Source organism: Actinomadura flavalba DSM 45200 (assembly GCF_000374305.1).
Classification (GTDB): Bacteria; Actinomycetota; Actinomycetes; order Streptosporangiales; family Streptosporangiaceae; genus Spirillospora; species Spirillospora flavalba.
Genome location: NZ_KB894103.1, coordinates 57312 through 112904, shown reverse-complemented (window position 1 = coordinate 112904; position 55593 = coordinate 57312). Strand labels below are relative to the sequence as shown.

At 74.2% G+C, this 55593-nt stretch carries 58 protein-coding genes (1 of these 58 cut by a window edge); 36 read left to right on the top strand and 22 right to left on the bottom strand.

Annotated elements, in window-relative coordinates; translation table 11 throughout:
* Window positions 1–162: 162 nt before the first annotated feature.
* Window positions 163–306: a hypothetical protein gene (locus C229_RS34775; protein WP_018658238.1), complete on the bottom strand. Its 144-nt coding sequence runs from the start codon at window positions 304–306 to the stop codon at window positions 163–165.
* Between the two features lie 670 nt (window positions 307–976).
* Between C229_RS34775 and C229_RS0126925 the strand changes: the two genes are divergently transcribed.
* The gene (locus C229_RS0126925) at window positions 977–2215 is read left to right on the top strand and encodes a cytochrome P450 (protein WP_018658237.1); all 1239 of its coding nucleotides are present in this window, start codon (window positions 977–979) and stop codon (window positions 2213–2215) included.
* Here C229_RS0126925 and C229_RS0126920 read toward each other — a convergent pair.
* The 6 genes from C229_RS0126920 to C229_RS0126895 form a co-directional block, all read right to left on the bottom strand.
* Window positions 2199–2720 (bottom strand): GNAT family N-acetyltransferase, encoded by a 522-nt coding sequence (locus C229_RS0126920; protein ID WP_018658236.1) that lies wholly within the window; start codon window positions 2718–2720, stop codon window positions 2199–2201. The two genes, C229_RS0126925 and C229_RS0126920, sit on opposite strands and share 17 nt — an antisense overlap.
* A gap of 18 nt (window positions 2721–2738) precedes the next feature.
* Window positions 2739–4046, bottom strand: a complete 1308-nt coding sequence (locus C229_RS31975; protein ID WP_018658235.1) for a cytochrome P450 — start codon at window positions 4044–4046, stop codon at window positions 2739–2741.
* The gene (locus C229_RS0126910; protein WP_018658234.1) at window positions 4043–4663 is read right to left on the bottom strand and encodes a GTP-binding protein; all 621 of its coding nucleotides are present in this window, start codon (window positions 4661–4663) and stop codon (window positions 4043–4045) included. The genes C229_RS31975 and C229_RS0126910 overlap by 4 nt, the downstream gene beginning before the upstream one ends.
* On the bottom strand, window positions 4653–5015 hold the full coding sequence (locus tag C229_RS0126905) for a DUF742 domain-containing protein (protein ID WP_018658233.1): 363 nt from the start codon (window positions 5013–5015) through the stop codon (window positions 4653–4655). The genes C229_RS0126910 and C229_RS0126905 overlap by 11 nt, the downstream gene beginning before the upstream one ends.
* Entirely contained in the window at window positions 5012–5422 is a 411-nt protein-coding gene (locus C229_RS0126900; protein WP_018658232.1) for a roadblock/LC7 domain-containing protein, read from the bottom strand. Before C229_RS0126900 ends, C229_RS0126905 begins: the two co-directional genes overlap by 4 nt.
* Before the next feature lie 62 nt (window positions 5423–5484).
* Window positions 5485–7251, bottom strand: coding sequence for a sensor histidine kinase (locus tag C229_RS0126895; protein ID WP_018658231.1), 1767 nt, complete (start codon window positions 7249–7251; stop codon window positions 5485–5487).
* A gap of 421 nt (window positions 7252–7672) precedes the next feature.
* Between C229_RS0126895 and C229_RS31970 the strand changes: the two genes are divergently transcribed.
* Window positions 7673–8218, top strand: coding sequence for an NADAR family protein (locus C229_RS31970; protein WP_033424830.1), 546 nt, complete (start codon window positions 7673–7675; stop codon window positions 8216–8218).
* A 106-nt stretch (window positions 8219–8324) separates the two neighbouring features.
* Here the strand turns inward: C229_RS31970 and C229_RS0126885 are convergent, their stop codons facing one another.
* The gene (locus C229_RS0126885; RefSeq protein WP_018658229.1) at window positions 8325–10484 is read right to left on the bottom strand and encodes a terpene synthase family protein; all 2160 of its coding nucleotides are present in this window, start codon (window positions 10482–10484) and stop codon (window positions 8325–8327) included.
* Window positions 10485–10609: 125 nt separating this feature from the next.
* Window positions 10610–11587: a helix-turn-helix transcriptional regulator gene (locus tag C229_RS0126880; protein WP_018658228.1), complete on the bottom strand. Its 978-nt coding sequence runs from the start codon at window positions 11585–11587 to the stop codon at window positions 10610–10612.
* Window positions 11588–11697: 110 nt separating this feature from the next.
* On the opposite strand from C229_RS0126880, the gene C229_RS0126875 reads away from it, so the two are divergent.
* The 14 genes from C229_RS0126875 (at window position 11698) to C229_RS0126810 (ending at window position 25975) form a co-directional block, all read left to right on the top strand.
* Window positions 11698–12093, top strand: coding sequence for a RidA family protein (locus tag C229_RS0126875; protein ID WP_026314192.1), 396 nt, complete (start codon window positions 11698–11700; stop codon window positions 12091–12093).
* A gap of 155 nt (window positions 12094–12248) precedes the next feature.
* Window positions 12249–13865 carry an ABC transporter substrate-binding protein gene (locus C229_RS0126870; RefSeq protein WP_018658226.1) on the top strand — a complete coding sequence of 539 codons (1617 nt, stop codon included), beginning with the start codon at window positions 12249–12251 and terminating at the stop codon, window positions 13863–13865.
* The gene (locus tag C229_RS0126865) at window positions 13862–14788 is read left to right on the top strand and encodes an ABC transporter permease (protein ID WP_018658225.1); all 927 of its coding nucleotides are present in this window, start codon (window positions 13862–13864) and stop codon (window positions 14786–14788) included. Before C229_RS0126870 ends, C229_RS0126865 begins: the two co-directional genes overlap by 4 nt.
* Entirely contained in the window at window positions 14785–14928 is a 144-nt protein-coding gene (locus C229_RS34560) for a hypothetical protein (protein ID WP_018658224.1), read from the top strand. The genes C229_RS0126865 and C229_RS34560 overlap by 4 nt, the downstream gene beginning before the upstream one ends.
* The gene (locus C229_RS0126855) at window positions 14925–15767 is read left to right on the top strand and encodes an ABC transporter permease (protein WP_018658223.1); all 843 of its coding nucleotides are present in this window, start codon (window positions 14925–14927) and stop codon (window positions 15765–15767) included. The genes C229_RS34560 and C229_RS0126855 overlap by 4 nt, the downstream gene beginning before the upstream one ends.
* Entirely contained in the window at window positions 15764–17377 is a 1614-nt protein-coding gene (locus tag C229_RS0126850) for a dipeptide ABC transporter ATP-binding protein (RefSeq protein ID WP_018658222.1), read from the top strand. The genes C229_RS0126855 and C229_RS0126850 overlap by 4 nt, the downstream gene beginning before the upstream one ends.
* Window positions 17374–18759, top strand: a complete 1386-nt coding sequence (locus C229_RS0126845) for an NtaA/DmoA family FMN-dependent monooxygenase (RefSeq protein ID WP_018658221.1) — start codon at window positions 17374–17376, stop codon at window positions 18757–18759. Before C229_RS0126850 ends, C229_RS0126845 begins: the two co-directional genes overlap by 4 nt.
* On the top strand, window positions 18756–19955 hold the full coding sequence (locus C229_RS0126840) for an LLM class flavin-dependent oxidoreductase (protein WP_018658220.1): 1200 nt from the start codon (window positions 18756–18758) through the stop codon (window positions 19953–19955). Before C229_RS0126845 ends, C229_RS0126840 begins: the two co-directional genes overlap by 4 nt.
* Window positions 19952–21004: an LLM class flavin-dependent oxidoreductase gene (locus tag C229_RS0126835; RefSeq protein WP_018658219.1), complete on the top strand. Its 1053-nt coding sequence runs from the start codon at window positions 19952–19954 to the stop codon at window positions 21002–21004. The genes C229_RS0126840 and C229_RS0126835 overlap by 4 nt, the downstream gene beginning before the upstream one ends.
* Entirely contained in the window at window positions 21001–22125 is a 1125-nt protein-coding gene (locus tag C229_RS0126830) for an LLM class flavin-dependent oxidoreductase (protein WP_018658218.1), read from the top strand. Before C229_RS0126835 ends, C229_RS0126830 begins: the two co-directional genes overlap by 4 nt.
* Before the next feature lie 46 nt (window positions 22126–22171).
* Window positions 22172–22732, top strand: a complete 561-nt coding sequence (locus tag C229_RS0126825) for a (2Fe-2S)-binding protein (protein WP_018658217.1) — start codon at window positions 22172–22174, stop codon at window positions 22730–22732.
* Window positions 22729–23709: an FAD binding domain-containing protein gene (locus C229_RS0126820; RefSeq protein ID WP_018658216.1), complete on the top strand. Its 981-nt coding sequence runs from the start codon at window positions 22729–22731 to the stop codon at window positions 23707–23709. The genes C229_RS0126825 and C229_RS0126820 overlap by 4 nt, the downstream gene beginning before the upstream one ends.
* Window positions 23706–25742 carry a xanthine dehydrogenase family protein molybdopterin-binding subunit gene (locus C229_RS0126815; RefSeq protein ID WP_018658215.1) on the top strand — a complete coding sequence of 679 codons (2037 nt, stop codon included), beginning with the start codon at window positions 23706–23708 and terminating at the stop codon, window positions 25740–25742. Before C229_RS0126820 ends, C229_RS0126815 begins: the two co-directional genes overlap by 4 nt.
* Window positions 25739–25975: a hypothetical protein gene (locus tag C229_RS0126810; RefSeq protein WP_018658214.1), complete on the top strand. Its 237-nt coding sequence runs from the start codon at window positions 25739–25741 to the stop codon at window positions 25973–25975. Before C229_RS0126815 ends, C229_RS0126810 begins: the two co-directional genes overlap by 4 nt.
* Here C229_RS0126810 and C229_RS0126805 read toward each other — a convergent pair.
* Window positions 25972–26985: a hypothetical protein gene (locus C229_RS0126805; RefSeq protein WP_155885073.1), complete on the bottom strand. Its 1014-nt coding sequence runs from the start codon at window positions 26983–26985 to the stop codon at window positions 25972–25974. The genes C229_RS0126810 and C229_RS0126805 overlap by 4 nt on opposite strands.
* Window positions 26986–27095: 110 nt before the next feature.
* On the opposite strand from C229_RS0126805, the gene C229_RS0126800 reads away from it, so the two are divergent.
* Genes C229_RS0126800 through C229_RS0126785 form a run of 4 tightly spaced genes read left to right on the top strand, consistent with a single transcriptional unit; the run spans window position 27096 to window position 30576 of the window.
* Window positions 27096–28604: a molybdopterin-dependent oxidoreductase gene (locus C229_RS0126800; RefSeq protein WP_018658212.1), complete on the top strand. Its 1509-nt coding sequence runs from the start codon at window positions 27096–27098 to the stop codon at window positions 28602–28604.
* A gap of 12 nt (window positions 28605–28616) precedes the next feature.
* Window positions 28617–29234, top strand: coding sequence for a fasciclin domain-containing protein (locus tag C229_RS0126795; protein ID WP_018658211.1), 618 nt, complete (start codon window positions 28617–28619; stop codon window positions 29232–29234).
* Window positions 29235–29272: 38 nt separating this feature from the next.
* On the top strand, window positions 29273–29860 hold the full coding sequence (locus tag C229_RS0126790) for a sigma-70 family RNA polymerase sigma factor (RefSeq protein WP_018658210.1): 588 nt from the start codon (window positions 29273–29275) through the stop codon (window positions 29858–29860).
* A complete protein-coding gene (locus C229_RS0126785; protein ID WP_018658209.1) occupies window positions 29857–30576 on the top strand; it encodes an anti-sigma factor in 720 nt (239 codons plus the stop codon). Before C229_RS0126790 ends, C229_RS0126785 begins: the two co-directional genes overlap by 4 nt.
* On the opposite strand, the gene C229_RS0126780 is transcribed toward C229_RS0126785, so the two are convergent.
* Both C229_RS0126780 and C229_RS0126775 read right to left on the bottom strand, forming a co-directional pair.
* Complete coding sequence (locus tag C229_RS0126780; protein ID WP_018658208.1) at window positions 30573–31181, bottom strand: hypothetical protein; 609 nt, start codon at window positions 31179–31181, stop codon at window positions 30573–30575. The genes C229_RS0126785 and C229_RS0126780 overlap by 4 nt on opposite strands.
* On the bottom strand, window positions 31181–31846 hold the full coding sequence (locus C229_RS0126775) for an O-methyltransferase (protein WP_018658207.1): 666 nt from the start codon (window positions 31844–31846) through the stop codon (window positions 31181–31183). The genes C229_RS0126780 and C229_RS0126775 overlap by 1 nt, the downstream gene beginning before the upstream one ends.
* A gap of 182 nt (window positions 31847–32028) precedes the next feature.
* Between C229_RS0126775 and sigE the strand changes: the two genes are divergently transcribed.
* From sigE to C229_RS0126750, 5 genes are all read left to right on the top strand, one after another.
* Entirely contained in the window at window positions 32029–32649 is a 621-nt protein-coding gene (gene sigE / locus C229_RS0126770) for an RNA polymerase sigma factor SigE (RefSeq protein WP_033424829.1), read from the top strand.
* Between the two features lie 45 nt (window positions 32650–32694).
* Window positions 32695–33297: an anti-sigma factor family protein gene (locus C229_RS35125; RefSeq protein ID WP_018658205.1), complete on the top strand. Its 603-nt coding sequence runs from the start codon at window positions 32695–32697 to the stop codon at window positions 33295–33297.
* Complete coding sequence (locus C229_RS0126760; RefSeq protein ID WP_018658204.1) at window positions 33294–34304, top strand: hypothetical protein; 1011 nt, start codon at window positions 33294–33296, stop codon at window positions 34302–34304. The genes C229_RS35125 and C229_RS0126760 overlap by 4 nt, the downstream gene beginning before the upstream one ends.
* Before the next feature lie 79 nt (window positions 34305–34383).
* Complete coding sequence (locus C229_RS0126755) at window positions 34384–36117, top strand: trypsin-like peptidase domain-containing protein (RefSeq protein ID WP_018658203.1); 1734 nt, start codon at window positions 34384–34386, stop codon at window positions 36115–36117.
* 194 nt (window positions 36118–36311) lie between these two features.
* On the top strand, window positions 36312–36668 hold the full coding sequence (locus C229_RS0126750) for a sec-independent translocase (protein WP_018658202.1): 357 nt from the start codon (window positions 36312–36314) through the stop codon (window positions 36666–36668).
* A 70-nt stretch (window positions 36669–36738) separates the two neighbouring features.
* Here C229_RS0126750 and C229_RS0126745 read toward each other — a convergent pair whose 3' ends face one another.
* Window positions 36739–37878 carry an Mrp/NBP35 family ATP-binding protein gene (locus tag C229_RS0126745; RefSeq protein ID WP_018658201.1) on the bottom strand — a complete coding sequence of 380 codons (1140 nt, stop codon included), beginning with the start codon at window positions 37876–37878 and terminating at the stop codon, window positions 36739–36741.
* Window positions 37879–37939: 61 nt separating this feature from the next.
* Between C229_RS0126745 and C229_RS0126740 the strand changes: the two genes are divergently transcribed.
* Window positions 37940–38398, top strand: coding sequence for a MarR family winged helix-turn-helix transcriptional regulator (locus tag C229_RS0126740; protein WP_018658200.1), 459 nt, complete (start codon window positions 37940–37942; stop codon window positions 38396–38398).
* Here the strand turns inward: C229_RS0126740 and C229_RS0126735 are convergent.
* The 3 genes from C229_RS0126735 to C229_RS0126725 are packed head-to-tail and all read right to left on the bottom strand — an operon-like array spanning window position 38377 to window position 40761.
* Window positions 38377–38871, bottom strand: coding sequence for a DUF1003 domain-containing protein (locus tag C229_RS0126735; protein ID WP_018658199.1), 495 nt, complete (start codon window positions 38869–38871; stop codon window positions 38377–38379). The genes C229_RS0126740 and C229_RS0126735 overlap by 22 nt on opposite strands.
* Window positions 38868–40196: a magnesium transporter MgtE N-terminal domain-containing protein gene (locus C229_RS0126730; RefSeq protein ID WP_033424837.1), complete on the bottom strand. Its 1329-nt coding sequence runs from the start codon at window positions 40194–40196 to the stop codon at window positions 38868–38870. Before C229_RS0126730 ends, C229_RS0126735 begins: the two co-directional genes overlap by 4 nt.
* 58 nt (window positions 40197–40254) lie before the next feature.
* The gene (locus C229_RS0126725) at window positions 40255–40761 is read right to left on the bottom strand and encodes a hypothetical protein (protein ID WP_018658197.1); all 507 of its coding nucleotides are present in this window, start codon (window positions 40759–40761) and stop codon (window positions 40255–40257) included.
* Between the two features lie 39 nt (window positions 40762–40800).
* Between C229_RS0126725 and C229_RS0126720 the strand changes: the two genes are divergently transcribed.
* Entirely contained in the window at window positions 40801–41751 is a 951-nt protein-coding gene (locus C229_RS0126720; protein WP_018658196.1) for an HpcH/HpaI aldolase/citrate lyase family protein, read from the top strand.
* 346 nt (window positions 41752–42097) lie between these two features.
* On the top strand, window positions 42098–43219 hold the full coding sequence (locus tag C229_RS31960; protein ID WP_155885071.1) for a CPBP family intramembrane glutamic endopeptidase: 1122 nt from the start codon (window positions 42098–42100) through the stop codon (window positions 43217–43219).
* Here C229_RS31960 and C229_RS0126710 read toward each other — a convergent pair.
* The 3 genes from C229_RS0126710 to C229_RS0126700 are packed head-to-tail and all read right to left on the bottom strand — an operon-like array spanning window position 43203 to window position 45384.
* Entirely contained in the window at window positions 43203–44306 is a 1104-nt protein-coding gene (locus C229_RS0126710) for an AAA family ATPase (protein WP_018658194.1), read from the bottom strand. The two genes, C229_RS31960 and C229_RS0126710, sit on opposite strands and share 17 nt — an antisense overlap.
* Window positions 44303–44950 (bottom strand): nicotinamide riboside transporter PnuC, encoded by a 648-nt coding sequence (pnuC, locus tag C229_RS0126705; protein WP_018658193.1) that lies wholly within the window; start codon window positions 44948–44950, stop codon window positions 44303–44305. The genes C229_RS0126710 and pnuC overlap by 4 nt, the downstream gene beginning before the upstream one ends.
* 47 nt (window positions 44951–44997) lie before the next feature.
* Entirely contained in the window at window positions 44998–45384 is a 387-nt protein-coding gene (locus tag C229_RS0126700) for an NUDIX hydrolase (protein WP_018658192.1), read from the bottom strand.
* Window positions 45385–45466: 82 nt separating this feature from the next.
* Here C229_RS0126700 and C229_RS0126695 point away from each other — a divergent pair, with 82 nt between their 5' ends.
* From C229_RS0126695 to C229_RS0126670, 6 genes are all read left to right on the top strand, one after another.
* Window positions 45467–46102, top strand: a complete 636-nt coding sequence (locus C229_RS0126695) for a DUF6758 family protein (RefSeq protein WP_018658191.1) — start codon at window positions 45467–45469, stop codon at window positions 46100–46102.
* Window positions 46103–46134: 32 nt separating this feature from the next.
* Window positions 46135–46983: a PHP domain-containing protein gene (locus C229_RS0126690; RefSeq protein WP_018658190.1), complete on the top strand. Its 849-nt coding sequence runs from the start codon at window positions 46135–46137 to the stop codon at window positions 46981–46983.
* 65 nt (window positions 46984–47048) lie between these two features.
* A complete protein-coding gene (locus C229_RS0126685) occupies window positions 47049–47753 on the top strand; it encodes an MBL fold metallo-hydrolase (protein WP_018658189.1) in 705 nt (234 codons plus the stop codon).
* 8 nt (window positions 47754–47761) lie between these two features.
* Window positions 47762–48652, top strand: coding sequence for a RecB family exonuclease (locus C229_RS0126680; protein WP_018658188.1), 891 nt, complete (start codon window positions 47762–47764; stop codon window positions 48650–48652).
* A 49-nt stretch (window positions 48653–48701) separates the two neighbouring features.
* Complete coding sequence (locus C229_RS0126675; protein WP_018658187.1) at window positions 48702–49625, top strand: ATP-binding cassette domain-containing protein; 924 nt, start codon at window positions 48702–48704, stop codon at window positions 49623–49625.
* Complete coding sequence (locus C229_RS0126670; RefSeq protein ID WP_018658186.1) at window positions 49622–50407, top strand: ABC transporter permease; 786 nt, start codon at window positions 49622–49624, stop codon at window positions 50405–50407. The genes C229_RS0126675 and C229_RS0126670 overlap by 4 nt, the downstream gene beginning before the upstream one ends.
* Here the strand turns inward: C229_RS0126670 and C229_RS0126665 are convergent.
* On the bottom strand, window positions 50400–51305 hold the full coding sequence (locus C229_RS0126665; protein WP_018658185.1) for an oxygenase MpaB family protein: 906 nt from the start codon (window positions 51303–51305) through the stop codon (window positions 50400–50402). The two genes, C229_RS0126670 and C229_RS0126665, sit on opposite strands and share 8 nt — an antisense overlap.
* Window positions 51306–51404: 99 nt before the next feature.
* Window positions 51405–52283 carry an alpha/beta fold hydrolase gene (locus tag C229_RS0126660; RefSeq protein WP_018658184.1) on the bottom strand — a complete coding sequence of 293 codons (879 nt, stop codon included), beginning with the start codon at window positions 52281–52283 and terminating at the stop codon, window positions 51405–51407.
* A 69-nt stretch (window positions 52284–52352) separates the two neighbouring features.
* Between C229_RS0126660 and C229_RS0126655 the strand changes: the two genes are divergently transcribed.
* On the top strand, window positions 52353–53027 hold the full coding sequence (locus tag C229_RS0126655) for a glycerophosphodiester phosphodiesterase (protein ID WP_018658183.1): 675 nt from the start codon (window positions 52353–52355) through the stop codon (window positions 53025–53027).
* A gap of 129 nt (window positions 53028–53156) precedes the next feature.
* Here the strand turns inward: C229_RS0126655 and C229_RS0126650 are convergent, their stop codons facing one another.
* Window positions 53157–54647, bottom strand: coding sequence for a DEAD/DEAH box helicase (locus C229_RS0126650; protein WP_018658182.1), 1491 nt, complete (start codon window positions 54645–54647; stop codon window positions 53157–53159).
* 523 nt (window positions 54648–55170) lie between these two features.
* Here C229_RS0126650 and C229_RS0126645 point away from each other — a divergent pair.
* Window positions 55171–55593 carry the 5' portion of a hypothetical protein gene (locus C229_RS0126645; protein ID WP_155885070.1) on the top strand. 342 nt of this gene lie beyond the right edge of the window, so 423 of the gene's 765 nt are visible here — the first part of the coding sequence; it begins with the start codon at window positions 55171–55173; its stop codon lies off the right edge, out of view.

Genomic DNA, 55593 nt, shown 5'->3' with positions numbered 1-55593 from the left:
CCGGAACGGCCGGAAGGTGGGGCGGCGCGCCGTCTCAGGACGGCGGGCGGCCCCGGCCAGGGTGGGAAACGCGCCTCGCGGCGCTCCGCGCGGCCCGTGGCGGGCGGCGCGGCCGGACGTCCGGCGGCCCCGTGCGGGGACGGCCGGGCACGTCTGCCGAGGTCAGGAGACGACCTGCTCCTCGTCGGGGGCCGACGGCACGGCGTCCCCGGTGCGGACGGTCTGCTCGGCGTCCTGGTCCTGCGGGTGGCGCGTCGGCCAGGTCGCGAGCCGGGTACGGCGAGGGTTGGCCAGAGGGGTGCTCATGGGTGTCGCTGTCCTCCTGTCGGGCCGTCGTCGCGGCCGTCCGCGCGCGGACGACCAGACGGAGTGGTGAAGAGAGAATCTTCCCCGATACCCCTACCCCGTGCGCAAAATGGTCTAGACCGCGCCCGGACGGGGCCTCGGAGAAGGAGGCGCCGCGCCGCCCGGAAAGGCGATGCGGTGCCGTCTCCCGGAGAGGTCTCGCCTGGTCGGCGCACCGGCCGGACGAAAACCGCTCTGCCGTCGATCATACGCGCGGAACGGAGGGAAAAGGAACGGCCGATGATTCAAGACGCATTGGCCCCGATGTGACGCAGGCCACTCTTGTTTGGCTGTTAATTGGCAAAGAAAAGGGTGCCATTGAAGGTCCGGCGGGTTTATGGGCGCGGTCGCCCCGATGATGATCACCGGTTGCGGGCGGGACGGGTGGGGCGCGGTACGTCCGGCGAGGCGCGCCGGATGGCGGTGAGCAGCGGAGACGAAGCCGCGCCGGGAAAAAGGCGATGCGTGCGCCGACGCTTGATTTCGGGCGGACGGGCCGGGAGGAGTCACCCCATCCTGTCGGGCCGTAAACAATTACGAACCGCCACACTATGGACTCGCGCGGTACTGCTCCCTAGTCTCGTTGGCGTCCCCCGAAGGCACGGCACGTGTCACACAAAGGAGTGTCGCCATGGCCACGGCACGGCAGATCCCCGACCTTCTGTCGCCGGAATTCGCACGTGACCCCTATCGCGCCTACCGGGCCTACCGCGAGGACGCGCCGCTGCTGTGGCACGAGGCCATGCAGAGCTACGTCGTCTCCCGGTACGACGACGTCTCCCGCGTCTTCCGCGACCCCGTCTTCACCACCGCGAACTACGACTGGCAGCTCGAACCCGTGCACGGCCGCACGATCCTCCAGCTCTCCGGACGCGAGCACTCCGTCCGGCGCGCGCTCGTCGCCCCCGCCTTCCGCGGCGACGAACTGCGCTCCACGTTCCTGCCCGTCATCGAGGCGAACTCGCGGCGCCTCATCGACGCGTTCCGCGACCGAGGCGAGGTCGACCTCGTCACCGGCTACAGCACGCACTTCCCGATCAACGTCATCGTCGACATGCTCGGCCTCGACCAGGCCGACCACGCCCGGTTCCAGCGCTGGTACACCTCGATCATCGCGTTCCTCGGCAACCTCGCCCAGGACCCCGGCGTGACGGCGGCGGGCGAGCGGACGCGCACCGAGTTCGCCGCATACATGCTGCCGGTCATCCGCGACCGCCGCGCGAACCCCGGCGACGACCTGCTGTCCACCCTGTGCCGGGCCGAGATCGACGGCACGTCGATGAGCGACGAGGACATCAAGGCGTTCTGCAGCCTGCTGCTCGCCGCCGGCGGCGAGACGACCGACAAGGCCATGTCCGCGCTGTTCGCGAACCTGCTCGCGCGGCCCGAGCAGCTCGCCGCCGTCCGCGACGACCGCTCGCTCATCCCGCGCGCGTTCGCCGAGACGCTGCGGTACACCCCGCCCGTCCACATGATCATGCGGCAGCCCGCCGAGGACGTCGAACTGTCCGGCGGGACCGTCAAGGCGGGCCGCACCGTCACCGCGCTCATCGGCGCCGCCAACCGCGACCCCGACCGCTACGCCGACCCCGACACCTTCGACGTGTTCCGCACCGACCTCTCGGCCACCACCGCGTTCTCGGCGGCGGCCGACCACCTGGCGTTCGCGCTCGGCCGGCACTTCTGCGTCGGCGCGCTGCTCGCCAAGACCGAGGTCGAGGTCGGCGCGAACCAGCTCCTGGACGCGATGCCCGACCTGCGGCTCCCCGCCGGGTTCACGCCCGTCGAGCAGGGCGTGTTCACGCGCGGCCCGGCGTCGCTGCCGCTGCTGTTCACCCCCGGCGCGCGGATCGTCAGCGGGGCGGCGTAGCGGAGCCGAGGCGCTGCTGGAGAAGCTGCCCGGGCCACTCCCCGACGGTGAACGGACGGACCCGCGTGAAGCCGTGGCGCTCGTAGTACCGGACGAGCGCGCCGTCGTCGCCCGCGTAGCAGTCCACCCGCAGCAGATCCGCGCCGACGCGCGCGGCCTCGGCCCGCGCGTGCTCCAGCAGCGCCGCCCCCGCCCCGCCGCCCGGCCGCGACCGGTCGGTGACGAGCAGCGAGACGTACACCTCCGGCTCGTCCACCGGCTCGACGTACGGCATCGGCTCCCGCGTCAGCACCATCGCGCCCACGACGTCGCCGTCCCGCTCGGCCAGCCACACGTCGCCGTCGCGCGTCAGCCCCTCGATCCGCGCGACCCGTGCGGGCACCGTCGACCACGGCTCGGTGCCCCACTGCCCCGTCCGCTCCTCCCGCGCCAGCCACGCGACGGCCGTGTCGAGCAGTTCCAGGACGATCGGCGCGTCACCGCTGCCACCCGCTCGAATGCGCATGAACGGGAGCCTAGGGGGTCAGTCCAGCTCGTCCTCCTCGAAGAGGTCCGGGTCGTAGGAGAGCAGGTCATCGTCGGCGGCCGGGCTGAACCGGACGGGCAGCGCGAAAAGGCCGCGCATCCACAGCGACGGCCGCCACTCCAGCGTTTCCGGGCGAACCGCGATCTCCACGTCGGGCAGCCGGTCGAGCAGCACCTCCACCGACGTGCGCGCGATCAGCTCGCCCAGCTCCGGCCCCGGGAACGGGCAGCCGTGCTCGCCGTGCCCGAACGACATGTGCGCGCGGTTGGCGTCCGGGTTCTGCGCCGACCGCGAGCGCGGGCACACCTGCGGGTCGGTGTTGGCCGCCGCGAACCCCAGCACCAGCAGGTCGCCGCGCCGGATGCGCTGCTCACCGAGCATGCAGTCGTGCACGGCCCAGCGGCCGATGAAGTTCTGCGTCGGCGTCGTCTCCCACAGCACCTCGTTGAGCGCCTGCGTGATGCTGCCCCGGCCGCCCTGCAACGACATCGAGAACCGGTCGTCGACGAGCATCAGCCGCAGCGTGTTGCCGATCCAGTTCCCGACCGGCTGCTGCGCCGCCGCCAGCACCACGAGCAGGTCGATGACGATCTCGTCCTCCGACAGGCCCGCCGGATGCGCGATCAGCCGCGACGGCACGTCCAGCCCGGGGCGCCGCGCCTTCGTCCGGACGAGGTCCTGCATCCGCGCGTGAATGCGCTGGTGCGCCGCGACGGCCTTCTCCGCGACGTCCAGGGAGTCCGCGACGTCCTGCACGAGCGCCGGGATGTCGGCCTCCGGCAGGCCGAACAGCCGCGCCATCACCTGCAACGTGATCTGCGCCGAGTACTCCGCGATCAGGTCGGCCTCGCCGTTGCCGGAGAACCCGTCGATGAGCCGGTCGCAGATCGCCACGCACAGGTTCGTCAGCTCGGTGCGGTCGGCCGCGTCCAGCGCGTCCCCGATCGCGCCCGCCCGGCGCCGGTGCTCGGGGCCCTCGGCGAACATCACCGACGGCGTCCACCCCACGTACGGCATCAGCGGCCAGTCGTCGGGCACCAGGTCCCAGGCGTTCCACCGGCGGCAGTCGCGCGCGAACAGCCGCGGGTTGCTCGTCACGTGGTTCACCTCGCGGTAGCCGAGGACGAACCACGCCGGGATGTCGCCGTCGAGCAGCACCGGCGCCACCGGCCCGTACCGGTGCCGCAGCTCGGCGTACAGCGCGTCCGGGTCGCGGGCGATGGCCGGACCGTACAGCCGCGTCGGCCGCGGATGCCCCGGGTGAGCGGGGGCCGCGGGCTCGGGTGAGGTGGTGGAAGAGGTCACGGCGTCGTCTCCGGGAAGTGCAGCGAGGTGAGGTGCTGGACGAGGTCGATCAGCACGGACTTGCAGGACGGCCGCAGGCGCGCGTCGCACTCCACGAGCGGCACGCCCGGCGGCAGGTCGAGCGCGGCCCGGACCCGTGCCAGCGACGGCGCCGCCCGCGCGGGCGGCGCGTCCGGCGCCGGGCCCGGGAACCGGTTGACGGCCACGATGAACGGCGTCCCGTGGTGCTCCAGCCGGTCGATCGCGTAGAACGAGTCCGCGAGGCGGCGGGTGTCGACGAGCACGACGGCGCCGAGGCTGCCGCCGAACAACTGGTCCCACAGGAACCAGAACCGCTGCTGGCCGGGCGCGCCGAACAGGTACAGCACCTTCTCGTCGTTCAGCGTGATCCGGCCGAAGTCGAACGCGACCGTCGTCGCGTTCTTGTCCGCGACGGCGGACGGGTCGTCGATGCCGACGCCCGCCCGCGTCATGATCTCCTCGGTGCTGAGCGGACGGATCTCGCTCACCGCGCCGACCATCGTCGTCTTGCCGACGCCGAACCCGCCGACGATGACGATCTTCAGGGCGTCGCGGGCGGTGCTGCGCAGCGGGACGTCGTTCCGGTCAGAGGTCATGGAGTCCAACGAGCACCTGCCTCAGCGTTTCCAGGTCGGGCAACTGGTCGCGCGGCGGCGCCGACACCGGCGGGCGCACCGTGACGCGCCCCTCCCGTGCCAGGTCCCGCAGCACGATCTTGACGACGCTGACCGGCAGATCCAGATGCGCGGACAGCTCCGCCACCGAGACGGGGAAGTCCCGGCAGCGGGCGAGCACCCCGGCCTGCTCGGACGGCGTTCCGGGCGGCGCCGCACCGCCGCCGACGATCAGCGAGACGAGGTCGAGGACCGGGCCGTCGGTGTCGGCGCGTCCGCCCGTCACGATGAACAGCCGGTCCGGGTCCTCGCGGCCGACGTCGCGCGGGTTCACGGGGTCGACGCCGCGGGACGGCGCGGCGCCACCGTCATGTGGACGCCGATCTGCTCGACCATCTCGTTCATGTAGTGGGCGACCATGCCGACGTCGGCGTCCTCGGCGGCGACGACCGCCAGGTGCGCGCCCTCCCCGGCCGGGACGATCAGCAGCACGCCGCCGGGGAACTCCACCATCGCCTGCCCGGCGCCCAGCCCGCTGCCGAACTCGGCGGACGCGCTGAGCGCCAGCGCGGCGATGCCGGCGGCGATGGCGGAGAGCTGGTCGGCGGCGTCCACGTCGAGGCCCGGGCTGTGGCCGACCTTCAGCCCGTCCCGGGACAGCATCAGCACGTGCCGGGTGCCGGGCGCCCGGTGCAGCAGGTTCTCCAGCACCCGGCCGAGGTCACGGTCGTCAGAGCTCATCGCGGTCTCGGGGCGGCGGAACGCCCCTGCCTCCTGTTCGTCAGCCGATCGGGGAACGGGCATCAGGCCGGGTCCTTGGGGCCGTCGTCGCGGCGTCCGGCCTGGCGGAACGCGGCGAACCGGGCGGCGGAGTCGCGGCGCGGCGCCGGGGCGTGCTCGGGGGCCGCGAGGTCGGGTCCGGACACCGGATACGGCGAGGCGGCGAGCGTCTCGCCGCGGCGGCGCTGCGGGAGGAGGTCGTCGTCGGGCTCCGCCTCGGCCTCCGCCGCCGGCGCGGAGGCGGGGATGTCCCAGGACGTCGCGTCGGCGGGGACCTCCTGGGTCTCCGTCGTCGGCGCGTCCCACCGCGACGCGTCGGCGGGCGGCGTGGACGCCGGGACGCCGCGCGGGGACGTGTCGGTCCAGGACGGCGGGTCCGCTGCGGGCGCGGGCGCCGGGATCTCGGTGGGGAGGGCGGCGGCGGGCAGGACCGTCGCCGGGACCGGGCGCGGGGCGGCGTCCGTGAGGATCGGGAAGCCGTCCGTGCCGGGGCGCGGGCTCTCCAGCGGCGACGGGACGTTGTCGTAGAAGTCCTGCCGGGGCTGGGTGAGCAGATGGCGGGGGATCATCAGCACGACGCCGATGCCGCCGCGCGCGGACGGCCGGAAGCTGACCCGCAGCCGGTGCTTGCGCGCCAGCCGTCCGACGACGGCCAGGCCGAGGCGGCTGCCCGGCAGGTTGTCCAGGCCGGGCGGCCTGGACACCATGCGCTGCGCGCGGTCGCGTTCGCGTTTGCGCATCCCGAGGCCGCTGTCCTCGACGGTGATGACGATGCCCGCGTCCTCGTCCTCGACGTACACGTGCACGACCGTGTTGCGCGCGGAGAACGACGTGGCGTTGTCCAGCAACTCGGCGAGCGCGTGCATGACGCCCTCGGCCGCGTAGCCCGCGACGGCGGCGGTGCTGGTGGAGTGCAGCTTCACGCGCCGGTAGTCCGCGATGCGGCCCTGGGCGCCGCGCAGGATGCTCTCCATCCGGATCGGCTTGGTCCACCGGCGTCCGGTGCGTCCGCCGGACATGAGCGCGATGCTGTCGGCGAGGCGGCCCATCTGCGAGGCGCGGTGGTCGAGGTCGAGCAGGTCACCGAAGACGGCCTGCTCGTCGTAGCGGTGCTGGAGTTCGCGCAGCTCCGCGAGCATGCTCGTCACCATCGCCTGGAGCCGCGCGGCGGCGCTGGCGCACGCCGCCATCGTCGCGCCGCTCATCCGCTCCCCGGCCGACAGTCCGTGCACGACGTCGTGCAGCAGCTTGTCGACGGTCGCGTTGGCGGGCCGGGACGCTTCGAGCAGCACCCGGTCGGCGCCGGTCTTCTCGCGGCGGATGCGGCGCACGGCGGTGGGCAGCGTCTCCTCGATGATGCGCTGGAGCTCGTCCTCGACGGCGGCGGTGAGCGCCTGCCCGGTCGCGGCGCGCCGCTCGGCGGCGGCCACTTCGTGCGCGACGGCCTGGAGCAGCCGCTGGAGCCCGGTGTTGGCGGGGCGCGGCGACGACGCCAGCGCGCCCTCGGCGGACGCGCCGTCGTGCACGGCCCGCACGACGCGGGGGAGCGTGTCGTCCAGCAGCGTGGACAGTTCGGCCTCCAGCTCGTCGGCGCCGCCGCGCAGCGCGGCGAGCCGCGTCCGCGCCCGCCGCGCGACGGCCGCGTAGTACGCGGCGACGGCGATGGCGAACGCCAGCAGCAGCCCGCCGACGCCTCCGCCCCACGCGACGGCGTCGGTGTGCGCGGGCGGCGCCGTCACGAGCGCCGCCAGCCATCCCGCCCCGAGCAGCGTCACCGTCCCGAGCCACACGAGCAGCGCCCGCTCCGCCGGTGGACGAACGTTCCCAGCACCAGCCCGACCCATCCCACGCCCCTCGCCCGTCGAAAGCCGTACCCCCGTCCGCCCCGCCCCGGCACAGACCGTGCCCACCGGGTCACGCGACGTCCGGCCACGGTACGTAGGATGCATCACACGCATTGTGGAGACACGGGATTCCCAAGATTCCTTACCCCCCGCCCCCTAACGATCTTGCAAACCCTGCCGCCCGCTCCCGCAGAATGGGCGCTCACCTGCGCTAATGCATTTTTATGAGTTAAGTGCGCTAAGTACCAAAAGCCCGCTATGGCCCATTTCGGGCTCCTGTTCCGGATCGGATGACGGGCCACGACGACGCGCGGCGGCGCGGGAAAACCGTTCGCGTGGGGCCGGGCGGGGGTGCGAGGGTCGGGGGATGGACGTTGGGGAGCTCGTGCGGGTGGTGGAGCGCGCGGGGCGGGTGAAGTACCTGTTCTTCTGGGGGCATCGGGCGGGGCGGGCCGGGGCCGGGCCGTGGTGCCTGAGTCAGTGGTGGCCGGCGGCGTTCGCGGTGGACGGGGTGCGGTACGCCACGGCGGAGCACTTCATGATGGCCGAGAAGGCTCGGCTGTTCGGCGACGCGGCGACCCGCGCGGCGATCCTCGCCGCGCCCCACCCCGCCCGCGCCAAGGACCTCGGCCGCCGGGTGCGCGGCTACGACGACGCGGTCTGGGACGAGCACCGCTACGACGTCGTCGTCCGCGCCAACCTCGCCAAGTTCGGCCAGGACGAGGACCTGCGCCGCTACCTGTGCGAGACCGGCGACCGCGTCCTCGTCGAAGCGAGCCCCGTCGACCGCGTCTGGGGCATCGGCCTCACCGCCGACGACGCCCGCGCCACCCGTCCCGCCGACTGGCCCGGCCGCAACCTCCTGGGCTTCGCCCTCATGGACGTCCGAGACCACCTCCGCCGAGCCGCCTAGACACGGCCCGGCGCAGGCGCTTCCGGACGCGGCCGCACGACACCGGACGCCGGTACGGGTGGGGCGCCGCCGGCCCGCCGGGGGGTGGGCGGGTCGGCGGCGGGTCTCAGCGGGTCGCGGTGCGGAGGGTGGCGGCCAGGCGGGTCGCGGAGGTGCCCAGGCCCGTGGGGGCGTGGGGGGTCGAGCCGCGCAGGGTGTTCTCGTCGTAGCGGCGGGTGGCGTTGTGCCAGACGAGGATGGCGGCCATCCAGTCGCGGAGTTCGCCGACGTAGGCGTTCAGCGCCGCGCGGGCGGTGTCGTCCACGTCGAGCTGGGGGACCTCCGTCGCCGCCACGTGCTCGAACTGGTGGATGCGCGCCGTCATGAGGTCGTTGAGGACGGTCACCGCCGTCTCCTTCGGGCAGTCCAGGAAGTGCTGGACGGCCAGGACGCCGTTGTTCAGCTCGCCCTCGAACTGGATCTCCTTGTGGTAGGAGAAGATGTCGTTGATGATGCAGCCGACGTCCATCGCGGACGCCTCCAGCTCCCGAAGGGTCCGGGTCCGGAAGATCTCGGGCGGAACGGCGCCCTCGTGCTCGATGCGGGCCAGCGTCGTCGTCAGCTCCGACCCGAACGTGTGGCGGCGCATCTCGATGTAGTCGATCGGGTCGGGCACGCGGCCCTGGATGTGGTTCTGGAGCTCCCACGGCCAGCTCTCGACCATCGTGACGACGGCGCGGTGGAACTCCTCCCGCGCGGACGCCGACATCGGCGCGGCCGTCCGGCGCCACAGGTCGGTCAGGCCGGCCTCGATCGGGTCGGACGGCGGCGGGGTCGGGCCGAGGTCGAGCGGCATGAACAGCGGGATGCGCGCCACGAACGCCTTCGCCCCGGCCATGTCGCGGTCGCGGTTGAAGACGGCGGGGAAGTAGTCGTCGCCGTAGGTGCCCCAGGCGAGCCACTGGGTGGCGAGGTCGAGCGCGTCGGCGGACGCGTCGGGGTCGATGGCCGCCGCGCAGGTGGCGAAGTCCATCCCGGCGAGGTACTGCGGCGTCCACACCGGGCCGGGGTGGCGGGGCGCCGGGCCGTACATGCCCATCCGCCCGCACCAGGCGACGCACGCGCGCCGCGCCTGCTCGCGGTGCGGGTTGATCGTCGCCGTGTACGGCATGTGGAACTGCGGCAGCCGCGTCGGCCCGACGGGCTCGTACGGGACGTACCCGTACCCGCGCGCGAGCCCGGCCGCGACGGCGGGCAGCCGCGACGCGACGAGCGCGACGCCCTCGGGCTCGTCCTTCTTCATGTACCGGCTGGAGCGCAGGTGCCATTCGTGCCCGCCGGACTGCCAGTCCTGGAGGCCCTTGACGTAGGCGAGCACCCGCGCCTGCTCGGCCGGGTCGAGGGCGTGTTCGGCGAAGACGGACGGAAGCTCGGTCAGCGTCGTGTTCTCGAACTGCCGCAGCCGGGACGTGAGCAGGTCGTTGACGGTGTTCGCGGCGTCCTGGAGTTCGCAGCCGAGGAAGTGCCGGAACACCAGGACGGCGTTGTTGATCTCGCCTTCCTGCTCGGTCTCGCGCTGGTAGGAGAAGAGGTCGTTCCGCATGTGGACGCCGTCGGAGAAGGTGTCCTTGAGGACGCGCAGCGGCCGCGTGCCGACGACCCGCGCAGGCAGCTCGGCCCCGGCGGCGTGCTCGACCAGGTCCGCCGACCAGGGCGCCCCGCCCACCTTCCGCCGCATCTGCACGTACTCGACGGGGTTCGGGATGCGCTCGTCGGTGATGTTCGACAGTTCCCACAGCGACTCGCGCAGCAGCGCGTCGGTGCTCTGCGCGAACCGTTCGCGCCAGGCGTCGGACATGGCCGGGACGGTCCGCGCCCACAGGTCGGCGAGCCCGCGTTCGCAGGCGTTCTCGGGCTCCAGCGCGCAGCCCGGTTCCATGAACGCGGCGAGCCGGTCGAGGTAGGCGCGGGCGCCGTCCTGGTCGCGGGTCTTCTTGTAGACCTCCAGGAAGTGGTCGTCGAAGTAGAAGACCCAGACGTACCAGTCGGTGACGAGGTCGAGTTCGGCGGCGTCGCAGTCGGGGTGGGTGTAGGCGCACAGCAGCGCGTAGTCCATCGCGTCGAGCTGCGCCTCGGTCCAGATGTCGGGTGTGCCGGGGTCGCGGGAGTCGTCCAGCATGCCCATCTGCCGCGCCCAGACGGTCGCGTGCGCGCGGGCCGTCTCCAGATGGGGGTTCAGACGGGCGGGGTAGGGGACGTAGAAATCCGGCAGCTCGTACGGTCGCATGTACCGACCCGGCCTCTCTGTGCGCGTCGCGGAAGGGGTTCCCGGGGGACCGGGACGGCGTTCCCGAACCTACAGCGCACGATCGGCTACCAACAGTCACAGTCGCCTTACCGGCACCTCCCGTCTCAGGGCGGCGGCGCGTACCGGGCGGCGAGCGCGGCGGCGCGGTCGTGCAGGTGGTCGCGCAGCCACTGCGGGGCGACGACCTCCGCGCCGGTGGCGAGTTTCCAGGCGGCCCACCGGGCGTGCCGCGCGTCCTGGAAGGCGGCGTCGAGGCGGAGCCTGCCGTCGGCCTCGGTCCGCTCGGCGTGGACGGCGAGGGCGGTGGCGGCGAGTTCGTCCCGCCGCGCGGGATCGAGCAGCAGGTGCACGGTGACCTGGTCGCCGCCGCTCCGGAACCGGGCGCCGCGTTCGCGCCAGGCCCGGTCGAGGTCGATCCGGTCGGCCCGCAGCGCCGGTTCGGGCAGTTCCTCGGCGGCCAGGACGCGGGACAGCCGGTAGGTGCGGTCGGCGCCGGACCGCTGGGCCAGCAGGTAGCCCTGGCCCCGCACGGTCACCAGGCCGATCGGGTCGACCGTGCGCCACTGCGCGTCGCGGCCGGGGGCGGCGTAGCGGAGGCGCAGCCGGTGCCCGTCGACCACCGCGCGCCGGATCTCGGCGGCGATGGCGTCGGGCACGTCGTCCTCGACGGTCTGCGGGCGTTCGAGCAGGTCGGTCCCGGGGTCGACGAGCAGGCGGCGGGCCGCTCCGGCGGCGGTGGCGCGGCGGCTCTCGGGCAGGGCGTCGACGACCTTGCGCATGGCCGACGCGAGCGCGCCGCCGAGGCCGAACGCCTGCGCGCCGTGCCGCGACCCGGCGACGATCAGCGCGAGCGCCTCGTCGTGGTTGAGTCCGGTCAGCTCGGTCTGGAAGCCGGGCAGCAGCGCGAACCCGCCGTGCCGCCCGCGTTCGGCGTAGACCGGGACGCCCGCGACCGACAGCGCCTCGATGTCGCGCAGGACGGTGCGGGTGGACACCTCCAGCTCGGCGGCCAGCGCGGACGCCGTCATCCGCTCGTGCTGCCGGAGCAGCAGCACGAGCGAGACCAGCCGGTCGGCGCGCATGGCCGGAACTCTACTGAAATACACGACAGAGGATGTCGTGATTCGTTGGAAGGCTGGTCGGCAGGCCGTCCGGGAGGAACCGGACGGGAACGAAGGGGGCAGACATGACGGTGGAGCGAACGGCGATCAACCCGTGGCCGTGGTCGGGGAATCTGGGGTACAGCCAGGGCGAGGTGGTGTCCGGAGCCGCGCGGACCCTCTACACCGCCGGGCAGACCGCGATGAGCGGCGACGGCGAGCCGCAGCACGCGGGCGACATGGCGGCGCAGCTCGCGCTGAGCCTGGCGAACCTGGAGGCGGTGCTGGACGCGGCGGGGATGTCGCTGGCGAACCTCGTCCGGCTCAACGTCTACACCACCGACGTCGACCTGCTGTTCCAGCACTACGGCGTGCTCGCGTCGCGGCTGGGCGCCGCCGGGGTGGCCCCGGCGACCACGATGCTCGGCGTGACGCGGCTGGCGATCCCCGTGCTGATGGTCGAGCTGGAGGGCACCGCCGTCGCCTGACGCGCTCCCGTCGCCGCCCGTGCCAGACGAACCGGCACGGGCGGCGACATGTCCGGAGGGGCTTGACCGTTAAACCTATATTTCCTACCCTTTAAATAGGTAATAACCGTCGACGCCACGCCCCGGCACCCCCACCGGAAAGGCCGGTACGCCCCATGCGCACCACCGTCCCCCCGATCGCCCTCGCCGCCGCGGCCCTGCTCCTGGCGGCCTGTGGCGGCGGGACGTCCGCGGGCGCCGGCAGTCCCGTGGACGGCGGCACGCTCGTCTACGGCGTCAACAACGAGCCGATCAACCTCGACCCGCACGCCAGCCCGCAGGACGTGACCGCCTCGTTCGCGCGCCCCGTGCTGGACTCGCTCGTCGCGCTGGACGCCGAGGGCCGCGTCCATCCGTGGCTGGCGAAGTCGTGGAAGATCTCCGCCGACCAGAAGACCTACACGTTCCGGCTCCGCGACGACGTCACCTTCAGCGACGGCACGAAGTTCGACGCCGAGGCCGTCAAGGCGAACCTGGAGCACATCGTCGCCCCGGCGACGAAATCGCAGCTCGCCGCGTCCTGGATCGCTCCGTACGCGGGCACGGAGGTGGTCGGCCCGCACGAGGTGCGGGTGACGTTCGACCGCCCGCACGCCCCGTTCCTCGCGGCGCTGTCCACGGCGTACTTCGGCGTCCAGTCACCGACGTCGCTCCGGGCCGGGCCGGAGGCGCTGGCCCGCAGGATCGTGGGCTCGGGCCCGTTCGTCCTGGACGCGTTCACCCCGGGCAAGGGCGTCACGTACCACCGCAACCCGGACTACCGGTGGGCGCCCGAGGGCGCCGCCCACCAGGGCCCGGCGCGGCTGGCGAAGCTGGAGTTCAAAGTGCTGCGCGAGGACTCGGTCCGGCTCGGCGCCCTCACCAGCGGCCAGGTGGACGTGATCGCGTCGGTCCCGCCCGCCAACGTCGCCCGGGTCCGGGCCGACGACCGCGTGACCGTGACGTCCCGGCAGGCGCCCGGCGGCGTCTACTCCTACTACCTGAACAACCAGAAGGGCCCGTTCACCGACGTCCGGCTCCGCACCGCGTTCCGTGACGGCATCGACTTCGCCGCGATCGTGAAGAAGCTGTACTTCGGCGTGTACGCGCCCGCCGACAGCCCGCTGTCCCCGGCCACGCCCGGGTACACCAAAGTGGACCGTAAGTACGACCCGCAGGCGGCGGCCCGCCTGCTGGACGAGGCCGGGTACACGGCCCGCGACGGCGAGGGCTACCGTGTCAAGGACGGCAAGCGGCTCACGGTCCGCTGGCCGTTCGTGCGGGCGGTCGTCCGGGAGCAGCGCGACACCCTGGCGCAGCAGGTGCAGAGCGAGGCGAAGAAGCTCGGCTTCGACGTCCAGATCCTCGACCTGACGCAGCCGGAGTACCTTGAGCGCGTCCCGTCGGGCGACTACGACATCGCCGACCTGAGCTGGCAGCGCGCCGAGGGCGACGCGCTCGGCAACCTGTTCGGCACGGCGAGCATCCCGACCGCGCAGCGGTGGGGTCAGAACATCGGCCGCCACTCCGACCGCGAGCTGGACGGCTGGCTCGACGCCGCCCTCGCCACGACCGACGCCGGACGCCGCGCCGCCCTGTACGGGCAGGTGCAGCGGAAGGTCACCGCGCAGGCCGCGTCGGTGCCGGTGTACGTGTACAGCGCGGTGCTCGGCGTCCGGAAGCGGGTCGGCGGCCTGGCCTGGGAGGCGCAGGCGTTCCCGACGTTCCACGGGGCCTGGACGGCGAAGCCGTGAGGGCCCGCCGGGTCGCCGTCCGCGCCGGGACGTCGGTGCTGGTGCTCTGGGGCGCGCTGACGCTCGCGTTCGCGGCCCTGCACCTCACCCCCGGCGCGACGGTGGACGCCATCATCGGCTCCACGACGGTCGGCCCGCAGGTGCGGCAGCAGATCATCGACGACTACGGGCTGGACCGGTCGATCCCCGCCCAGTACGCCTCCTACCTGGGCCACGTCGTCACCGGCGACCTCGGCCGCTCCTACCAGCTCCACGAGCCGGTGACGGCGGCGATCGGGGCGCGGATCGGGCCGTCGCTCCAGCTCACGCTGGCGGCGGTCGGGCTGGCGGCGGTGACGGCGACGACGCTGGCGCTGCTCACGGCGCGCCGCTCGCGCGTGGTGCGCGGCCTGGCGTCGGGCACGGAGCTGGCCGGGGTGTCGATCCCGGTGTTCTGGGCGGGCATCCTGCTGCTGACGGTGTTCTCGTTCCAGCTCGGGTGGTTCCCGGCGGCGGGCGACGACGACCTGCGCGCGCTGGTGCTGCCCGCCGTCGCGGTCGCGATCCCGCTGACGACGATGCTGGCGCAGGTGCTGCGCGAGGGCCTGGAACGCGTGCTGGACGAGCCGTTCGTCCTCACCGCCCGCGCGCGCGGCATGGGCGACGCGGCGGTCCGCCTGCGGCACGCGCTCCGGCACGCGGCCCTGCCGGCGATCACGCTGCTCGGCTGGATGCTCGGCATGCTCATCGGCGGCCTGGTCGTCACCGAGACGGTCTTCTCCCGCCAGGGCGTCGGGCAGCTCATGCTCGGCGCCGTCGCGGGCAAGGACCTCCCGGTCGTCATGGGCGTCGTGCTCCTCACGGCGACCGTCTACGTCGTGGTGAACATCGTGCTGGACCTCGTCTACCTCGCGGTGGACCCAAGACTGCGGACCACGGCGTGACGGCCGCGCGGGTCACCACCCCGGCGCGTCGCGCCGTCCGGCTCGCGCCGGACGTCCGGGCGGCGTGGCCGTTCCCGGTGCCGCTCGTGCCGGTCGTCGTCCGCCGTGGGGCGGACCCGAGGCCGGGGGCGACGGCGTGACGGCCGCGCTGGTCGCCGCGCCCGCGCGGCGGGGCCGGTTCGCGCCCGGGGTGTGGGCGGCGGCGGTCTTCCTGGTGCTGCTCGCGGTGGCCGCGCTGGCGCCGGGGCTGCTCGCGCACGGGTCGCCGAACGACGCCGACACGATGGCCGCGTTGCAGGGGCCGGGGGCCGGGCATCTGCTCGGCACCGACGCCAACGGCCGGGACATCGCGACGCGGATCGTGCACGGGGTGCGGCCGTCGCTGCTCACCGGGCTCGGCGCGGTCGGGCTCGCCGTGACGGCCGGGACGCTGCTCGGGCTGTCGGCCGGGCTCGGCGGGCGCGTCGTCGACGAGATCGTCATGCGGGCCGTGGACGTGCTGCTGTCGCTGCCGAACCTGCTGCTCGCGCTCGTCGTGCTGACGATCCTCGGCCCCGGCACGGTCAACGCCGTCTACGCCATCGCGCTGTACCTCGTGCCCGGCTATGCCCGGCTCGTCCGCGTGCAGGTCCGGGTGATCCGCACGTCCGGGCACGTGGAGGCGGCGACGTCGCTCGGCCTCACCCGGCTGCGGATCATCCGTCGGCACATCCTGCCGAACGCGTTCGCGCCGCTGCTCGTCCTCGTCACCGTCGAGATCGGCATCGCGATGGTGGCGGGCGCGTCGCTGAGCTTCCTCGGGTTCGGCGCCCGGCCGCCCGACCCCGAGTGGGGCGCGATGCTCGCGGCGGGCCGCGACTACTTCTCGGTCGCCTGGTGGGTCGCGGTGTTCCCGGGCCTGGCGATCACCCTCACCGTGCTGGCGTTCACCGTCGTGGGACGCCGGTTCCAACTCCGTCTGGAAGGCAGGACCGCATGACCGCGCTCGTGGAGGTCGAGAAACTGACCGTGGCGTTCGGCGGGACGACGGTGGTGCGCGACGTCGCCCTGCGCGTCGACCCCGGCGAGTGCGTCGCGATCGTGGGGGAGTCGGGGTCGGGCAAGAGCGTCACCGCCCGCACGCTGCTCGGGCTGACCGGCGACGGCGCCGACGTGCGCGCCGAGACGTTCCGCGTGGACGGCGAGGACGCCACCTTCCACACCGAGCGGCAATGGCGCGCGATTCGCGGCGCCCGGATCGGGTTCGTCCTCCAGGACGCGCTCCAGTCCCTCGACCCGCTCCGCCCGGTCGGCCGGGAGGTCGCCGAGACGCTGCGGCTGCACGGCCTGCTGCCCCGCAAGGAGGCGCGCGCCCGCGCCGTCGAGCTGCTGCGCGCGGTCGGCGTCCCCGAACCGGAGCTGCGCGCGACGCAGTACCCGCACGAACTGTCCGGCGGGCTGCGGCAGCGGGCGCTGATCGCCTCGGCCATCGCCGCCGACCCGCCGCTGCTCATCGCGGACGAGCCCACGACGGCGCTCGACGTCACCGTGCAGGCGCAGATCCTCGATCTGCTGGAGGCGCGCCGCCGCACCGGCACCGCGCTGCTGCTGATCAGCCACGACCTCGCCGTGGTGTCCCGGCTCGCCGACCGCGTCCTGGTCATGAAGGACGGCGAGGTCGTCGAGGAGGGCGCCACCGCCGACGTCCTGGACCGTCCCGGGCACCCGTACACGCGGACGCTGCTCGCCGCCGTCCCGGACGGCACCACGCGCGGCACCCGCCTGTCGGCCGCCGGACGGGCCGCGCCGCGCCCGCCGCGCGAACCGGGCGACGTCGTGCTGGAGGCCCGCGACCTCACCAAGCGGTTCGGTGACCGCACCGCCGTGGACGCGGTGTCGTTCACGCTCCGCGCCGGGGAGACGCTCGGCCTCGTCGGGGAGTCCGGCTCGGGCAAGACGACGCTGGCCCGGCTCGTCCTCGGCCTGCTCGACCCCGACGGCGGCGAGGCCGCCGTGGACGGGCGGCCGTGGGGCGAGCTGACCGCGAAGGAGCGGCGGGCGCTGCGCCGCCACGTCCAGGTCGTCTACCAGGACCCGCTGGGCTCGTTCGACCCGCGCTGGAACGTCCGCCGCGTCCTGCACGAGGCGCTGGAGGTCGGTGACGTGCCGAAGCGGGACCGCGACGCCCGCGCCGCCGCGCTGCTCGACCAGGTCGGGCTGCCCGCCGCGACGCTGGACCGCCGCCCGCGCACGCTGTCGGGCGGGCAGCGGCAGCGCGTCGCCATCGCCCGCGCGCTCGCCCCCGGCCCGCGCGTGCTCGTCTGCGACGAGCCGGTGTCCGCGCTCGACGTGTCGGTGCAGGCGCAGGTCCTCGACCTGCTCGCGGACCTGCGCGACGAACTCGGCATGGCCTACCTGTTCGTCTCGCACCACCTGGGCGTCGTGCAGCACGTCAGCGACCGCGTGGCCGTCATGAAGGACGGCGTGATCGTGGAGACCGGCCCGGTCGCCGACGTGTTCGCCGCCCCGCGCGCCGCCTACACCCGCGCGCTGCTCGCCGCGATCCCGCGCATCGAACCGTCCCGCACCTCCCTGGAGGCCACCACATGACCGTTCCCCCCGCCGCGCGGCCTCCCCGGCCGCGCAAACAGGTGCATCTCGCCGCGCACTTCCCCGGCGTCAACAACACGACGGTCTGGTCCGACCCGCGCTCGGGCAGCCAGATCGACTTCGCCTCGTTCGTCCACCTCGCCCGGACCGCCGAGCGCGGCAGGTTCGACTTCCTGTTCCTCGCCGAGGGGCTGCGGCTGCGCGAGATGAAGGGCCGCATCCACGATCTGGACGTCGTGGGCCGCCCCGAATCGCTGACCGTGCTGTCCGCGCTCGCCGCCGTCACCGGCCGCCTCGGCCTGGCCGCCACCGTGAACTCCACGTTCAACGAGCCCTACGACGTCGCCCGCCGCCTCGCCTCGCTCGACCACCTGTCCGAGGGACGCGCGGCGTGGAACGTCGTGACGAGCTGGGACGCCTTCACCGGCGAGAACTTCCGGCGCGGCGGCTACCTGGCCGAGTCCGAGCGGTACTCCCGCGCCCGGGAGTTCCTGCGGACGGCGCGGGAGCTGTGGGACTCGTGGGCGCCCGGCGACCTGCTCGCCGACGCCGCCGCCGGGACGTTCCTGCGTCCGGGCGCCGGGACGTTCGCGCACACCGGCCCGCAGTTCGACATCGCGGGCCGGTTCGCGACGCCGCGCCCGCCGCAGGGCCACCCGGTGATCATCCAGGCGGGCGACTCCGACGAGGGCCGCGAGTTCGCCGCCCGCGACGCCGACGTGATCTTCAGCCGGCACAGCCGCCCGGACGAGGGCCGCGCGTTCTACAAGGACGTCAAGGCCCGCCTCGCCAAGTACGGCCGGACCTCCGCCGACCTGAAGATCCTGCCCGCCGTCACCTACGTCCTCGGAGACACCGAGGCCGACGCCGCCGAGCGCGCCGCCGAGATCCGCGCCGCGCAGGTCGGGCCGCGGACGGCGCTGGCCTTCGCCGAGGGCGTCTGGGGCCTCGACCTGTCCGGGTACGACCCGGACGGCCCGCTGCCCGACGCCGAACCCGACCCGGGCGAGGGCGTCTCCAAGGGCCGCGCCCAGTTCCGGGGCGACCGCGCCGCCGTCGTGAAGCAGTGGCGCGAGACGTCCGCCGCGCACGGCGGGCTCAGCCTGCGCGAGACCGCGATCGAGCTGTGGGGACGGCACACGTTCGTCGGCACCGCCGCGTCGGTCGCGGACCAGATCGACGCCGCCGTGCAGACCGACGTCGCGGACGGGTTCATCTTCGTCCCGCACCTCACGCCCGGCGGGCTGGACGACCTGGTCGAACACGTCGTCCCGATCCTCCAGGACAAGGGCGTGCACCGCACCGAGTACACCGGCACGACGCTGCGCGACCACCTCGGTCTGGCCGCGCCGCGCCGCGTCCGCGAGGAGGCAGCCCGGTGAGCACGCTCCATCTCGCCGCCGCGCTGAACGGCGCCGGCTGGCACCCCGCCGCGTGGCGGCACCCGGCCGCACGCCCCGCCGCGCTGTTCACCGCCGGATACTGGACGGACCTGGCCGCCGAGGCCGAACGCGGCCTGCTCGACCTGGTCACCATCGAGGACTACGTCGCGCTCCAGTCGTCGCTGCCGGACGGCCCCGACGACCGCGTCGACCGGGTGCGCGGCTGGCTCGACGCCGTCCTGGTCGCCGCTCGGGTCGCTCCGGCGACGTCGCGGGTCGGGCTCGTCCCGACGACGAGCACCACGCACACCGAGCCGTTCCACGTATCGATCGGCATCGCGTCGCTGGACTACGCGTCCGGCGGCCGGGCGGGCTGGCGGCCCCAGGTGACCGGCCGCGCCGACGCCGCCGCGCTGTTCGGCCGCCGCGACATCGCCGGGTTCCATCCCGGCACCTACGGCACGCCCGAGGCGGAGCCGATCGCGACCGAGCTGTTCGGTGAGGCCGCCGACGCGATCGAGGTCGTCCGGCGGCTGTGGGACTCGTGGGAGGACGACGCCGAGATCCGCGACGCCCCCACCGGCCGGTTCATCGACCGCGACAAACTGCACTACATCGACTTCGAGGGGCCGTTCTTCTCGGTGCGCGGCCCGTCGATCACGCCGCGCCCGCCCCAGGGGCAGCCGTTCGTCGCCACGCTCGCGCACGACACGCTGCCCTACGAGCTGGCCGCGCGCGGCGCCGACGCGGTGTTCGTCACGCCGCACTCCACCGGCCACGCCCGGTCGATCCTGGCCGAGGTGCGGGCGGCCGAGGAGAGGGTCGGCCGGGCACTGCCGCCGCTCAAGGTGCTGGCCGACGTCGTCGTGTTCCTGGACGACGAGCCCGGCGCCGCGCGCGCCCGCAAGGAGCGGCTGGACGAGCTGGACGGCGCCGCCCTCGACTCCGACGCCGAGATCTTCACCGGCACCCCCGCCGAACTGGCCGACCTGCTGCTGGACCGCCGCGCCGCCGGGCTCGACGGGTTCCGGCTGCGTCCCGGCGTCCTCCCCCACGACCTGGCGAAGATCAGCGGCGGTCTCGTTCCCGAACTCCGGCGCCGGGACGCGTTCCGCACGGAGTACGCGGCCGCGACGCTGCGCGGGCACTTCGGGCTGGAACGCCCGGCGAGCCGCTACGCGGGGAGCCCGGCGTGAAGTTCATCGCGCTGACCCTCATCGGCGACCTCCCCGATCCGGACACCGGCGAGCGCACGCCGCCGTGGGTGCGGCTCCGCGAGGTCGTGGAGCACGCCGTGCTCGCCGAGGAGCTGGGGTTCGACGGCATCGCGGTGGGGGAGCGGCACGAGCGGCCGTTCCTGTCGTCGTCGCCGCCCGTCGTGCTGAGCGGCATCGCCGCCCGCACCTCCCGCATCCGGCTGTTCACCGGCGTCACGACGCTGAGCCTGCTCGACCCCGTCCGCGCCTACGAGGACTACGCCACGCTGGACCACCTGTCCGGCGGACGGCTCGAACTCATCATCGGCAAGGGCAACGGCACCGCGCAGGCGCGGCTGTTCCACGTCACCGAGGCCGACCAGTGGGACCGCAACCGCGAGGGCTACGAGCTGTTCCGGCGGCTCTGGCGCGAGGACGCCGTGACCTGGTCGGGCCGGTTCCGGCCCTCGCTCACCGACGCCGAGGTCTTGCCGCGCCCGCTGCCCGCGCCGCCGCGCGTCTGGCACGGCAGCGCCACCAGCCGCGCGTCCGTCGAGCTGGCCGCCGAGTACGGCGACCCGGTGTTCTCCGCCAACGTCACCCACCCCATCGAGCCCTACGCCGAGCTGGTCGCGCACTACCGCGAACGGTGGGCCGCGCACGGCCGCGACCCGGCCGACGCGCTCGTCGGCGCGGGCACCGCCGGGCTGTACGTGGCGCCGCGCTCGCAGGACGCGCTCGCGGCGTACCGGCCGCTGTTCAACGCCCGCCTCAAGATGTTCGCGGACCGGGGCATCGACCCCGTCTTCCCCACCCTGGAGGACGCCGTCGAGCGCGGCTCCATCCTCGTCGGCAGCCCGCAGCAGCTCGTGGACAAGCTGCTCGCGCAGCACGAACGCCTCGGCCACGAGGTCGTCCACGTGCAGGCCGAACCCGACGGCCTCGGCGCCGCCCGGCACCGCGCGTCGCTGGAACTGTTCCAGGCCGAGGTCGCGCCCGCCGTCCGCGCCGCGATCCCGAGCCGCCCCTTCCCGGAGAGGACCCCATGACCCGCGTCCCCCTCTCGATCCTGGACCTGTCGCCCGTCCCGTCCGGCGGCACGCCGGGGCAGGCCCTGCGCGACTCGCTCGACCTCGTCCGCCGGGCCGAGGAGTTCGGCTACCACCGGTACTGGTTCGCCGAGCACCACCTGGCGGCGGGCGTCGCCGGGTCGGCCCCCCAGATCCTCATCGCGCTCGCCGCCGCCGCGACGTCCCGTATCCGCGTCGGCTCCGGCGCCGTGCAGACCGGCCACTGGACGCCGCTCGCCATCGCCGAGCAGTTCGCCACGATCGACGCCCTGTACCCCGGCCGCGTGGACCTGGGGATCGGGCGTTCCGGGCAGCGGCGCAAGGAGATCACGGCCCGCGCCGCCGCGCCGCCGCCGAGCAGGGAGCGGCACGTCGTGGACGGCCTGCTCATCCCCGAGCCGTTCGACTTCCGCTACCTGGCCACGTCGCCGGTGGTCGAGGTGTACCAGGCGGCGCTCCAGCAGCCCGGCGCCGAGGCGCCGCAGTTCGGCGATCTCGTGGACGACCTCGTCGGCCTCCTCGACGGGACCTACCGCTCGCCCGCCGGCACCCCCGCCCGGTCCGTCCCCGGCGCGGGGCACGCGCTGGAACTCTGGATACTCGGCAGCACGGCGGGCGAGAGCGCGCGGGTCGCGGGCGAACGCGGCCTGCCGTTCGCGGCGAACTACCACGTGAGCCCCGCGACCGTCCTGGAGGCCGTGGACGCGTACCGCTCCGCGTTCAAGCCGTCCGGCGTCCTGGACGCGCCGCACGTCCTGGTCTCCGCCGACGTCGTCGTCGCCGGGACCGACGCGGAGGCCCGCGAACTGGCCACCGGCTACGCCGCCTGGGTGCACAGCATCTGGACCGGCCAGGGCGCCGTCCCCTTCCCGACCCCGCAGGAGGCCGCCGCCCACCCGTGGGACGAGGAGTCCCGCCGCCTCGTCAAGGCCCGCGTCGACACCCAGTTCACCGGCGCCCCCGCCACCGTCCTCGAACGCCTGGAAACGCTCCGGCGCGTCACCGGCGCCGACGAGCTCCTGGTCACCACCATCACGCACGACCATGCCGACCGCGTCCGCTCCTACGCGCTCCTCGCGGAGGCGTGGCGGGAGGGTTGATCGGGGCTTGGGGTGAGGGGGCCGTGATCCGGGGTAGGGCGCGGGCATGGAGAGTGCCGACTCCGGCGCGCCGGTAACGCGCGCCGACATCACCCTGACCGTCAACGGGGACCTGCTGCGGATCGACGTGGACACCCGTTCCTCCCTGCTGGACGTGCTGCGCGAGGGGCTCGGGCTCACCGGGGCCAAGAAGGGCTGCGACCACGGGCAGTGCGGCGCGTGCACCGTGCTGGCCGACGGACGGCGCGTCAACGCGTGCCTGCTGCTGGCCGTCGCGGCCGACGGGCTGGAGGTCACGACCGTCGAGGGGCTCGCCGACGGCGACGTCCTCAGCCCGGTGCAGGAGGCGTTCCTGGGCCGCGACGCCTACCAGTGCGGCTACTGCACGCCGGGCCAGCTCTGCTCGGCGACCGCCGTGCTGGACGAGGCCGCCCGGGGCTGGCCCAGCGCCGTCACCGCCGACGTGGCCGACGCACCCGACCTGGACGACGCCGAGATCCGCGAGCGGATGAGCGGCAACCTGTGCCGCTGCGGCGCGTACGTCAACATCGTCGCCGCCGTCCGCGAGGCCGCGAGCCCCGAGCCGGTGCAGGAGGTCGTGCGGTGAGGTCGTTCACCTACGCGCGCGCCGCCACCGCGCAGGACGCGCTCGACGCCTGCACCGGCGAGACGCGCTACCTCGGCGGCGGCACCAACCTCGTCGACCTGATGCGGCTCGGCGTCGAGACGCCCGGCAAGCTGGTGGACGTCACCCGGCTGCCCCACGACGCGATCGAGCACCGCCCCGACGGCGGCGTGCTCATCGGCGCCGCCGTCCGCAACAGCGACCTGGCCGCCGACCCCGGCGTCCGGGAACGGTTCCCCGTCCTCTCCGAGGCGCTGCTGGCCGGGGCGTCCGGGCAGATCCGCAACCAGGCGACCGTGGGCGGCAACCTGCTCCAGCGCACCCGCTGCGCCTACTTCCAGGACGTCTCCAAGCCCTGCAACAAGCGCGCCCCCGGCTCGGGCTGCCCGGCGATCGAGGGCGAGCACCACAACCTGGCCGTCCTCGGCGCCTCGCCGTCGTGCGTGGCGACGCACCCGTCCGACATGGCCGTCGCGCTGTCGCTGCTCGACGCGCGCGTCCGCGTCCGGCGGCGCGACGGCGAGGACGTCGTCGCGCTGGACTCCCTCTACCGCGATCCGGGCGACGACCCGTCCCGCGACACCACGCTCGACCCCGGTGACCTCATCACCGGCGTCGAGATCCCGGGCCCCGCCGGTATGCCCGCCAAGTACCGGAAGGTCCGCGAGCGGGCGTCGTTCGCGTTCGCGCTCGTCTCCGTCGCCGGAGGCATCGACGTCCGCGACGGCCGCATCCACGACAGCCGCATCGCGCTCGGTGGCGTCGCGCACCGCCCCTGGCGCGCCCGCCGCGCCGAGGACGTCCTGCGCGGCGCGCCCGCCACCGAGGAGAGCCTGCGCCGCGCCGCCGCCACCGAACTGGAACGGGCCGAACCGCTGCGCGACAACGGATACAAGGTCTCGCTGGCCGCGAACCTCATCGTGGCCGTGCTCGGCGACCTGATCGGAGGACGGTCATGAGGGTCGAGGGACGCGCCAAGATCACCGGCGCCGCCCGGTACGCCTTCGAGTACCCGGCCGACGACGTCGCCTACGTCATGCCCGTGCAGGCCGCCGTCGCCAAGGGCGAGATCGTGGACGTCCGCGTCCCCGACCTGCCGGGCGTGCTGTCGGTCCTGTCGTGCCTGAACGCGCCGGAGCTGAACGAGGTCCCCGACGCCGAGCTGATGCTGTTCCAGTCGCGCCGCGTCTCCTACCGGGGCCAGCTCGTCGCGGCCGTCGTCGCCGACACGCTGGAGACGGCCCGCGAGGCGGCGCGCCGCGTCGGCGTCACCTACCGGGAGGACGACGCCGACGTCCTGCTCACCCCCGACCATCCGGGCCTGTACGCGCCCGACCAGGTCAACGGCGGCTTTCCGACCACCGAGGAGACCGGCGACGCCGACGCCGCGTTCGCCGCGTCCGACGTCACGGTCGACGCCACCTACCGGACGCCCGCGCAGCACAACAACGCGATGGAGCCGCACGCCGCGCTCGCCGAGTGGACCGGCGCGGACGAACTGCTCGTCCACGACTCCAGCCAGGGCGCGGTCACCGTCCAGAGCACGCTGAAGAAGCTCTTCGGGATCGAGCGGGTGCGGGTGGTCTCGTCGCACGTCGGCGGCGGCTTCGGTTCCAAGGGGACGCCGCGCCCGCACGTCGTGCTCGCCGCGATGGCCGCGCGCGGCGTGGGCCGTCCGGCCAAGATCGCGCTGACGCGGCAGCAGATGTTCGCCGCCGTCGGCTACCGCACCCCGACCGTGCAGCGGCTCCGCCTCGGCGCCGACGCCGACGGGCGGCTGCGCGCGATCACCCACGACGTCGTCGTGCAGACCTCGACGGTCCGCGAGTTCACCGAGCAGGCCGCCACCGCCACCCGGCACATGTACCGGACGCCCAACCGGTACACGACGCACCGCGTCGCGGCGCTGGACGTGCCGTCGCCGTCGTGGATGCGGGCCCCGGGCGAGACGCCCGGCATGTTCGCACTGGAGACCGCGATGGACGAGCTGGCGCACGCCGCCGGTGTCGACCCCGTCGAGCTGCGCCTGCGCAACGAGCCCGACCGCGATCCCGAGACCGGGCTGCCGTTCAGCTCCCGGAACCTGGCCGCCTGCCTGCGCGAGGGCGCCGAGCGGTTCGGCTGGGCGCACCGCGACCCGCGTCCGCGCGCCGAGCGGCGGGGACGGCTGCTGATCGGCACCGGCGTCGCCGCCGCGACCTACCCGGCGACGACGCTTCCCGCGCGGGCCCGCGCCCGCGCCGACGCCGACGGGTCGTTCACCGTGCAGATCGCCGCCACCGACATCGGCACCGGCGCCCGCACCGCGCTGACGCTCGTCGCCGCCGAGACGCTCAAGGCCGACCCGGGCGCCGTCACCGTCGAGATCGGCGACAGCGACCTGCCGAAGGCGCCGCTGGCGGGCGGCTCGATGGGCACCGCGAGCTGGGGCCACGCCGTCGCGCGGGCGTGCGAGGCGCTGCTGCACAAGCTCGACGACCCGCTCCCGCAGGAGGCGTACGTCGACACCAAGCAGGAGCTGTCCGAGCGCGCCGACTACGCCCGGCACGCGTTCGGCGCGCACTTCGCCGAGACGTCGGTCGATCCGGACACCGGCGAGGTCCGGGTGCTGCGGATGCTGGGCGTGTTCGCCGCCGGGCGCATCGTCAGCCCCACCACGGCCCGTTCGCAGTTCCTCGGCGGCATGACGATGGGCCTCGGCATGGCCCTCATGGAAGAGGGCTACCTCGACCCGCTGTTCGGCGACTTCGCCAACCACGACCTGGCCCAGTACCACGTCGCGGCCTGCGCCGACGTGCCCGAGCTGGAGGCGCTGTGGATCGACGAGGCCGACCCGCACCTGAACGCCATGGGCTCCAAGGGCATCGGTGAGATCGGCATCGTCGGCGCCGCCGCCGCGATCGGCAACGCCGTCCACCACGCGACCGGGGTGCGCTTCCGGGAGCTTCCGCTGACGCCGGCGCGCGTCCTGCCCGGTCTGGAGGACCGATGATCATCACCGCCGAGCACGTGCAGCGGCTGCTGGACGCCGAGGGCGAGGAGGCGGCGCTCGTCCTCATCGGCGGGCGGGCCGAGGTCGTCGCGGACGCGGCGGACTCCGGCGGCCTGCTCGTCACCGACCGGCAGGACCTGCTGCGCCGCGTCGAGGCCGAGGGCCGCACTCCGGCGACGCTGGAGCGCATCGCGGCGGGCCTGGACACGGCCGTCGCCGACCTCGGCGGCTAGGCGTCCGGGGCGTGGGTCCGCGCGATCCACGCCCAGACGCGCCGCCGGTGCAGGAGCGCGCCCGCGACGGTGAGGGAGAGCGCGCCCGCGATGAGCAGGACCGCGCCCGCCGCCGCCAGCGCGGCCACGCCCGTCGCGGCCGACATGAGGTGGATGGCGAGCAGGCCGACCGTGAGCAGCGTGCCGAGGTTGAGCCCGGTCAGGGCGAGCGCCCACGTCGTCAGCGGCGCGCCCGCCCACACGCGGCGCAGCACGGCGACGACCGCCGGGGGCACGGCCAGCAGGGCGAGCAGGGGCAGCGGGTGCGGGCCGTGCCCGTCCCGCGCGGCGGCGACCGTCCCGGCGCCGAGCTGGAGGGTGCACGCCAGCGTCCAGCCGCCGAGCACGATGACGACCGCGACGACCTCGCCCGGGCGCCGTCCGGCGCGGCGCTCGTCGTCCTCGCCGCGCCGCAGGTAGTGCCCGATGCTCCACGGCGACCGGCGTGCGGCCAGGTCCCGGACGAGCGTGCGGGGCCCGTCGCCGCGCCGGACGTGCGGCGCCCGCGCGTGCACGGCCGCCAGGAACGGCCGCCAGTCCTGCCCGCGCGACGCGGTGCGCAGCCGGTACGCGCCGTCCGCCGCCCACAACCCGGCCATCTCGGGATGCCGGGCCCCGAACCCGGCATCGGCCGGGAACAGGCTGATGACGCCCGGCGCGGCCACGACCGCCGCCAGCTCGCCCCAGGGCACCGACCAGCCCTCCCCGGCGATCCCGTCCCCGCGCACCGCGACCCGCACCGGCCCACCGGCCCGCCGCACCAGGAGGCAGACGCCGAGCGCCGCCGCGAGCAGCACCGCCCCGGCCCCGCCCCACGCGACGGCCGCATCCGGCTCTCCCGCGACCTGCGCCAGCGCGGCCCCGAACACGCCGACGCCCCCCGCCCATGCCGAGCCCGCCGCCACCGGCCCCCACCGCGCGGCGGCCACCGGATCGAACTCGAACGCCGTAACGTCCTCGCGAACTGTCACTCTCCGTAAATACCCACGGATCGGACGTCACGCCCCCCGGGTGCGCCGGGCCGCCCGAACTTTCTGCGAAACGCACCCATCCGCCCCCGCCGGGGCTCCGAATGACCGGCATGACGCAGACGGGACAGCGGGCGGGAAGGATCACCGCCGCGGGCGCGGGCATCGTGGCCGCGGCCGTCGCCCTCGGCGTCGCCGAACTGTGCGCGGCGTTCGTGCGCCCGCAGGCGGCGCCGCTCATCGCCGTGGGCGGCGCCGGGATCGACCGCACGCCCGAGTGGCTCAAGAGCTGGGCCATCCGGACGTTCGGCGAGAGCGACAAGGCCGTCCTGCTCGGCGGTCTCGTCGCCGGAGTCGCCGTCCTCGCGGCGCTGCTCGGACTGCTGGGGCGCACCCGGCCGCGCTGGGCCGCCGCCGGATTCGCCGCGTTCGGCGCCGTGGGCGCCGCCGCCGCGCTGACCCGCCCGGACGCCGGGCCCGCCGACGCCGTCCCCGTCGTCCTCGGCGCGTGCGCGGCGACCGGCGCGCTGCTGCTCATGCTGCGGCCGCCGCGTCCGGTGCTCGCGGGCTCGCAGCGCCGCGCCTTCCTGATCTTCACCGGCGTCGCCGCCGGGACGGGCGTCCTCGGCCGCGTCCTCAACGCGCGCCGCGACGTGGCCGCCGCCCGCGACGCCATCCGGCTGCCGCCCCCGGCCGACCCCGCCAAGCCCCTCCCGGCGGGCGCCGACCTGCGCGTCAAGGGCCTCACGACCTTCACCACGCCGAACAAGGACTTCTACCGCGTCGACACCGCGCTCACCCTGCCGCAGGTCGACCCGTCCGACTGGACGCTGCGCGTGCACGGCCTCGTCGACCGGCCGTTCGAGATCACCTTCGACGAGCTGCTGCGCCGCCCCCTGACCGAACGCGACATCACGCTCACCTGCGTCTCCAACGAGGTCGGCGGCCCCTACGCCGGGCACGCCCGCTGGCTCGGCGTCGACCTCGCCGACCTGCTCCGCGAGGCGGGCGTCCGTGCGGGCGCCGACCAGATCTTCAGCCGCTCCGCCGACGGCATGACGATCAGCACGCCGCTGTCCGCCGTCCTGGACGGCCGGGACGCGCTGCTGGCCGTCGGCATGAACGGCGAGCCGCTGCCCGTCCGGCACGGCTTCCCGGCCCGCATGGTCGTGCCCGGCCTGTACGGCTACGTCTCGGCGACGAAGTGGGTCGTGGACCTCAAGGTCTCCCGCTTCGCCACGGACCGGGCGTACTGGACGCGCCGCAGGTGGGCCGAGCAGGCGCCGATCAAGACCATGGCCCGCATCGACGTGCCCCGCGCGTTCGGCGAGGTCAAGGCGGGCCGCGTCCCCATCGCGGGCGTCGCGTGGGCGCAGCACCGGGGCATCGACGCCGTCGAGGTCCGCGTCGACGGCGGCCCGTGGCGCCGCGCCCGCCTCGCCCCCGTCCCCAGCTCCGACACGTGGCGGCAGTGGTTCCTGGAATGGGACGCCACCGCCGGCAGCCACCGTGTCGAGGCCCGTGCCATCGACGGCACGGGCGCCGTCCAGACCGAGCGCCGCGCCGACCCGATCCCCGACGGGGCGTCGGGGTGGCACTCGGTCGTCATCACCGTCACCTAGAGGAGAAGTGTCATGAACGTCCGCATTCTCGGTTCCGTCGCCGTCGCCGCCGGTCTCACGCTCGGCCTGGCCGCCTGCGGCGGCGGTGACTCCGACGACGCCGCGACCGCGCCGACGTCCAGCGCGCCCGCCGCCACCTCCAGCGCCCCGATGGCCGACGGCCCGTTCGGCCCGGCCTGCGCGTCGGTGCCCAAGGAGGGCGCGGGCAGCTTCCAGGGCATGGCCGCCGACCCGGTCGCCACGGCCGCGTCGAACAACCCCGCGCTGTCCACGCTGGTGACCGCCGTCGGCAAGGCGGGCCTGGCCGACACGCTGAACTCGGCCCAGGACATCACGGTGTTCGCGCCCACCAACGACGCGTTCGCCAAGCTGCCCAAGAAGGACCTGGACGCCGTCCTGGCCGACAAGAAGAAGCTGACCGACATCCTCACCTACCACGTGGTGAAGGGGAAGCAGGCCCCGCAGGCCATGGGCGCCGGTGAGTTCACCTCGCTCCAGGGCGGGAAGGTCATGACGACCGGTTCGGGCGAGTCGTACACGGTGAACGACTCGGCGAAGGTCGTGTGCGGCAACGTGCCCACGCGCAACGCGACCGTGTACATCATCGACTCGGTCCTCATGCCGAAGTGACACCCATCCGGGACGACGCACCGCGACGAAGGAGGAACGTGGACCTCTCACCCGTTCCCTCCGCGCGCCGCCGTGAAGCCGACGACGGCGACCTGACCGACCTCTTCCGGCACGTCGCCCGCGGCGACGAGGACGCGTTCGCCCGCCTCTACGACCGGGTCTCCGGACCCGTCTACGGGCTGGTCCTGCGCGTGCTGCGCGACCCCGCGCAGTCCGAGGAGGTCGCGCAGGAGGTGATGGTCGAGACGTGGCGCACGGCGGCCCGTTTCGACCCGTCCCGGGGGAGTGCGATGGGGTGGGTGCTGACGCTGGCCCACCGCCGCGCCGTGGACCGGGTCCGTTCCGCGCAGGCCGCGACCGACCGCGAACTGCGCTCCCACCGGGGCGACGGACCGGCGTTCGACGAGGTGACCGAGGCGGTGGAGCACCGGCTGGAACGCGAGCGGGTGCGCCGCTGCCTCGGCGGCCTCACCGAGATCCAGCGCGAGTCGGTCACGCTGGCCTATTACGGCGGCTACACCTACCGTGAGGTCGCCGAACTCCTCGGGGCCTCACTGGGCACCGTGAAGACGAGGATGCGCGACGGCCTCATCCGGATGCGCGACTGCCTGGGGGTGGAGAGATGACCCATACCCTCGCCGGGGCGTACGTCCTGAACGCGCTCAGCGATGAGGAACGCCGCGAGTTCGAGGCGCACCTGGCCGGCTGCGAGACCTGCGCGGAGGAGATCCAGGGGCTCCGGGAGACCGCCGCGCGGCTGGGGATGGCGGCGGCGCGCCCGGCCCCGGACGGGCTGCGCGCCCGGGTGCTGGCCGAGGCGGGCCGGACCCGGCAGGAGCCGCCCCGGCTGCGCGACGTCCGCGCCGCCCGGTTCCGCCGGGCCGGACCGGCGCTGCTCGCGGCGGCGTCGCTCGTGCTCGCGGCGCTGTTCGGCGCGGGCTGGTTCGGCGCCGAACGCCGCGCCGACCAGGTCGAGGCGCGGGAGCGGCGGACGGCGGCGCGCGAGGCCGCGCTGAACGCCGTGCTGTCCGCGCCCGACGCCGTCGCGGTCACGGCGTCGGTGCGGGACGGGGGCCGGGGCACCGTCGTGATGTCGCGCTCGCACGACCGGGCGGTCGTCGTGATGAGCGGCATCCCGCGCGCCCCGCACGCCCACACCTACGCGCTGTGGCTGATGGGGGCGGGCGTCCCCGAGCCGGTCGGCACGATGGAGCGGGCCGCCGGGCCCGTCATGATCGACAACGTGGGGCGGGCGCGTCAGGTCGGCATCACGATCGAGCCCGCCGGGGGTTCGCCCGCGCCGACGACCCGTCCGATCTTCGCCGCCGAGCTGCCCGCCTAGCCGGTGCGGCGGTCCACCACGGGGATCTCGTGGCGGGCCCGGATGGCCTTGACCAGGGCGGGGAGCGGGACGTCCCAGCCGGGCCCGACCGGCAGGCACCACCGGGACGCGGTCTCCGCGCCCTCGGGCAGCGCCGTCTTGGGGACGTCGGGCAGCGTCAGCGCGACGAGATGGGGACGTCCGGCGGTGCGGACCATCTCCTTCATCTCCTCGGTGGGCAGGAAGACGAGGTAGTCCTGCTCGCCCTTGCTCGTGCCGTCCACGCCGCGCCGCAGCGCGCCGAGCGCGGACACCTCCTCCCAGCGCAGCCGGGGGCCGCGCGCGGCGGGCAGCGGCCACGACGCCGGGCGCAGCACGCCCTCGTCGTCGACGACGAGCACCGGGCGCCGCACGAACAGCCGCCCGACGGCGACGAGCAGCCCCGCGCCGAACAGCACGACGCCGACGAGCCCCAGCCCGGTGAACACCGCGCCGCCGAGCCCGAAGCCGCGCAGCACGCCGCCGGTGACGAACGCGACCGACGCGGCCACCAGGATGAGCGCCGTCACCACCTGCGTCAGCGCGCGCCACCGCTCGGCCTTGGCGCGGACGACGAACGGCTCCATCAGTCCCTCTTGACCGCGCACAGCAGCCCGTCGCCCACCGGCAGCAGCAGCGGCACCAGGCGCTCGTCGTCGCGGACGAGCCGCCCCACCTCGCGGATCGCCTCGGTGTCGGGGTCGACGTGGGCGGGGTCGGCGACGCGGTCGTGCCAGAGCGCGTTGTCGAACGCGACGACGCCGCCCGGCCGCAGCAGCCGCAGCGCCGCCGTCAGGTACTCGGGGTACTCGCGCTTGTCGGCGTCGCAGAAGACCATGTCGTAGGCGCCGTCGGTGAGGCGCGGCAGCACCTCCAGCGCCCGGCCGACGATCATGCGGGTGCGGGACGCGCCCAGCCCCGCCTCGCGGTAGGCGATCTTGGCGAGCCGCTGGTTCTCGTGCTCGACGTCGACGCTGGTGAGCACCGCGTCGCGGGCCATGCCGCGCAGCAGCCAGATGCCCGAGACCCCGCAGCCGGAACCGACCTCCACGACCGTCCGCGCCCCGATCAGGGTGGCGACGAACCGCAGCGCGGCGCCTCCGGCGGGGCTGATGGGCGTGGCGCCCGCCTCCTGCCCGCGCCCGCGTGCGCGCTGCAACGCCTCGTCCTCGGGGAGGTACTCCTCCACGTAGGCCAGGGTGGCCGAAATGGCGTCGATGGCTGCCTCCTCGCGGAACCCCGCCTGGCTCATGCTGGAAAGACCATATCGCTGACCGGGAACCAACCGCGGTTCCAGCGCGTTCTAGCCGGTGATGACGTCAGCGGTGCGCGCACCCAGCGCGCGCCGGTGGCACGAGCACGACGCCCCAGCCCAGGCGCGACCGTGTCCTACCGACGGCAGCGTGTCGGTCATCAGAGAGGAACCGCCGCAGCATGGGAGTGGCAGCACTGAGCTTCAAGGGCGCCGCCGGAGTCGCCCGCGCGCCGGGCGTCCGCGAGAACGCGCCCGAGGCGGAGTGGGCTCCGCCCTCGTGGGACGAGGTCGTCCGCGAGCACTCGGCCCGCGTCTACCGGCTGGCCTACCGCCTCACCGGCAACCAGCACGACGCCGAAGACCTCACCCAGGAGGTCTTCGTCCGCGTGTTCCGCTCGCTGTCGAGCTACACGCCGGGCACGTTCGAGGGCTGGCTGCACCGCATCACCACCAACCTCTTCCTCGACGGCGCGCGGCGCCGCAAGCGCATCCGCTTCGAGGGCCTGGCCGACGACGCCGCCGACCGCCTCCAGGGCCGCGAGCCCACCCCGGCGCAGACGTTCGACGACCGCAACTTCGACGCCGACGTCCAGGCCGCGCTCGACGCGCTGGCGCCCGAGTACCGGGCGGCGGTGGTGCTGTGCGACATCGAGGGCCTCTCCTACGAGGAGATCTCCGCGACCCTGGATGTCAAACTGGGAACGGTGCGGAGCCGCATCCACCGGGGCCGGGCGCAGCTCCGCGCGGCGCTGGAGCACCGCAGACCGCGCGGCGGCGTCACCGGCGGCCCGCGCGGGTGACGCGACCCGTTCGCGACTGAACCATTCGGATCGACGAGGAGCCACGTGAGCTGTCTGGGGGAACGCCTGACCGCGCTGGTCGACGGCGAACTCGACCACGACGAGCGCGACGCCGCGTACGCGCACCTGACGGGGTGCGCGGCGTGCCGCGCCGAGGCCGTGATGCTGCGCGGGCTCAAGGGGCGGCTGCGCGGGCTCGGCGACGGCCCGGCCGAGCAGCGGGACACCCCGTCGGGCGACTTCCTCGCGCGGCTGCGGGCGCTGGCCGAGCAGACCCCGCACGACACGCCCGATCCCGTCCGCGACGCCGTGCCGGTGTCCGCGTCGGCGTTCCGGCCGCGCCGCGCACCGTCGCGGCCCGCCGGGCACGCGCGGGTCCGGCCGGGCGACGGCCGTCCCGCCGCGCGCGTCGGCGCGCTGCGCGATCCGCGCCGCGCGGTGGTGGCCGTGGGCGCCGCGACGCTGTTCCTCGGGCTCGGCAGCGCCACCTACCTCGCGGGCGACCGCGACGACGCGCCCTACGTGACGCCCGCCTTCGACCGGTTCGCGGTTGAACACGCGCTGGTGTCCGGCGATGTACCGGTCTCCGATCCGCTGACCGACCCCCGCACGTTCCAGACCGCCGTGCCCCTTCCACCGGGGCCGTGACCGGGCGCTTCCGCGTGCCGTACGGCCGGGGCTGCGCCCTGGCCGCCGGCGGTCTCGCGGCCGTCCTCACCGTGGCGGGCGGCACCGCCGCCGAACCCCGCGACCGCGTCCGCCGCACCGACGACGCCGACGCGCAGCGGCTGCTGCGCGCCGCCGCCGACGCCGCCCGCGACCTGCGCTACGAGGGCCGCCGGTTCCTCACCACGTGGGGGAACGGCCCGACGACCGCGCACGTCGCGGTCGTGCACGAGCCCGGCGTCGGCACCGGCTACGCGTCCGCCCGCACCCCCGACCTCGCGAGCGAGCCGATCGCCGCGACCTTCGACCTGCTCGACGGCAACTACACGCTCGTGCGCGCGCCCGGCACCACCCTGCTCGGCCGCCGCGTCCACGTCGTCGAGGCGTACCGGCCGCACGGCGGCGTCGCCGGGCGCTTCTACCTCGACGCCGCGACCGGCCTGCTGCTGCGCCGCGAACTGCTGGACGCCGCCGGAGGCCCGGTCTGCACGAGCGGGTTCAGCAGCATCCGCGTCGGGACTGCGGGCACGGTGCCGCCCTCGGCGCGGGTCGAGACGCCGTGGCCGGGCCGCCTCGACGCCGCCGCCCGCGCCCGGCTGCGCGACGGCGGCTGGCCGGTGCGCGAGGCGCTGCCGGGCCGCCTGCGGCTGTACGACGCGCGCCGCGCCGCCGACGGCACCGTCCATCTCGGCTACTCCGACGGCCTGGCCACCGTGTCGGTGTTCGTGCAGCGCGGCGAGCTGGACGCCCGCGAGCTGGCGGGCTGGCGACGCTCCGGCGGCGACGGCCGTCCGGTGTTCCGGCGCGACGGGCTGCACCGCTGGGCGGTGACCGGCGGCGGCGGGTACGTCGTCACGGTCGTCACCGAGGCGCCGGAGTCCACGGCGGCGGGCGTCGCCGCGCTGCTGCCGCCGCGCGGCGAAGCCCTCCCGGCCCGGCTGGCGCGGGGCGCGCGCAGGCTAGGCTCATGGGTCAATCCGTTCGATTGAAGGCTTTACGTTCGTCACATGCCCGCCGGGGCACGATGGGGCGCGACGATGAGGACCATGCTCGGTAGGAGAGATGGGGATGACGGAGAAGAACCACGGGCCGGCCGGATCGCCTGCGGATGACGGCCCCGTCCCCGGGTTCGGGCGCGACCGGCACGACGAGGAGCCCGGCGCGGCCCCGGCCGACGGTCCCCCGCGCACGGTGTTCGACCAGGAGATCCCGGCCCCCGAGACGCCCGCGGACAACGCCGAGACGGGCGACCGCCGCGTCGCGGGGCCGTCCGCTCCGGGCGACGACCAGGGGCGGCAGGGCGGCTGGGCGTCGCCCGAGAAGAGCCCGTCGGCCGCTGCGGCCGACGACCAGGGGCAGCGGGGCGGCTGGACGTCGCCCGAGAGCGGCCCTCCGGCGGACGACGAGGCGCCCGCCCGCTGGGCGGCGGCGGAGCACGGGCAGCCGCCCGCGCAGCACGGCGCCGTACCGGCCGACCAGGCGCCCGGCGACGGCCGCCACCGCCCGGCGTTCGTGCCGTACAACCAGCCGCCGGCCGCCGCGCCGTACGGCTGGCCGCAGCACGGCCACGGGCAGCCGCCACCGGCGCCGCCCGGCCCGCCGCACGGCGGTCCGCCGCCCGCGCCGCCCGGTCCCCGGCCGATGGCCGGATACGGGCAGCCGCCCGGCGGGCCGAACTGGGCGCCGGTGCCGCCGGTGGCGCGGGAGCCGCGTCGCGGGCCCGGTCTGGGGCTGCTCGTGCTGATCGTCGCGATCGTCGGGCTGGTGTCGGCCGGGGTCGGGGCGGGGATCGCCGTCCTCGCGACCGACCGCGACTCGGGCACCGTCAGCCTCGGCGGCTCGCCGGGCGCGGGCCCGGCCGCCAAGAACCGCCCGCCGGACTCCGTCGCCGGGATCGCGCAGAAGGTGCTGCCGAGCGTCGTGATGATCCGCGTGTCGGGCGGCGGCGAGCAGGGCGCGGGCACCGGGTTCATCGTCAAGAACGGCTACATCGTCACGAACAACCACGTGGCGGCGCCGGGCGCGAACGGGCAGATCCAGGTCATCTTCAACGACAAGAAGACGCTCACCGCCAAGATCGTCGGCAACGACCCGAGTTCCGACATCGCGGTGCTCAAGGTGGACGGCGCGCACTCGCTGCCCGCGCTGACCCCCGGCAACTCCGACGAACTGGCCGTCGGCGACCCGGTCATCGCGATCGGCTCCCCGCTGGGCCTCCAGGGCTCGGTGACGACGGGCATCGTCAGCTCGATGAACCGCGCCGTCCCGACGCGCGGCGACGGCGGCGACACCTCGTTCCTCAACGCCATCCAGACCGACGCCGCCATCAACCCCGGCAACTCGGGCGGTCCGCTCGTGGACGCCCGGGGCAACGTGATCGGCATCAACACGGCGATCGCGACGGTTCCCAGCCAGGGGCTCGGCGGGGGACAGGCGGGCAACATCGGGCTCGGCTTCGCGATCCCCATCAACCAGGGCATCCGCGTCGCGGAGGAGATCATCAACACCGGCAGCGTCAAGCAGGCGAAGATGGGCGTCATCCCCGACCCCCAGTCGCAGAACGGCGCCAAGATCCTCGACCGCGAGATCCAGGGCCAGAAGCCCGTCACCCCGGGCGGCCCGGCGGACAAGGCGGGCCTCAAGCCCGGCGACGTCATCACCAAGGTCGACGACCGCCCCATCGAGGACGCCTCCGACCTCATCGCCCTCATCCGCAGCAAGGCCCCGGGCGCGAAGATCAAGGTCACCTTCCAGCGAGGCGGCCAGGAACAAACGGTAGAGGTCACCCTCGAAGCAGGCTGACCCTCACCCGATCAGGCGGGCCGGTGGATTTCCCACCGGCCCGCCTCGCCGTTTCCGCCGGGCGGGGGAACGTGGGGGAGCGGGTGGGTGAACGCACGTTCGGGGGGCTGCCGGTAAGGCGTGAACGGGCGATACGCTGGTGCGGAACCGGCCCCGGTGCGGGGACGGGTTCGTCGGGAGTGTGGAGGACCGGGGTGTTCGACGTCGGAATCGGCGAGATGGCGGTGCTCGTCGTCCTCGCCCTGGTGATCTTCGGCGACAAGCTCCCGCAGGCGGCGCAGCAGCTCGGGCGCACGCTGCGCCAGATCCGGCTGATGGCCAACAACGCCAAGGCCGAACTCCAGGACAACCTCGGGCCGGAGTTCAAGGACTTCGACGTCAACGACCTCAACCCCAAGGCGTTCGTCCGCAAGCACCTGCTGGAGGACGACCCGAACGACTTCCCCCGCCCGTCCCGCCCCCTGGACGACGACCCGCTCTACGCGTCCACGGCGTCCTCGCCCCCGCTCGACTACGGCGAACGCCCCCCGTTCGACAACGAGGCCACCTGACCCGGAAGGGTCGAGAACGCACGACGCCCCCCGCCCCGGACCGGGACGAGGGGCGCGCGGAACGCGGGTGTCAGCGGCGCTTGGGCGAGATGCCCAGGGACATGCCCGCCAGGCCGCGCGAGCGGCCGCCGATCTTGTCGGCGATGGTGCGCAGCTCCTTGGCGGCCTCGGCGTCCGGGTCGGACAGGACGAGCGGGGTGCCGTTGTCGCCGCCCTCGCGCAGCCGCGCGTCGATCGGGACCTGGCCCAGCAGCGGCACGCGGGTGCCGAGCGTCGTCGCCAGCGCGTCCGCGACGGTCTGCCCGCCGCCGCTGCCGAAGATGTCCTGCCGCTCGCCGCAGTGCGCGCACGTCAGGTACGACATGTTCTCGATGACGCCCACGACCTGCTGGTGCGTCTGCGCCGCGATGGCGCCCGCGCGCTCGGCCACCTCGGCGGCGGCCTGCTGCGGCGTCGTCACGACGAGGATCTCCGCCGACGGCAGGAGCTGCGCGACCGAGATCGCGATGTCGCCCGTGCCGGGCGGCAGGTCCATCAGGAGGATGTCCAGGTCGCCCCAGTAGACGTCGGCGAGGAACTGCTGGAGGGCGCGGTGCAGCATCGGCCCGCGCCAGACGACCGGCTGGTTGCCCGCCGTGAACATGCCGACCGAGATGACCTTCACGTCGTGCGACGACGGCGGCATGATCATGTCTTCGATCTTGGTGGGCGAGTGCTCCACGCCCAGCATGCGCGGGATCGAGTGCCCGTAGATGTCGGCGTCGACCACGCCGACCTTGCGGCCCTGCGCCGCCAGCGCCGCCGCGAGGTTGACCGTCACCGACGACTTGCCGACGCCGCCCTTGCCGCTCGCGACCGCGTACACCTTGGTCAGCGAGTTGGGCTTGGCGAACGGGATCTCCTTGGCGGCCTCGCCGCCGCGCAGCTTGGTCTGGAGGTTCTTGCGCTGCTCGTCGCTCATGACGTCCAGCTCGACCCGCACGGACGTGACGCCGTCGAGTCGCTGCACGGCCTCGGTGACGTTGCGGGTGAGCGTGTCCTTCATGGGACAGCCGGCCACGGTCAGGAAGATGCCGACGTGCACGGCGCCGTCCGGCGCGATGTCGACGTTCTTGACCATGTCGAGCTCGGTGATGGGCTTACGGATCTCAGGATCGTTCACCGTGGCGAGCGCCGCGGTCACCTGCTCGGTCGTCAACTGGAGGGCCATGCCCCCATGGTATGAACTGTTCGGGGATGCCCGCGAACCCGGCCCGCCGTACGATCGGGACGTGACCTCCCCGCCCGCCGCCGAACCCGCGTTCTGGCGCTCGATGCTGCGCGCGCAGGCGCAGATCAGCCGCCGTCTCCAGGCCGATCTGGCCGGTTCCCACGATCTGGCGCTGGCCGCCTACGACGTGCTCGCCCATCTCGGTGACGCCCCGGGCGGACGGCTGCGCATGAACGATCTGGCCGACCGGGTGCTGCTGTCGCGCAGCGGGCTCACCCGCCTCGTCGACCGGCTCCAGTCCGAGGGGCTGGTGTGCCGCGAATCATGCGCCAGCGACGCGCGCGGCCTGTTCGCGGTCCTCACCCCGGCGGGACGGTCGCGTCTCGCCGAGGCCACCCCCACCTATCAGCGGGGCGTCCGCGACTACGTGCTCAGCCGCCTGGACGAGCACGACCTGCTCGTCGTCGGCGCCCTCCTGGACAAGCTCGCCGACGGCGCCTATCCGTTCGACGGCCGCTGATACCGCTCGTCCAGCTCCTTCACGATCGACTGGAGCTCCGACCGCAGGAAGTCGCGCGTCGCGACCTCGTTCAGCGCCAGCCGCAGCCCCGCGATCTCCCGGGTGAGGTACTCGGTGTCGGCGATGGTGCGTTCGTTGCGGCCCCGGTCCTGCTCGTACTGGACGCGGTCGCGGTCGTCCTGCCGGTTCTGCGCGAGCAGGATCAGCGGCGCCGCGTAGGACGCCTGGAGCGACAGCATCAGCGTCAGGAAGATGAACGGGTACTCGTCGAACCGCCACGACGCGGGCGCCAGCACGTTCCACGCCAGCCACACCCCCACGAAGATCGTCATGTAGACGATGAAGCGGGCGGTGCCGAGGAAGCGGGCGATGCGCTCGGAGATCTGCCCGAACGACTCGGGGTCGTAGTGCGGGCGGGGCAGCAGGGCGCGGCGCAGTTCGCGCGGCTGGTCCAGGCGTGGTGCCATCGTCATGGGTTCCCCCCGGGGAGCAGGCGGTCGTCGTCGGCGCGGCGCAGCGCCTCCTCCTCCGGGTCGGCCGGGTGCGCCGCCGAGAGGTCCATCACGGCCTCCCGCCAGTTGTCCGGCAGGAGGTGGTCGAGCACGTCGTCGATGGTGACGGTGCCGAGCAGGTGGCCGTCCTCGTCCACGACGGGACCGGCGACGAGGTTGTAGGTCGCGAGGTAGACCGCGACCGACGCCAGGTCCATCGTGGGACGCAGCGGGTCGAGGACGGTGTCCACGATGCCGCTGACGAGGGTCGGCGGCGGTTCGCGCAGCAGCCGCTGGAAGTGCACGACGCCCAGGTACCGGCCGGTGGGCGTCTCGGTGGGCGGGCGGCACACGTAGACCTGCGCGGCCAGCGCCGGGTTCAGGTCGGGGTTGCGGATGGACGCCAGCGCCTCGGCGACGGTCGCGTCCGGCGGGACGACGACGGGGTCGGTCGTCATGAGGCCGCCCGCGCTGTCGTCCTCGTAGGTGAGCAGGCGGCGGACGGGGGCGGCCTCGCGCGGCTCCATCATCGTCAGCAGCCGCTCGCGCTGCTCGACGGGCAGCTCGCCGAGCAGGTCGGCGGCGTCGTCGGGGCCCATGGCCTCCAGGACGTCGGCGGCGCGGTCGACGCCGAGCTTGCCGAGGATCTCGACCTGGTCGTCCTCGGGCAGCTCCTCCAGGACGTCGGCGAGGCGTTCGTCGTCCAGCGCTGCGGCGACCTCGGCGCGGCGCTTGGCGGGCAGCTCGTGCACGACGTTGGCGAGGTCGGCGGGCTTCATCCGCTCGAACGCCGCGATGAGCCCGGCGGCGCCCTGGCCGTGCTCGACGGCGGAGAAGCCTTCGACGCCCTCCTGATCGACCACGAACGTCTCGCCGCGCCGCCGCAGCCCGCGCGTCGTCTTCCGGCGCACGGCGATCTTGGAGATGAGCCAGTCGCGGGTGCGGGTCGGCTCCATGGCGACGTCCACGACCGAGACGACCGAGTCGTCCTCGCGCAGCCGCACGGTGCGGTCGAGCATCTCGGCGATGACGAGCGTCTCGGACTCGCGCTGCTGGAAGCGCCGCACGTTGAGCCGCCCGTCGAAGATGATCGCGTCGGGTTCGATGACGGTGACGCGCGTGATCGGCAGGAAGACCGGGCGGCGCGGGGACACCTCGACGACGAGCCCGAGGACGCGGGGCGGGCGGCCGCCGAGGCGCAGGCCCACCACCACGTCGCGGACGCGTCCCACCTGGTCGCCGACGGGGTCGAAGACCGCGATCCCGGCCAGCCGGGCGATGAAGACCCGTGTGGGAGATCCGCTCATGGCGAGGACACTACCCACGATCTTGCCGGTCATCCGGTGGCGTGCTTCACGTGGCGCGTCAGCGGTCGACGGCGCGCTTCTTGGAGCCGCGCAGGCGCGGCGGGGGACCGGCGGTCGTGGCGGGGCTCGGCACCGGCCGCACGGTGGCGTAGTCGGCGGGCTGCTCGGCGGGCCCGGCGATCTCGGCGTCGGGGGTGAGCCGGACGACCCACGACTCGGTGCGCCACCGTTCGGCCTGGTCGGAGGTGCCGTTGAGGCGGGCCTTGACCAGGAGCGGGACGACCTCGTCCCACAGGTCGGTGCCGGGCTCCACGATGGAGCATTCGGTGTCGAAGGTGACGAGCCGCCCGCCCTTGTCCTTGCTGGGCACGATCGCCCGGATGCGGTCGGACTCGGCCAGGCCGGGCAGCGGCTGCTCGCCCTCGCCGCCGGTCAGCACGTACAGCGACCCGTCGTGCCAGACGTGCCAGGCGGCGCGCGGCTGCGGCAGGCCCGGCAGCTCCAGCCAGAGCAGGCCGGACTTCTTGACCGCTTCCTCGACCAGCGCGATGCTCTGCTCACCCATGCCGGTCAGGGTCTCACACCCGCCGATACCATCCCGCGCATGAGATCCCGTCGCACGATCCTCGCGGTCCCCGGCAGCAACCCGCGCTTCATCGCCAAGGCGCAGGGGCTGGCCGCCGACGAGATCTTCCTCGACCTGGAGGACGCCGTCGCCCCGGCGAAGAAGGAGGAGGCGCGCGGCGAGATCGTGCGGGCGCTGCGCGAGGGCGACTGGACGGGCAAGGTGCGCGCCGTCCGCGTCAACGACCTGGACACGCCGTGGGCGTACCGGGACGTGATCGACGTCGTCGAGCACGCGGGCGCCCACCTGGACGTGATCATCCTGCCGAAGGTTCAGGAGGCGTCGCACGTCCAGTGGCTGGACCGGCTGCTCACCCAGATCGAACGGGCGCACGACCTCGAACCGGGACGGATCGGGATCGAAGCTCAGATCGAGGACGCGCGCGGCATGGTGGAGATCGACGCGATCGCGGCGTCGTCGCCCCGGCTGGAGGCGCTGGTCTACGGGCCGGGCGACTTCATGGCGTCGATCAACATGAGGACGCTGACGGTGGGCGACCAGCCGCCCGGCTACACCGAGGGTGACGCGTATCACTACATCCTCATGCGCATCCTCGTCGCGGCGCGGGCGCGCGGCCTCCAGGCGGTCGACGGGCCGTACTTCAACGTCCGCGACGTCGAGGCGTTCCGCCGGGTCGCGCGCCGGTCGGCGGCGCTCGGCTTCGACGGCAAGTGGGTGCTGCACCCCGCGCAGGTCGAGGCGGGCAACGAGGTCTTCTCCCCCGAACAGGACGACTACGACCGCGCCGAGCTGATCCTGGACGCCTACGAACACGCCACGACCGTCCAGGGACGCGGCGCGGCGACGCTCGGTGACGAGATGATCGACGAGGCGTCCCGCAAGATGGCCCTCGTCGTCGCGGCGAAGGGCCGGGCGGCGGGCCTCACCCGGACCAGGACGTTCGACCCGCCGGGCGGCGACGCGGAGTGAGGAACCGGCCCCGGGCGGGCAGGACGCCCGGTGACCTCGGACGGCGGCAGGACGGAGCGACCGGATGACCCGACCCTCGGACGACCACGGCTGGACCCCGCCCGACCCATCCCCGGACGAGCCCTCGCGCCCCGATCCGGCGCCGACGGGGGATTCCGCGCCGTCCGTCCCGCCCGCACACGACCCCGGGCACTCCGAGGGTTCTCGTCCCGGTTACGCGCCTTCCGAGGGTGGCCGTTCCGGCTATGTGCCTTCCGAGGGCGAGCGCCCCGGTTACGCACCCTCCGAAGGCGACCGTTCCGGTCATGTGCCCTCCGGGGGCGATCGTCCCGGTGCGGGGGCCTCTGTGGGTGAGCGCCCTGATTCTCCGTGGGGCGGCGACGTCGGGCAGCCGCAGCGGCCCGGTCCCGCGCCGGCGCCGTACGGGGCGCCGTACGGGGCGTGGGGCCCGCCCGGGGCCGGGTACCAGATGGCGTACGGGCCGCCGCAGGGCAGGCGGGCGTGGGTCGTGGAGCCCGAGCCGGACGTCCCCTACCACCGGATGGCGCGCACGCGCGTGCACCGGTGGTGGCGGCCGCTGCTCGGCACCCTGCTCATCGTGGGCGTGTGGGTGGTCGTCGCCGCCGCGCTGATGATCGTCGTGTTCATCGGCCTCGTCGCCGTGAAGGGCGTGCCGGAGGAGTCCGACGGCGACCTGCTGGAGTTCTTCGGCCCGCTCGGCGGGCTGGTGGTCAACCTCGGCCTGCTGGCCCTGCTGATCCCGGTCGTGTTCCTGGCCGCGTGGGCGGTGCAGCGCCGCCGTCCCGGCACGCTGTCGTCGGTCACCGGGCGGCTGCGGTGGCGGTGGACGGCGGTGTGCGCCGGGGTCGCGGTGGTGTTCTGCGCGATCACGCTCGGGACGTCGCTGCTGGCGGCGGGCCAGGTGGACGACCCGCTGATCGAGGCGGGCTGGGCCGGGTGGGACGAGTTCCTGGTGCCCGCGCTGCTCATCCTGCTGCTCGTGCCGTTCCAGGCGGCGGCGGAGGAGTACGCGTTCCGGGGCTGGCTGCTCCAGGCGGTCGGCGCGTGCACGCTGGAGAACAGCACGAACCGGGTCGGACGGGCGCTGAGCACCGTGTTCCGGACGCCGTGGCCAGCCGTGCTCGTCGCGTCGGCGTTCTTCACCGCCGGGCACGGCTACACCGGCTGGGGCATCCTGGACATCTTCGCGTTCGGGTTCGTCGCCGCGTTCCTGACGATCCGGACGGGCGGCCTCGAAGCGGCCATCGCGCTGCACGTGCTCAACAACCTGATGGCGTTCTGGCTGATGGCCGCCGCCGGCGACCTCGACATCGAGCAGGGCGCGGTGCCGTGGCAGTACGTCCTCGGCGACCTGGTCGCGCTCGCCGTCTTCGCCGCCGTCGTGCTGCTGCTCGCCCGCAGGCTCGGCGTGCGGCGGGTGACGCCGGAGCCTAGAGCGGTGGGCTGATCTCCCAGCCCGCCGCCAGCAGCGCGTCCACCGCGACGACGGCCTTCTCCAGCCGCTCCTCGTGCGCGCCGCGCACGGTGACGTGCGGGAGCCGGTGGCGGGCCAGCTCGGTGCGGAACCGGACGTCCATCCACGACCGGACGGACTCGCCGTCGCGCCAGCCGTCCTGCTCGAACGGCACGCCGTCGGCGGACGTGTGAATCCACAGGTGGTGCGGGGCGCGCTCGTGCACCCGCTCGACGTCCGGGGCCGGGGCGTTCAGATAGCGCTCGTGCCACAGCGTCGTGGCCAGCGCGTCGGTGTCGCAGAACAGGACGGGCGACCCGGCGCGGGCGGCGGCGTCCTCCAGCGCGAGATGACGTTCGGCGATCGTCGTGAACTCGGCGGACTCCCAGGCGAGGTCGTCCAGCCAGAGGCCGGGGTCGCCCGCCGCGCGCCGCACGGCGGCCAGCTTCTCCGTGCAGTACGTCCGCCCGTACTCGGGCACCCACCGCGTCGCGGCCCAGACGCCGCCGCGCGCCGCGTAGTGCGCCGCGAGCGCGCGGGTCAGCGTCGTCGTGCCGGTGGACTCCGCGCCGGTGACCACGACGCGCCGGGCCAGGTACGCGCGGACGGGCGGCGCCAGGTGCTCCCACGTCGCGACCGGGTCGGCGCGCACGGCGGTGCCGCTGACCGGGAACCGCGCCCGGTCGGGGTCGACGGGCACGTGCGCGGCGCCGAACCGGCGCGCCAGCTCGGGGCCGTAGTCCTCGGAGCTGAACACGGCGTCGACCGGCGGCCAGATGACGCCCAGGCCCTCCATGAGGCGCAGCGCCGCGCGGAAGGCGTTAACGTGCGTCGCCCAGGCGGCGTCGGAGCCGTAGTCGACCTCGGCGTCGTCCATGACCGGCACGATCTCGACGTGCGGCTGCGGATGCGTCTCCCGCAGCCACGCGGCGCGCAGCGCGAGCGGGACGCTCTCGGCCGTGGACGCGGCCACGACGACCGTGACCCGCGCGCACCGCGCGGCGGCCGTGTCCACGAGGTGCCGGTGCCCGGCGTGCGGCGGATAGAACTTGCCGATGACCAGGCCGTGCGCGAACGTCACGCGACCGTCTCCGCGACGGGCGCCCGGCCGGTCAGGTCGCGCCGCCAGGCGATCAGCCCCGACACGCACAACGCCAGGAAGAGCACGTAGAGCACGGACGTCAGGTGCAGGTCCTTGTGCCAGTAGAGCGGGATGTAGATCAGGTCGGCGGCGATCCACAGCCACCACGACTCCAGCAGCTTGCGCGACATCCCGTAGGTGGCCATGAGCGACAGCGCCGTGGTGACCGCGTCCCAGAACGGGACCGTGGAGTCGGTGAAGGCGACGAGGACCCACGTCATGACGGCCGTCGCCACCGCGCCCGCGACGCCGACGCCCGCCCACTCGGCGCGGCGGGTGCGGCGCACCGGCAGCGCGTCGCGTTCGGCCCCGCCGTACATCCAGACGTACCAGCCGTAGCACTGGAGCGCGACGTAGACGACCTGGAGCGCGGCGTCGGCGTACAGGCCGCCGTCCAGGAAGACCAGGCCGAGGAAGATGACGTTCACGGCGCCGATCGGCCAGTTCCAGATGTTCTGCCGCACGACCAGGTACACGTTCAGCGCACCGGTCGCGAAGCCGATCAGCTCGGCCCAGCTCGTCGGGACGGCGCCGAGGTGGAAGGCGGGGCGGAGCAGGGGTTCGAGCAGGTCGTGCAGGGTCACCGGGACCTCCGGGGGGAAGGAGCGTCAAGATCCTAGGCGGTCGCGGCTCAGGCGAAGCCCCAGGACTCCAGCGCGGCCAGCACGCCGGGGGCGAGGTCGGCGGCGCGCAGCTCGGCGGGGGTGAACCAGCGGGCGTCGTCGGCGTCGTCGCCCGGGGTCAGGACGCCGCCGGTGACGGTCGCGACGTAGTCGTGGATCTCGTAGACGACGCCGGGTTCGGCCCGTTCGACGGTGCCCGCGAGCGCGCCGGGTTCGACCGTCAGGCCGGTCTCCTCGCGGAGTTCGCGGATGACGGCGGTCCGGTCGTCCTCGCCCGGTTCGACCCGGCCGCCGGGGATCGACCAGGTGCCCCGCGCCGGTTCGTGACCCCGCAGGATCAGCAGGACGCGGCCGTGGCCGTCCCGGACGACCGCTCCCGCACATCGCACGCGCATGACCCGATCATCGCCGAACCTTGGCAGTGCGACGGCGTGGAGGGCTTGACGTACCGCGTTCGACGACGCACTGTAGGTAACCATGAGCGCCGAGGTCACCTGCCCGCGGTGCGCCGCAGAGCTGCGACCGCCCGACGCCCGCTCCGCCGACTGGACGTGTGGCGAGCACGGCGCCGTGCTGCCGCGCCGCCCGTCCGAGCAGCCCGGCCAGGACGCGCTCGACGAAGTGCTCCGGCACACGCACGTCCCCGTCTGGGCGCCGTGGCCGCTCCCGCGCGACTGGCTCGTCACCGGGTTCGGCTCGGTCGGTGACGAGCGCGGCGGCGCCCGCGCCGTGGCCGTCGCGCTGTCGGGGCCCGGCCTGCTCACCGGCTCGCACGACCTCATCCTCGTCGCCGAGGAGCCCGGTATCGGGCTCGGCGCGCACTTCGCCGGACTGCCCGGCACCGACCCGGGCCCCGGCTTCGACCGGGGCGCCGCGCTCACCAAGCTCGCGGCGGCGGGCCGGTCGGTCCCGCTGTGGCCGGTCGCCGCCCCGTCCGACCGCGCCGCCTACGTCGGTGAGGCCCTGGGCAACTGGCTGTGGGCCGTGCTGTGGCCCGCCGAGGCCGGGGTCCTGCTGCTGGAGGCGTCCGCCCTGCTCGACCTGCGCGAGCCCGGTTTCGCCCTCGACCTGCCCTACGGCCCGCTCAGCCCCCGCCTGACCCACCTCCCCTGACCCGCGCGCACCCGGCGGGTGTAGCAAGGGGTATGCGCATCGACCTGCACGCCCACAGCGACGTCTCCGACGGCACCCGCCCGCCCGCGCAGGTCGTCGCCCGCGCCCACGCCGCCGGGCTCGACGTCGTCGCGCTCACCGACCACGACACGGTCGCCGGGGTCGCCGCCGCCGTCGCGGCGCTGCCCGCCGGGACGACGCTCGTCGCCGGGGCCGAACTGTCCTGCCAGGTGGACGGCCGAAGCGTGCACCTCCTCGGCTACTTGTTCGATCCGGAGCACCCCGAGCTGGCGGCGGAGATGGCGCGGCTGCGCGACGACCGCGTCATCCGCGCCCGCCGGATGGTGGACAGGCTCCGCGAACTGGGCGCCGACGTCACCTGGGACGCCGTCCGCGCGCTGGCCCGCGGCGACGCCGTGGGACGCCCGCACATCGCCCGCGCGCTCGTGGAATCCGGCGCCGTCGCGACCGTGGACGAGGCGTTCGGCCCGGCGTGGATCGCCGAGGGCGGACGGGCCCACGTCGGCCGCTACGCGCTCGACCCGGTCCGTGCCGTGCGGCTCGTCCGCGCGGCGGGAGGGGCGACCGTGCTCGCGCATCCCCGGGCGGCACGCGGCGGCTACCACGCCGACGACGCGCTGATCGCGGACCTCGCCGCCGCCGGGCTCACCGGCCTGGAGGCCGACCACCCCGACCAGCCCGCCCGCGACCGCGCCGCCCTGCGCGCCCTCGCCGGGGACCTGGACCTCGTCGTCACCGGCTCCAGCGACGACCACGGCGCGCTCACCGGCGACCGGCTCGGCGCCGAGACGACCGCGCCCGGCGCCTACGAGGCGCTGCTCGCCGCCACGTCCGGCGCCGTCCCGCCCGTCCGCCGCTGACCCGCCGGGCCGCCCGGCCGCCGCGCGGAGGCGCGCCGAGGGCGCCGCAGCGGTAGGGTGCGGGCGTGGATGCGCGCATCGAAACCGTGGTGACGTCGGGCGAGACCTCGCTGTACGGCACCGCCTACGACGTCGAGAACAACACCTACATCGTCGGGAACGACGACGAGGCCATCGTCATCGACCCGGGCTTTGACGCCGAGAAGGTGCTGAAGAAGGTCGGTGACCGCGAGGTCATGGCCGTCATCCTCACCGACGGGCACGAGCACCACCTGCGCACCGCGCTGGAGGTCGCCGCCGCCGGCGAGGAGGACGAGGACGACTGGGCCCCGATCGCCCTGCACCGCGGCGACCGGCCGCTGTGGCGCGACTACTTCGCCCGCCTCGCCAAGGAGGAGGACGACGAGGACGACGCCAAGGCGCTGCGCTCGCTGGAGCCCGACATCTGGCTGGAGGACGGCGGCGTCTTCCAGATCGGCGACGCCCAGCTCGAGATCCTGCACACGCCCGGCCACACGCCCGGCAGCGTGTCGATCGTCAGCGACCAGCTCGGCGTCGTGTTCTCCGGCGACACGCTGCACCGGGGCCAGCCCGGCTCGATCGGCGGCCAGTACGAGGACCGGCGCAAGCAGATCAACTCGATCGGCGCGCTGCTCACCCCGCTGCGCGAGCAGGACCCGCGCGTCCTGCCCGGCCAGGGCGAGGAGACGACCGCCCGGGAAGAGGACGCCCGCTGGGAGACCTGGGGCGCGTTCGCCGAGGAGGACTGACGGCGCCGGTGAGCGGTGAGCAGCTCGGCTTCGGCTTCGAAGAGATGCCGCGACGGCTGTACACGTGCACGCCGTCGCGGCTGAACACCTGGCTGGACTGCCCGCGCCGCTACCGGATGACCTACCTCGACCGCCCGGCGCCGCCCAAGGGCCCGCCGTGGGCGCACAACAGCGTCGGCGCGAGCGTGCACAACGCGCTGGCGGCGTGGTGGCGGCTGCCCGAGCACGAGCGGTCGCCCGCCGCCGCCGTCGCGCTGCTGCGGCGCGGCTGGCTCACCGACGGGTTCCGCGACGCCGCGCAGTCGGCCCGCGAGCGCGACCGCGCCGCCGAGATGGTCGAGCGGTACACCGCGCGCCTCGACCCGTCCGACGAGCCGCTGGGCGTGGAGCGCACGGTCGCGACCCGCACCGACCGCATCGCGGTGTCGGGCCGCATCGACCGGCTGGACGGGCGCGGCGGGGAACTGGTCGTCGTCGACTACAAGACGGGCCGCCACGTGCTGACCTCCGACGACGCGCGCGGCTCGCTGGCGCTGGCCCTGTACGCGATCGCCGCCGGGCGGGTGCTGCGCCGCCCGTGCCGCCGCGTGGAGCTGCACCACCTGCCGTCCGGCGAGGTCGCCGTCTGGGAGCACACCGACGAGTCCCTGGCCCGGCACCTGCGCCGCGCCGAGGCCATCGCGGACGAGGCGGCCGACGCCGACGCCGCCTACCGCGACCGTCCGCCGGTCCCGCGCCCGCGCTCCGGCGAGGCGCCCGACCACGCCCCGTTCGACGCGCAGTTCCCGCCCCGGCCCGGCAACCTCTGCTCGTGGTGCGACTTCGCCCGGCACTGCCCCGAGGGCCGCGAGGCCGCCCCCCGCAAGGAGCCCTGGGCCGCCCTCCCGGCCGAGGTCTGACGTGGGGCGGAATTGACGCGGGGGGTGCCCGTGATGTCACGATGGCGGCGTGATCGTCGTGGAGAACCTGACCAAGAGTTTCGGGCCGGTCCGTGCCGTGGACGGGGTGAGCTTCGTCGCCCGCCCCGGAACGGTGACCGGCTTCCTCGGACCGAACGGCGCGGGAAAGACCACGACGTTACGGATGATCCTCGGGCTGGTGGGCCCGACGTCGGGCCGGGCGCTCATCGAGGGGAAGACCTACGCCGACCTGGAGCGGCCGCTCGCGACCGTCGGCGCCGCGCTGGAGGCGACCGGCTTCCACCCGGGCCGCACCGCCCGTGACCACCTGCGCGTCACCTGCCTGGCGGCGGGCCTCCCGCTCGCGCGCGTCGACGCGGCGCTCGCGCAGGCCGGGCTGACCGACGCCGCGGGCCGCCGCGTCGGCGGGTTCTCGCTGGGCATGCGGCAGCGGCTCGCGCTCGCGGCGGCGATCCTCGCTGAGCCGCCGGTGCTGATCATGGACGAGCCCGCCAACGGCCTCGACCCGGCGGGCATCCACTGGCTGCGGGCGTTCCTGCGGCATCTGGCCGAGCAGGGCTGCACGGTGCTGCTGTCCAGCCATGTCCTCGCGGAGGTCGAGCAGACCGCCGACCACATCGTGATCGTGGCGAACGGCCGGGTCGTCCGCGACGCGTCCGTCGCGGAACTCACCGGCGCGGGCAGGCTCCGGGTGCGGATCGCCCCGCAGGACGCGGAGGCCCCCGGCACCCTCGCCGGGCTCGCCGCCGCCCTGGAGCGCACCGGCGCCGAGGTCGAACACGACGACGGCGGCCTGGTCGTCGCCGGGGTCGAACCCGCCGACGTCGGACGGGCCGCGCTCGCCACCGAGACCGTGCTGACCGAACTCGCGCCCGAGAGCTCCGGGCTGGAGAAGATCTTCCTGGAGCTGACGATGGCGCAGATGAGCGTCCCCGAGGAGAACCCCGCATGATCGCGCTCGTCCGCGCCGAACTGCTCAAGATCCGCTCGACCCGGATGTGGATGGGCATGCTCGCGTTGACCGTGGGCTACACCCTGTTCAACCTGGTGTTCTACCTGGCGCTGGCGGGCGTCGAGCTGAACGGGGAGGCGGCGGCGCTGCCCCCGGTCACCGACGAGAACACGCTCCAGATGATCTACGCGGTGGGCACCGGCAGCGTCCTGTTCATGATGATCCTCGGCATCATGGGCATCACGTCGGAGTACCGCTTCCAGACCATCACGCAGACGTTCCTCGTCACGCCCCGCCGTGGCCGCGTGCTGGCCGCCAAACTGCTGTCCTACCTGGTGGTCGGACTGGTCTTCGGCGTGGTGACGGTGGTGCTGACGGTGGCGGTCGCGCAGGCCGGGCTGGCGATCCGGGGCGGCCCGGCGACGCTGCTCGACCACGAGATCCCGATGATCCTGCTCGGCACCGTCGCCGCGTTCGGCCTGTACGCGCTCGTCGGGCTCGGCCTCGGCGCGCTCGTCCGCAACCAGATCGCCGCCATCATCGTGGCGATCATCTGGGTGCTGCTGGTCGAGCAGCTCGTCACCGTGATCGTCCCGGTCGTCGGCCAGTGGCTGCCGATGGGCGCGGTGCGGTCGCTGACCAGCATGGACGGCCCCATGTTCAGCGGCACGGGGTCGCTGGACACGCTGCCGCCCTGGGGCGGCTTCCTGCTGCTGCTGTTCTACGGCGTGCTGTTCGCGGCGATCGCCGCGTTCACCACGACGCGCCGCGACGTCACCTGACGGACGCGACGGCCCGCCGCGACGGCCAGCGGCGCGGATCGCGCAGCCCGTACAGGCCGCGCGACAGGTCGTAGCCCTCGGCGTCGAGGGTGCGGCGGGCGCGTTCCAGCATGTCGCGGGTGGGCTTGGCGAAGGCGCGGTCGTGCAGGCGCTCGGGGACGGCGTTGAGCGTCGTGCGGAACGAGCGCAACGCGGCGGTGACGACGGGCTGCGGCAGCTCGGGGAGCGTGCCGTACATGCGCCGGGCCCAGCCGGGCAGCGCGTAGTAGCACAGCGCCCCGAACGGGAAGTAGCCCGGCTTCCCGGCGTTGAGGAACCGCATGTCGTCCGGCAGGTTCGGCCACAGCAGGAACCGGACGGTCGCCGCCGCCTCCTCGGTGACCCGCAGGTGCGGCCGCATCGCCGCCATGTACTCCTCCATCTCGGCGACGCTGCCCGGGACGTCCTCGGCGTGCAGCCCGACGTAGGTGGCGGTCCGGCGCTGCTCGTCCAGGTACCGGTCGGCCATGGCGCCGGTCATCGGCAGCCCGCACCGGCGCGCGACCTCCAGGTAGGAGTACACCTCGGCGCAGTGCACCCACAGCAGCAGCTCGGGCTGGTCGAGCCGTTCGGTGCGGCCGGTGTCGTGGTTGAGGATGCGCAGGCTGCGGTGGATGCCGCGCACCTTCGCGGCGAGCGTGTCGATCTCGTCCCGCGACCCGTAGGTGGCGACGCCCACGAAGTCGGCGGTGCGCTGGAGGCGCCCGATCGGGTCCTCCTGGAAGTTGGAGTTCTGCCACACCCCCCACATCGCCATCGGGTGCAGCGCCTGCAACATCAGGCCGCGCACACCGCCGACCCACATGGACCGGTCGATGTGGACGCGCCAGGTCACGCTCTCCGGGGCCACGACGGGCATGACGCCAACCTCCGCACACGATGAGACAAACTCAAGTAAGTGTGTCATTACATTCGTGCGCGCGACACCCCGAAGTGACGACGATCACGTCCGCCGGCCTCAGTGCAGGGTGCGTTCGGCCTGGTTCCAGAAGGCGGTGAGCGCGCTCGCGCACGTCTCCGGCGCGTCCACGGCGGGGGAGTGGGCGGCGCTCGGGATGACGACGCGGCCCGCGTCCAGGCGTTCGGCCATCAGCGCCTGCTCGCGCGGGTCCCAGACGTCGTCGTCCTCGCCGTACAGGACGAGTACGCCCAGGCTCGTGCTCCGGGCGTGCTTGGCCAGGTCCTCCACGCGGTCGGGCGCGGTGAGGAGTTCACCGGCCATCGCGACGAGCCCCGCCGGGGCGTTGCCGAGCGTCCGTTCCCGCAGGAAGGCGATGATGTCGGGCGGCACCCCCCGGGCGACGGCGTCCGGTTCGATGCCGAGCGTCCAGATCTGTTCCAGGCCGATGGTCGGAACGGCCTCGCGCAGCGCGTTCGCGCGTTCGGCGGACGGCCCCGTCACCGCCGCCGGGCCGCTGCTCATCAGCGTGACCGACGCGGGCAGCATCGGCGCCGACAGGATCGCCTCGCGCGTCACCAGGCCGCCGAACGAGTGCCCCACCAGGTGCACCGGCTCGGGCCCGAGCGCCTCCACCAGGGCGACGACGTCGGCGGCCAGCTCCGCCAGCGTGTAGGCGGACGGGTCGTCGGGCCCGGGCGTCTCGTGCTGGCCGCGCAGGTCGATCGCGACGACGCGGCGCCCGGACGCCGCCAGCGTCTGGAGGACGGCGATGAAGTCCTCCTTGGAGCCGGTGAATCCCGGCACCAGGAGGGCGGGGCAGCGCTCGGAGACCCCCGACCCCGGCAGCGCCTCCAGCGCGGCGAAGGCGCCGCGCGAGGTCTCGACGGTCGTCCGGCGGACGCCGGCGGGCAGGCTCAAGAACGGGGGCGTGCTCACAGAGCGCCACCATACTAAATACCGCCGCGAGAACACCGGTGAAGAAGGTTCGGTGGTAGCGTCCGGGACGTGGCACCGGAGATCTCCGCCCATCGCCGCGACACCGCCGGTCACACCGGCCTGCGCGACGCGGCCGCCACCGGCGCCGAGTACGTCGAGATCGACGTGCGCCGCGCGGGGGACGGGCACCTGGTCGTCCAGCACGACGCGGCGGTCCGGGGCAGACCCGTCGCCGAACTCGACCGGACGCGCCTGCGCGAGCTGTCCGGCCGCCCGGTCGTCACGGTCCCCGAGGCGCTGGCGGTGATCGCGGGCCGCGCCCGCGCCCATCTGGACGTGAAGGAGCCCGGTGTGGGGCGGGAGGTCGTCGAGCTGGCGACGGAGACGCTCGGGCCGGACGGGTTCATCGTCACCACCGGTGACGTCGCGCTGATCGCGGCGCTCAAACGGGAGTTCCCCGGGACGCGGGCGGCCCTGTCGGTCGGGCGGAACTGGCGCGATCCCGGCGTCGTGGGCGATCTGGCGCCGCTGCGGGCGTTGCGCGCGTCCGGCGCGGATCTGGTCGCACTCAACCATCGGCTGGCGCGGGTGGGCGTTCTGGGGCAGTGCGCGCGAGCGGGCTATCCGGCCATGGTCTGGACGGTCAACGCGGAACGGACGATGCGCCGGTTCCTGCACGATCCCCGGGTGGCGGTGCTGGTCACCGACCACCCGAAGACGGCACTGCGCCTCCGTCGCGCGTGAGCGCGACGGGCCGGGGCGCGCTGAGCGCTGCGCCCCGGTCTGCGCTGGAACGTCCCGGAACGGGGGTTCCTGCGGGGCAACCGCGAGATCACGTGGGCCGTGATCCCGCAGTCGCGGTCAGGTGGGACTTCAGGAGTTCCACGGGTCGCGCTCGGTCGGCTGACCGGCGCGGGTGCGGCGGCGGGACCGGCCGCGCTTGCGTTCGGTGACGACCGTGTCGCCGCCGGACGCGGCCGGAGCGGCCTCGGCGACGGGCGCCGGTGCGGCGGCCGGTTCGGGCGCGGACGGAGACTCGCTCGCGGCGGCCGTACCGGCGGCGACGGTCTTGCCGCCCCGGGTGCGGCTCCGGTTGCGCTTGCGCTTGGGACGCGCGGGACGCTCCTCCGCGGCCGGTGCGGCCTCGGCGGGCGTGCGCTCCCGGCGGGCCGGGCTGCGCGTGCGGCCGGTCTCGCCGATGTCCTCCAGCGCCTCGGACTCCAGGCCGGTGCGCTCGCCGCGCTTGGCCTTGGGCAGCGTGCCGGTGGTTCCGGCGGGGATGCCCAGGACCTCGTACAGGTGCTCGGAGGTGGAGTAGGTCTCCTCCGGGACGGCGAAGTCGAGCCCGAGCGTGCCGTTGATCAGCTTCCACCGGGAAAGGTCGCCCCAGTCGATCAGCGTGATCGCCGTGCCCTCCTTGCCCGCGCGGCCGGTGCGGCCGATGCGGTGGACGTAGGTCTCGGCGCTGTCGGGCGTCTCGTAGTTGACCACGTGGGTGACGTCGTCCACGTCGAGCCCGCGGGCCGCGACGTCGGTGGCGACGAGCACGTCGATCTTGCCGTTGCGGAACGCGCGCAGCGCCCGCTCGCGCTGGCTCTGGCCGAGGTCGCCGTGCACGGCGGCCGCGTCGAACCCGCGCTGGACCAGGTCGCCGGCGACGCGGTCGCAGGCGCGCTTGGTCTGGCAGAAGACCATGGTCAGGCCGCGGCCCTGCGCCTGGAGCACCCGGGCCAGCAGCTCGGGCTTGTCCATCTGGTGGGCCTGCCAGACGTGCTGGACGACCTGCGGCGTGGCCTCGGACTCGTCCCGCGACTCGGCGCGGACGTTCGTCGGCCGGGTGAGGTAGCGCCGCGACAGCGACACGATCGGGCCGGGCATCGTCGCCGAGAACAGCATCGTCTGCCGCTTGGCCGGGATGCGCTCGATGATGCGCTCGATGTCGGGCAGGAAGCCCAGGTCGAGCATGCGGTCGGCCTCGTCCAGGACGAGCGTGCCGACCTCGGACAGGTCGAGGTGCTTCTGCTTGACGAGGTCGAGCAGCCGGCCGGGGGTGCCGACGACGACGTCCACGCCGTCGCGCAGCGCCTGCACCTGCGGTTCGTAGGCGCGTCCGCCGTAGACGGCGAGGACGCGGGAGCCGAGCTTGCCACCGGCGACCACGAGGTCTTCGGTGACCTGGCTCGCCAGTTCGCGGGTCGGAGCGACGACGAGCGCCTGCGGCTTCTTGCCGCCGTGCTCGCTGCGCTGGAGGAGCGCGATGCCGAACGCCAGCGTCTTGCCGGTGCCGGTGCGCGCCTGGCCGATGATGTCGTGGCCGCCGAGCGCGATCGGGAGCGCCAGCTCCTGGATCGGGAAGGCGTCCACGATGCCTTCGGCTTCGAGTGCGTCTGCTATCTCGGGGACGACCCCGAGTTCACGAAAGGTAGTCAGGGCTTTCAGCCTCCATAGTGCGGGGTCCTCACTCGGGGTCGCGGCGCTGCGCCCGGACCGGCCGCGAGATCGCGGCCGGGTGGTCGCACACGTCCAGGGACGTGGCCGCGCGCTCGCGCGAGAGGGACCAGCCGTCGTTTGTCCGGCGACCGCAGTCAGGGGTTGAAAGCAGTCACCCGTTGTGGCTGCGTGCGGTCACACTCCGCGACGCAGTGTACCGACCTTGGAAACCTTGCACCAATGGCCGATCACCGGTGATAACGGTTCCCGCCCGGCGGGTATTCCATGCACGCCCCGCAGAACCGATGTCACCGGCGTTTTTTCCGTTTCGTGGCCGCATGCGGCCACCTGTCCAGCATCCGGGACGGGACGTCCCGGGCGCAACCCGGACGGGTCCTGTCATCCTTGTCGGCGGCAGATTCGGCAGGCGATATCGGGGCGGAACATGCGGGCACGCGTGGCGGGTGTACTGGTGGCGGCTCTCCTGGCGGGGGCGGCGTGCGGGGGAGGGGAGGACGGCGGCGGCGACGGGCCGCGCGCGGTCGTCGTCGCCGAGAACGCCGACCGGCCCGCGCAGAAGGTGGTGTTCCGCGGCGCCGAGCGCGTGGAGGTCCAGGGACTGGACGCGGCGGCGGCCCGGCGCGTGAACGACGCCTTCCGCGCCCCGCTGGAGTGGGCGGCCACCTGGGCGGCGGCGACGCTGCTGCCCGAGCAGAAGGCCGAGTGCGGCGACCGGTCCAGCGAGATCCGGGGCAAGGTGCGCTTCGGGCTCAAGGGCGAGCTGGTGTCGGCCGCCACGGCGATCGAGATGGCGCCCTGCTTCGAGGGCGAGGGCGGGCTCCCGACCGTCCCGGTCACGGTCGACACCAAGACCGGGCGC

What these genes read in the sequence shown, in the direction of transcription:
- C229_RS34775 (WP_018658238.1), bottom strand. Translation starts at nt 306, where the DNA reads ATGAGCACCCCTCTGGCCAACCCTCGCCGTACCCGGCTCGCGACCTGG.
- C229_RS0126925 (WP_018658237.1), top strand. Translation starts at nt 977, where the DNA reads ATGGCCACGGCACGGCAGATCCCCGACCTTCTGTCGCCGGAATTCGCA.
- C229_RS0126920 (WP_018658236.1), bottom strand. Translation starts at nt 2,720, where the DNA reads ATGCGCATTCGAGCGGGTGGCAGCGGTGACGCGCCGATCGTCCTGGAA.
- C229_RS0126910 (WP_018658234.1), bottom strand. Translation starts at nt 4,663, where the DNA reads ATGACCTCTGACCGGAACGACGTCCCGCTGCGCAGCACCGCCCGCGAC.
- C229_RS0126900 (WP_018658232.1), bottom strand. Translation starts at nt 5,422, where the DNA reads ATGAGCTCTGACGACCGTGACCTCGGCCGGGTGCTGGAGAACCTGCTG.
- C229_RS31970 (WP_033424830.1), top strand. Translation starts at nt 7,673, where the DNA reads ATGGACGTTGGGGAGCTCGTGCGGGTGGTGGAGCGCGCGGGGCGGGTG.
- C229_RS0126885 (WP_018658229.1), bottom strand. Translation starts at nt 10,484, where the DNA reads ATGCGACCGTACGAGCTGCCGGATTTCTACGTCCCCTACCCCGCCCGT.
- C229_RS0126880 (WP_018658228.1), bottom strand. Translation starts at nt 11,587, where the DNA reads ATGCGCGCCGACCGGCTGGTCTCGCTCGTGCTGCTGCTCCGGCAGCAC.
- C229_RS0126870 (WP_018658226.1), top strand. Translation starts at nt 12,249, where the DNA reads ATGCGCACCACCGTCCCCCCGATCGCCCTCGCCGCCGCGGCCCTGCTC.
- C229_RS0126850 (WP_018658222.1), top strand. Translation starts at nt 15,764, where the DNA reads ATGACCGCGCTCGTGGAGGTCGAGAAACTGACCGTGGCGTTCGGCGGG.
- C229_RS0126845 (WP_018658221.1), top strand. Translation starts at nt 17,374, where the DNA reads ATGACCGTTCCCCCCGCCGCGCGGCCTCCCCGGCCGCGCAAACAGGTG.
- C229_RS0126830 (WP_018658218.1), top strand. Translation starts at nt 21,001, where the DNA reads ATGACCCGCGTCCCCCTCTCGATCCTGGACCTGTCGCCCGTCCCGTCC.
- C229_RS0126825 (WP_018658217.1), top strand. Translation starts at nt 22,172, where the DNA reads ATGGAGAGTGCCGACTCCGGCGCGCCGGTAACGCGCGCCGACATCACC.
- C229_RS0126815 (WP_018658215.1), top strand. Translation starts at nt 23,706, where the DNA reads ATGAGGGTCGAGGGACGCGCCAAGATCACCGGCGCCGCCCGGTACGCC.
- C229_RS0126810 (WP_018658214.1), top strand. Translation starts at nt 25,739, where the DNA reads ATGATCATCACCGCCGAGCACGTGCAGCGGCTGCTGGACGCCGAGGGC.
- C229_RS0126800 (WP_018658212.1), top strand. Translation starts at nt 27,096, where the DNA reads ATGACGCAGACGGGACAGCGGGCGGGAAGGATCACCGCCGCGGGCGCG.
- C229_RS0126795 (WP_018658211.1), top strand. Translation starts at nt 28,617, where the DNA reads ATGAACGTCCGCATTCTCGGTTCCGTCGCCGTCGCCGCCGGTCTCACG.
- C229_RS0126785 (WP_018658209.1), top strand. Translation starts at nt 29,857, where the DNA reads ATGACCCATACCCTCGCCGGGGCGTACGTCCTGAACGCGCTCAGCGAT.
- C229_RS0126780 (WP_018658208.1), bottom strand. Translation starts at nt 31,181, where the DNA reads ATGGAGCCGTTCGTCGTCCGCGCCAAGGCCGAGCGGTGGCGCGCGCTG.
- C229_RS0126775 (WP_018658207.1), bottom strand. Translation starts at nt 31,846, where the DNA reads ATGAGCCAGGCGGGGTTCCGCGAGGAGGCAGCCATCGACGCCATTTCG.
- sigE (WP_033424829.1), top strand. Translation starts at nt 32,029, where the DNA reads ATGGGAGTGGCAGCACTGAGCTTCAAGGGCGCCGCCGGAGTCGCCCGC.
- C229_RS0126755 (WP_018658203.1), top strand. Translation starts at nt 34,384, where the DNA reads ATGACGGAGAAGAACCACGGGCCGGCCGGATCGCCTGCGGATGACGGC.
- C229_RS0126745 (WP_018658201.1), bottom strand. Translation starts at nt 37,878, where the DNA reads ATGGCCCTCCAGTTGACGACCGAGCAGGTGACCGCGGCGCTCGCCACG.
- C229_RS0126735 (WP_018658199.1), bottom strand. Translation starts at nt 38,871, where the DNA reads ATGACGATGGCACCACGCCTGGACCAGCCGCGCGAACTGCGCCGCGCC.
- C229_RS0126730 (WP_033424837.1), bottom strand. Translation starts at nt 40,196, where the DNA reads ATGAGCGGATCTCCCACACGGGTCTTCATCGCCCGGCTGGCCGGGATC.
- C229_RS0126725 (WP_018658197.1), bottom strand. Translation starts at nt 40,761, where the DNA reads ATGGGTGAGCAGAGCATCGCGCTGGTCGAGGAAGCGGTCAAGAAGTCC.
- C229_RS0126720 (WP_018658196.1), top strand. Translation starts at nt 40,801, where the DNA reads ATGAGATCCCGTCGCACGATCCTCGCGGTCCCCGGCAGCAACCCGCGC.
- C229_RS0126700 (WP_018658192.1), bottom strand. Translation starts at nt 45,384, where the DNA reads ATGCGCGTGCGATGTGCGGGAGCGGTCGTCCGGGACGGCCACGGCCGC.
- C229_RS0126695 (WP_018658191.1), top strand. Translation starts at nt 45,467, where the DNA reads ATGAGCGCCGAGGTCACCTGCCCGCGGTGCGCCGCAGAGCTGCGACCG.
- C229_RS0126690 (WP_018658190.1), top strand. Translation starts at nt 46,135, where the DNA reads ATGCGCATCGACCTGCACGCCCACAGCGACGTCTCCGACGGCACCCGC.
- C229_RS0126670 (WP_018658186.1), top strand. Translation starts at nt 49,622, where the DNA reads ATGATCGCGCTCGTCCGCGCCGAACTGCTCAAGATCCGCTCGACCCGG.
- C229_RS0126665 (WP_018658185.1), bottom strand. Translation starts at nt 51,305, where the DNA reads ATGCCCGTCGTGGCCCCGGAGAGCGTGACCTGGCGCGTCCACATCGAC.